Genomic DNA, 56775 nt, shown 5'->3' with positions numbered 1-56775 from the left:
CTCCGACCAGGGGTGTTATTTTGGGTTCCGGCGTCCGGTTTATTGTTGATAGGCGCTTTAGCATCAAATTGAGGGTCGTATAGAAGTGCCAAAGCTTGGCGATAGCGATTAACCGCAGCTACCGGCTCGCAAAATACGTTAGAAGAATTTTTATCCACATTGCGCTCAATTTTGCTAATGACAGCAACCGCAAATCCAGGGGGATAGACCCCGTCAATGCCAGAGGTCAGCAAGACATCGCCTACTTCTAGGTCGCTTGCTACGGGGAGGTAGCGTAATTCCAGGGGGTTGCCGCGCCCAGTCCCAAAAACAGCTGCTCTAAGGCCATTTCGGGCCACCTGGACTGGAACAGCAAAGTCCCGATCTTCCAGCAGGGATACTTCTGCAGAGCGCTCATAAAGTCTTACTACTTGCCCAAGAATGCCGGCATCATTAGCGATTGGGTTACCCAGTTTTAAACCATCATTGCTGCCCCGGTTAATCACAATTCGTTGCGAAATTGGATTGGGTGGATTGAATAGAATTTCAACTGATAGGGTTTTAAAAGAAGCCTGCTTTTGCAACGCCATCAACTCTCGCAAATTTTGATTCTCAATCATTAAGAATTCTGATTGATTTGCCAGTAGCGAGAGTTCTGCTAGATGGGCCTTCATTGCCTGATTTTCTTTGTCTAAGGCAGAGCGCGTTGTGAAATATTCCGAGGTAATTTCAAATGCGTTGCGTGGCGCCATCATGACGTATTCAAGTGGGCGCAAAAACCAATTTACATAATTGCGAATCGGATCAAGTGCTTTAAAACGAAAATCAATCAGCATCAGAGTGATGCTGATTGACAGACAGACAATTAGCTTAAGTAAGGCTGGAATGCCTTGTCTGAAAAGTGGTGGGGCGCTATGTTGCAATTCCTTGATCGGCGCGAGCGTCTTTTACTCTTGCGAGAACACGCCACCCAACTTATCCATACGCTCAAGCGCGATACCGCAGCCCCTAGCGACGCAAGTTAATGGATCTTCGGCCACGTGAATGGGCAAGCCCGTCTCTTCTAGCAAGAGACGATCCAAGTCTCGCAATAACGCGCCACCACCCGTGAGCATCATGCCGCGTTCTGCGATATCTGACGCCAGTTCTGGAGGAATTTGTTCTAGAGCGGCCTTTACTGCGGTCACAATTTGATTCAATGGATCAGTTAATGCTTCCAAAATTTCATTACTTGTTACGGTAAAGCTACGGGGGATGCCTTCTGATAAGTTGCGCCCCTTTACTTCCATTTCACGGACTTCTGCTCCAGGGAAGGCGGAACCAATAGTCTTTTTGATTAGTTCGGCAGTTTGTTCGCCAATCAGCATTCCATAGTTACGGCGGATGTAATTGGTTATGGCTTCATCAAATTTGTCTCCGCCTACGCGAACAGATCCTTTGTAAACCATGCCGCCTAGTGACATCATGCCAACCTCAGTTGTACCACCGCCGATATCAACAACCATCGAACCTGCTGCTTCTGATACAGGCAGGCCAGAACCAATTGCAGCAGCCATTGGTTCTTCAATTAAGAAAACTTGCGAAGCGCCTGCGCCTAATGCAGATTCGCGAATAGCGCGACGCTCAACCTGAGTTGATCCGCAGGGCACGCAAATGATGATGCGTGGGCTTGGTTTTAGAAGTTTGCTCTCATGCACAAGCTTGATAAACTGCTTAAGCATTTGTTCGGTAATTGTGAAGTCAGCGATAACGCCATCTTTCATTGGGCGAATTGCTTCAATATTCCCTGGAACACGGCCCAACATCGCTTTTGCCTCTTTGCCGACGGCTAGAATCGTTTTTTTGCCGTTTGGTCCGCCCTCTTGGCGGATGGCTACAACCGATGGCTCATCTAAGACAATTCCCCGCTCACGCATATAAATTAAGGTGTTGGCGGTGCCAAGGTCGATGGCTAGGTCGTTGGAAAAGTAGCTGCGAAAAAAACCAAACATGATGTAGTGGGAAAATAGAATGTGTTAATAAAAATATTTAGTAATGATACTCTAGCGCCCCATGAAACTTGATGATGTTCAGCGCATTGCGCACCTTTCCAGGCTTGAGTTAAGCCAAAAAGAAGCTGAGGCAGTTTTGCCTCAGCTGCAGGCGGTTTTTTCCCTTGTTGAGGAAATGCAGGCTGTTAATACTGAGGGTCTTGAGCCACTAGCTCACCCTATTTTGTTTTTGCGTGAATTGGCCCAGCCTTTGCGTGCTGACGAGGTAACTGAGTCTGACCAGCGCACCGAAAACATGCAATCCGCACCCGCCCAGCAAGATGGTTACTTCTTGGTTCCAAAGGTGATCGAATGAGCTGGCACAACACTTCCGTTGCCCTAATGGCAAAAGCGCTGGCCGCAAAAGAGGTGTCCAGCAAAGAATTAACTCAGTACTTTTTAGACCGTATTGAGTCTGAGAAAAGGTGGAATGCATTCATTGATGTGAATGCTCACTTAAGTTTAGAGCAAGCAGATAAAGCCGACTTGCTCATTTCTGCTGGCAAAGCAGGCAAATTGACTGGCATCCCAGTTGCACATAAAGATGTCTTTGTAACTCGTGGGTGGAAGACTACTGCAGCCTCCAAAATCTTGGCCGATTACCAAAGTCCTTTCGATGCAACAGTGGTTGCCAATCTGGGAATTCCAGATGCGAATAATCCGAATGGCGCTGGTATGGTTTGCCTGGGCAAAACCAATATGGATGAGTTTGCGATGGGCTCATCGAATGAGAATTCAGCTTATGGGCCCGCCCTCAACCCTTGGAATGCATCCTGTGTTGCGGGTGGCTCATCAGGAGGGTCAGCTGCTGCTGTTGCCGCAGGCTTGGCGCCGATAGCAACAGGCACAGACACTGGCGGGTCTATTCGTCAGCCAGCCGCATTTTGTGGCCTAACTGGAATTAAGCCCACTTATGGGCGCGTTTCTCGTTACGGCATGATTGCCTATGCCTCTTCTTTAGATCAGGCTGGACCAATGGGCAAGACGGCAGAAGATTGCGCCTTATTGTTGACGGCGATGTCTTCACATGATCCGCGTGATTCCACCTCTTTGTCTGATTCTGGTGAAGATTACGGTCGCTATCTAAATCAGGCTTGGCAAGAAGGAAACGCAAATCCTGCGAAACCCTTAGAGGGTTTGAGAGTTGGCTTACCCAAAGAGTTTTTTGCTGAAGGTTTAGCGGCAGATGTTGCAAAGTCTGTAAACGAAGCAGCAAAGCTTTTAGAAAGCTTGGGCGCTAAATTAGTTGAAGTCAGTTTGCCAAAAACAAAATTATCGATCCCGGTGTATTACGTATTGGCACCAGCAGAAGCATCCAGTAATTTGAGTCGCTTCGATGGAGTTCGTTATGGACATCGCGCTAGTGAATACAAAGATCTCGGTGATATGTATCAAAAATCTCGTACCGAAGGATTTGGTGCGGAAGTGAGACGTCGCATCATGATTGGAACTTATGTTCTTTGTCATGGTTACTACGACGCATACTATTTGCAAGCACAAAAAATTCGACGCATTATTGCTTCAGACTTTCAGGCGGCACTTAAAGAGTGCGATGTCATCTTGGGGCCCGTAGCACCTGATGTGGCTTGGCGTTTGGGTGAGAAGTCAAAAGACCCAGTGCAAATGTATCTAGAAGATATCTATACGCTATCGACTAACCTCGCGGGCTTGCCTGCAATGAGTGCCCCCTGTGGATTTAATGCAAATAATTTACCAATTGGTATGCAGTTGATCGGCAATTATTTTTCTGAAGCGCATCTATTGCAAATTGCGCATCAATATCAGCAAGCCAGCGATTGGCATTTGCGTCAAGCAAGCGAGGTGGCATGATGCAGTGGGAAATCGTTATTGGTCTAGAAACACACGCGCAATTACAAACGCAATCAAAAATTTTTAGCGGTGCTAGCACCCGTTTTGGTGCCGCTCCAAATACGCAAGCATGTGCCGTGGATTTAGCTTTGCCAGGTGTGCTACCAGTTCTCAATCGCGAAGCTGTTGAGCATGCTATTCGTTTTGGTTTGGCTGTGGGCGCGAAGATCTCACCAGCAAGTATTTTTGCTCGTAAGAATTATTTTTATCCTGATTTACCCAAGGGCTATCAAATTAGTCAGTTTGAGATTCCAGTTGTGGTCGGTGGGAAGATTGAAATTCTGGTGGGCGATGAAGTTAAGACCGTTGAACTTACTCGCGCTCACATGGAAGAAGATGCGGGTAAGTCTGTCCATGAAGAAGGTTTCATTGGCCCACATGGCGAGCCTTCGAGTGGCATCGATCTCAATCGTGCTGGCACGCCTCTTTTAGAGATTGTGACCGAGCCAGTAATGCGTAGTGCTGCCGAGGCAGTGGCATATGCCAAAGCTTTGCACGGCCTGGTGGTCTGGTTGGGTGTTTGCGACGGGAATATGCAAGAAGGATCTTTCCGTTGCGATGCTAACGTATCAGTGCGCCCAAAAGGTCAGGTTGAGTTTGGTACACGTTGTGAGATCAAAAACTTGAACTCTTTCCGTTTCTTGGAAGAGGCAATTCAATATGAAGTGCGTCGCCAAATAGAATTGATTGAAGATGGCGGCACTGTGGTTCAGGAAACTCGTCTATACGATCCTGATCGCGGTGAGACTCGTAGTATGCGCAGCAAAGAAGATGCGAATGACTACCGCTATTTCCCAGATCCCGATTTATTGCCAGTAGTAATCGATGATGCATGGATTGCTAATGTACGCAGCACGATGCCCGCATTGCCTGCTGATCTGCGTGGACAATGGCAGGCTGATTACGGGCTCAGCGCATACGATGTACAGCTATTAAGCCAAGATCGCGATACCGCTAAAGTTTTTGAGGAGTTATTAGCTATTGTTGGCAAACCATTGGCTAAGGCGGCTGCGAATTTAATTGCTGGAGAATTTGCTTCGTCAATTAATCGCGCTGGGATTGCGATTGCTGATGTGCCATTAAAGGCGGAACATTTGGCGCCGCTGCTGACTCGAGTTGCTGATGGCACGATTTCGAACAAGATTGCAAAAGATATTTTTGCAACACTTTGGGATGATGCAATCGCAGGCAAATCAATCAGTACAGTTGATCAAATTATTGATGCAAAAGGCTTGAAACAAATCAGTGATAGCGGTGCATTAGAGGCCATCATTGATCAGGTGCTTGCCGCTAATCAAAAGTCGGTTGAAGAATTCCGCTCCGGAAAAGAGAAGGCCTTCAATGCTTTGGTTGGCCAGATTATGAAAGCCTCTCAGGGAAAAGCAAATCCTGGTCAGGTAAATGAATTGCTGCGTAAAAAACTGAGCTAAGCAAGATATTCAAGAAAGAGATACATGAGTGCAATAGATCCAAAACAGGCTGAGCAAGAAGAGTTGGTTGCTGAGTGGTTGCGCGCAACCCCAGGCTTCTTTGAGCGTTATGCCAATCTATTTAACGAGATTCGGATTAAGCACCCTCACGAAGATCGTGCCATCTCTTTGCAAGAGCGTCAGATGACGGTCTTGCGCACGCAAAACCAAGAGCTCAATCGACGTTTAAGTGAGATGCTTCACTTTGGCAGTCGCAATGACAAAACACAACAAAGTTTGGTTGCTTGGTTATTGCGTTTAATGAAAGCAAACAATAAGGCTGATGTTGAGGCTGCAATTACGTCTGGTTTGGCAGAGGTTTTTGAGGTTGAGGCTGCGCAATTGTTATCGCCTAATTCAGCGTTTGGCCCTTGGGTGGATACGCCCTTGTGTGGCTCTGCCAAGGAGTTGGCCGCTGCTAGCGTGGATTTATTGGCTAGCCAAACTCAGATTGATCCCGAATGGCAAAGCATGGTGGCTATCGGTCTACCGCTTGGCAAGAGTATTGGCGCGAACCAATCGCCAGCAGTTCTTTTGTTGGCCAGTAAAGACGAGACTCGGTTTACTGCCGATATGGGCGCCTTCTATTTAAGACAAATTGCTGAACTAACTGCGGCAGCTTTGGATCGTATCCAGGCTTATGAAATTAAAGCCGGCTAATCTTCATCCACTCATGCAAGAGTATTTGCATGAGCTTCATATATTGCGTCAACTCTCCGCGCATACGCTTAAAGCGTATGGGATGGATTTAGGCGATTTACAAAGTTTTGCACAAGACGACTCAGTTGATTTGTTAAAAGTAACGAATGCCCACGTTCGTCGTTGGGCGGGGCGTTTGCATTCCAAAGACAAGTCATCCAGAACTATCGCGCGTGCTTTATCTGCTTGGCGTGGATGGTATGAATGGTTGACGGAAAAAAATGCTCGGCACGATGCGCAGTCGGGCAAAGTTAGTGCGCAGTTAGCAGCCAATCCCGTGGATGATGTAAAGGCACCAAAGCGCCTGAAGTCCTTACCCAAAGCTCTCTCGGTCGAGCAAGCCCTTGCCTTGGTGAATCAAGCCGTAAAAGAAGCGGATGAGAAAAAGGATTTAGAGTCGATTCGGGATGCCGCGATTATTGATTTGCTGTATTCCTCTGGTTTGCGCTTGTCCGAGCTTTTAGGCATTGACGTTATGCAGAGCAAAGATCGTCAGCATGAATCCGCGGGATGGTTAGATTGGGATGCTGCGGAAGTAACTGTTTTGGGCAAGGGCGGCAAAAGACGATCTGTGCCAGTCGGCGCCCCTGCAATGAAATCTTTGATGGCATGGCGAAGTATTCGGGATTCGGATATAAATCTAAATGCCGAATCGATTGCATTATTTTTGTCGGCAAATGGCAAGCGTTTATCACCTCGTACGGTGCAGGCGCGTTTGCGAACTTTGGCTATCCGTGCAGGTTTACCCACCCATGTTCACCCACATATGATGCGCCACAGTTTTGCTAGTCATGTTTTGCAATCCTCACAGGATTTACGCGCCGTGCAAGAAATGCTGGGGCATGCCAGTATTGCCAGCACGCAGATTTATACCTCTTTAGATTTTCAGCATCTAGCGCAGGCATACGATAAAGCGCATCCGCGCGCTAAGGCTGGCAAAGCTTGAGGAACTCGGTAAGATAATAGGTTTCCCGAATTTGGGAACGCAACATCTCTAGATTTTGATTGGATCATTCATGGCATTAATTCCTGTAACTATATTGACCGGCTTTTTAGGAAGTGGCAAAACCACATTGTTAAAACATATTCTGACTGAAGATCACGGTAAAAAAATTGCGGTGATTGAGAATGAGTTTGGCGAGGAAAATATCGATAACGATATTCTGGTTCAAGACCATGAAGAGAATATTGTGCAAATGAGTAATGGTTGTATTTGTTGCACCATTCGCGGTGACTTGGTTGAAGCATTAAATGCTTTATGGGATCAGCGAAAAGATAAAAAAATTAATTTTGATCGCGTTGTCATTGAAACTACGGGGGTAGCAAACCCAGGGCCTGTAGCGCAAACTTTCTTTATGGATGATGATGTAGCGGATCATTATGTGCTTGATGCCGTAGTGACTTTGGTGGATGCTAAGCATGGCCAGCAGCAATTGACTGAGCATGAGGAAGCCCAGCGCCAAGTGGGTTTCGCGGATCAAATTTTTATTACAAAAACAGATTTAGTATCGGCAGCTGAAGTGGAGGCTTTGCGTAGTCGTTTAATGCACATGAATCCAAGAGCGCCCATTAGCGCAATTTCTAAAGGCGTGGTTCCATTAAATGCCGTTTTAGATCTCAAGGGTTTCAATTTAAATGCGAAGTTAGATATTGATCCTCATTTCTTGGAGCAGGATGAGCATGATCATGCTAACTGCGGTCATAACCACTCCCATGATCACGACCACAGCACTTGCGGACACGATCATAGCCATGACCATCATCATGGTCATGCGGGGCATACAGATCGCATTCAGTCCTTCGTTTTTCGTAGTGATAAACCCTTTAATCATAAAAAATTAGAAGATTTTTTGGGGGGCATTTTGGAGGTCTTTGGCGAGAAGATGTTGCGCTATAAGGGCGTGCTTTATGTCAAAGGAAGTAGCCGAAAAGTGGTGTTTCAGGGGGTGCATCAGATGATGGGTAGCGATTTGGCTGGTCCTTGGGGATCTGAGCCTAAACAAACCCGTATGGTCTTCATAGGCATTGATTTGCCTAAAGACACCCTACTGGCAGGGCTTGAGGGCTGTTTGGTCTAGTCAGATTCGGGTACAATCCGCCGCCACGGCCAAGATTGTGAAAGCTTAAAGAATATTGGCTGGCAGCGGCAAAAGTTTGGCAGAATGAGGCAATGATGCTTCAAATCTAAGAAAGAATGAGATGACGGTAAAAACAGCAACAAAACCTGCAAGTACTGCGAAAGCAAGCAGCAAAGCTACGAGCACTAAAGCAGCGAAGGGCGCGCCTTTAACTGAGGCTGAATTGCTTAAGATGTCTGACAAGGACTACATGAATGCTGCCCAGCTGGATTTTTTCCGTCAAAAGCTGTTGACCCTTAAAGATGACATTTTGAAAAATGCATCTGAGACAACAGAACATCTCCGCGAAAATATTTTGGTTCCAGATCCGGCTGATCGTGCAACGATTGAGGAAGAGCACGCATTGGAATTGCGTACCCGCGATCGCGAGCGCAAGCTATTGAAAAAAGTTGAGCAGGCGCTCGGACGAATTGAGTCTGGTGATTATGGTTGGTGCGAAGAAACAGGCGAGCCAATCGGCTTGAACCGTTTAATTGCAAGGCCTACAGCCAATTTGTCTCTCGAGGCGCAAGAGCGTCGCGAACTCCGTCAAAAATTATTTGGCGAATAAATACAATTTGTAATGACTAAGCATTTGACTTCTATTAGTGATATCTCGCCTCTATTAAAGGCAGAGATTCTTGCTGAGGCATTGCCTTATATTCGTGCGTATCACGGCAAAACCATCGTTATTAAATACGGTGGAAATGCTATGGTCGAGGAGCGACTCAAGGAAAGTTTTGCGCGTGATGTGATCTTGTTGAAATTGGTTGGCATGAATCCCGTTGTGGTTCATGGCGGCGGCCCACAAATTGATGAGGCCCTAAAAAAGATTGGCAAGACTGGAACGTTTATCCAGGGTATGCGGGTGACCGATGAAGAAACCATGGAAGTAGTTGAGTGGGTTCTCGGTGGTGAGGTACAGCAGGATATCGTGATGCTGATCAACCATTTTGGCGGTCAAGCTGTTGGCTTGACTGGCAAGGATGGCGGCTTGATTCATGCGAAGAAAATGATGATTCCTAGCGATACAGAGCCGGGCAAGAAGGTGGATATTGGTTTTGTAGGTGAGATTGAGGCAATCAATCCAGCCGTTGTGAAGGCTCTACAGGACGACGCATTTATTCCGGTAATTTCGCCGATTGGCTTTAGCGCGGAAGGTCAGGCATACAACATTAATGCTGATCTGGTTGCTGGCAAGATGGCAGAAATTTTGCATGCGGAAAAATTAGTCATGATGACGAATATTCCGGGTGTAATGGATAAAAATGGCAAGTTGCTGACGGATTTAACCGCTAGAGAAATTGACGGCTTATTTGCAGATGGCACTATTTCAGGTGGCATGTTGCCAAAAATTTCTTCCGCTTTGGATGCAGCTAAGAGTGGCGTAAATTCAGTGCACATTATTGATGGTCGTATTGAGCATTCCTTGCTATTAGAAATTTTGACCGAACAAGCTTTTGGTACGATGATTCGTTCCAGATAAGAAGATGACAATGCGCGAATCTATAGAGTCAGCAGAAATCGACAGCGCTAGCGCTAGCGCTGACGTTGGCAAGACACGCAAGCGTCCTCGCCCGGGCGAGCGCCGTTTGCAGATTCTGCAAGTGTTGGCGGAGATGCTGCAAAACCCAAAGGGTGAGCGCGTTACAACAGCAGCCTTAGCGGCGAAGATTGATGTATCAGAGGCGGCTTTATATAGACACTTTGCGAGTAAAGCCCAAATGTTCGAGGGCTTGATTTCTTTTATTGAGCAAACTGTTTTTGGCTTAATCAATCAAATAAATCAAAAAGAAGAATCTGGCCTAGCGCAAGCTCGCGGCATTCTGCAGATGCTCTTATTCTTCGCGGAAAAAAATCCTGGAATGACACGCGTGTTATTGGGAGATGCTCTTTTGCAAGAGGATGATCGTCTACAAGAGCGCATCACCCAAGTGCTGGATCGAGTTGAGGCTTCTCTTAAACAGGCTTTGCGTATTGCTCAGACTCAAGGTGGTGTGTGGTCTAAGTTGGGGCAAGAAGAAGTAAGCATCCGCGCAGCCATGTTGATGAGCTTCGTATTGGGTCGTTGGCATCGTTTCGCGCGTAGTGGTTTCAAAAAGCTGCCAACAGATGCTTCCGATGTTAGTTTGCGTCTGCTATTGTCAGAATGAGCGAGCTACATCTCTCTAGAAATACTATTCACTTTGCCGAGCCGCTGCCTTTGCAAAGTGGCGCCATATTATCGGGATATGACTTAGTCATTGAAACCTATGGCAAGCTCAACGCAGATAAAAGTAATGCAGTATTAATTTGCCATGCTTTAAACGCTTCGCATCATGTTGCAGGCCCAAGCCCAGACAATCCTCAAGACATTGGTTGGTGGGACAACATGATCGGACCAGGTAAACCAGTCGATACAGATCATTTTTTTGTCATTGGCGTAAATAATTTGGGGTCCTGTTTTGGGTCTACAGGCCCAATGAGCTTAAACCCTGCTACAGGCAAGCCATATGGAGCCGATTTCCCTGTGGTGACAGTTGAGGATTGGGTAAATACCCAAGCTCGCCTTGCGGATAAATTGGGTATTCGGAAATTTACGGCGGTCATGGGCGGAAGCTTGGGTGGTATGCAAGCATTAGCGTGGGCTATTCAGTTTCCGAAGCGTCTTGATCATTGCATTGTGATTGCTTCCACTCCAAAGTTAAGCGCACAGAATATTGCGTTTAATGAAGTTGCTCGCAACGCAATTTTGTCCGACCCAGATTTTCATGGCGGCAATTACTACGAGCATGGCGTAGTGCCTAAGCGTGGCTTACGTTTAGCTCGCATGGTTGGCCACATTACTTATTTGTCTGACGACGATATGGCCGAAAAGTTTGGTCGCGAGTTGCAACGCCCTCATGGCGAGTCCAAGGACTATCGCTTTAGTTTTGACGTGGAGTTTGAGGTTGAAAGCTATTTGCGTCATCAGGGGGATAAGTTTTCTACCTATTTCGATGCCAACACGTATTTGCTCATTACTCGCGCTCTTGATTATTTTGATCCTGCGCGCCGCTCTGATGGAAGCCTCAATCGTGCCTTGGCTGAAGTCCAGGCAAAGTTTTTGGTAGTCAGTTTTTCAACAGATTGGCGTTTTCCTCCCAATCGTAGTCGTGAGATTGTTCAATCGTTGCTCAGCAATAAGAGTGAAGTTACTTATGCTGAAATCGATGCGCCACATGGCCATGACGCCTTCCTGTTGGATGATGAACGTTATCACAATTTAGTCAGGGCTTATTTCAAGCAAATGCGTGAGGTACGGCCATGAGTAATTTAAATAAACGCGCTGATTTTTCTGCAATTGCCAATTGGATTACACCTAATAGCCAAGTGCTTGATTTAGGTTGCGGTGACGGCAGCTTTTTAGAGTTCTTGCAAAAGCAAAAACCTGTGCATGCTTATGGTGTTGAGATAGATGACGGGCGAGTTTTGGCTTGTGTGCAAAAAGGCTTAAACGTTATCCAGCAAGACTTAGAGGGCGGTCTCGCCTTATTTGAAGACAATAGTTTTGATACAGTAGTGTTGTCTCAGACTGTGCAAACGATTCATCAGACTGAAAAGATTTTGCGCGAGATTGTTCGCGTTGGTAAAGAGTCAATTGTGTCCTTTCCAAACTTTGGTCATTGGTCACACCGTTTAGCGGTTGCACTTGGTCGTATGCCGGTCTCAAAGAGCTTGCCTTATCAGTGGTACAACACGCCAAACGTGCGCGTATTGACGGTTGCCGATTTCGAAAAATTGGCATCTAGTCTTGGGCTTAAAGTCATTGATCAATGTATCTTGCACGATGGTCGACAGGTGACCTTAATGCCAAATTTTTTTGGCAGCCTTGCTTTATTCCGTGTCTGTCGCGCATAAGATAAGCATCAAGGTGCTGTCCACCATTCAATCTTGGTTAAAAGACTTTCGGGTGTATCTCGAATGGCCTTGCCTAAGAATGTTGTTTCTAGGTTTCTCGGCAGGCTTACCCCTTTTGCTAATTTTGGGAACTTTAAGTTTTTGGTTGCGCGAAGCGGGAATTGATCGCAGCACAATTGGCTACTTAACTTGGGTTGGGTTAATTTATGCATTCAAATGGATGTGGGCGCCTCTAGTTGATCGTGTGCAAATTCCATTCTTAACTGCCTTATTGGGGCGTAGAAGAAGCTGGTTGATATTCGCTCAAGTCTTAATCATTCTCGGTTTGGTGGGCATGTCCACAATGGATCCCAAGCTTGCCCTGAACTCAGTTGTATGGTGCGCATTACTGGTGGCGTTTGGTTCTGCTACTCAAGATATTGCTTTGGATGCATTTCGAATTGAATCAGCGAACAGCGATCGGCAGGCGGCACTCGCAGCCACATATCAAACAGGCTATCGCTTAGCCCTTATCTGGGCGGGTGCTGGCGTATTGTGGTTGGCAGCAAGAGCTGAAACGGGTAGTGGTTATGACGCTGGTGCTTGGCAGTTCGCTTATTTGTGTATGGCTGCCTCGATTGGCGTTGGAGTTTTGACGACCTTATTTAGCAAAGAGCCTGCTCAGTATGAGTTGGCTAAAGCGCGCAATGCAAAAGCGTGGTTGTATCAAACATTGATTGAGCCATTTGCGGAATTTATTCGTCGCTATCGTTGGCACGCCATATTAATTTTGTCTCTCATCGCGATCTATCGTATTAGCGATGTTGTGATGGGCATTATGGCCAACCCATTTTATGTTGATATGGGTTATACAAAAGATGAGGTTGCAGCAGTTAGCAAAGTATTTGGTGTTGTAATGACTCTCGTCGGCGCCTTTGTGGGCGGGGTTCTCACGCTACGATTTGGAGTTCTCAGAATTCTATTTGTAGGCGCCGTATTATCGGCCGTAAGCAATTTACTGTTTGCTTGGCTTGCTCATCAGGGACATGATTTGCACGGCTTAATTTGGGTGATTTCTGCGGATAACTTAAGTTCAGGAATTGCCAGCTCTGCCTTTATTGCATTCCTTTCGTCGCTAACGAACATTCGTTACTCGGCAACACAGTACGCTTTATTTAGTTCGATGATGCTGTTGTTGCCAAAGTGGCTCGCAGGATTTTCTGGCGTTTATGTTGATCATTTTGGGTACCCAGCTTTTTTCTACGGCACAGCCGTCATTGGTCTTCCAGTATTGGCATTAATCTGGGTGACTATGTACTTTCAAATCGTGCACATTAAAAAAGAAGACGAATAGCTTTTAAAGTTTCCAGTCGTAATCCACTGTTAGCGGCGCATGATCAGAAAACCGTTCATTTTTGTATACGGTTGTTTTCTTGGCTGATGCGGCAATCTCGGGAGTGCTGATTTGGTAATCAATACGCCACCCCACATTCTTCGCATAAGCTTGGCCACGATTACTCCACCAGGTGTAGCAAGCTTCTTCAGCCTTGGGTTCTAGTTTGCGATAAACATCGACGTAGCCCACTTCATCAAATAGTTTAGTTAGCCATGCGCGCTCTTCGGGCAAAAAGCCAGAGTTCTTGAGATTGCCTTTCCAGTTTTTTAAATCGATTTCATGGTGGGCAATATTGACGTCGCCGCATAGAACAATTTCACGACCAGATTTTTTAAGTTTGATGAGATGTGGCATGAAACTATCGAGGTAGCGATATTTAGCCTCTTGTCGCTCAGGAGAGCTTGAGCCTGATGGCATATAAACCGAGATCACCGAAAGATTTTTGAAGCGCGCTTCAACGTAACGCCCTTCCGCATCAAATTCTTCATTGCCGTAACCATAAAGCACATCGTCAGGTTGGTGGCGGGTATAGATGCCACAACCGCTATAGCCCTTTTTCTCGGCATGATGAAAGAAGCCATGCAATCCATCGGGATTCAGAATGGCGTCTTCTAAATCATCCCGCTGAGCTTTGAGTTCCTGCATACAGATGAAATCAGCCTTTTGTTTGGTGGCCCACGGTAGAAAGCCTTTTTTAACTGCAGAACGGATACCGTTGAGGTTCGCTGAAATGATGCGTAACATGTAGGTCTATGAGCTCAAATAATTCAAATCAAGATAACTTTATTCGTTTTGCCTTGGAGGCAAAGGTTTTGTCATTTGGGGAGTTTAAAACCAAAGCGGGCAGGCTCTCCCCATATTTCTTTAATGCTGGCGAATTTAATGATGGTGCTCGTCTCGGCTCGCTCGGACGTTACTATGCCAAAGCCTTAGTGGAATCCAAAATCCCTTTTGACATGTTGTATGGCCCAGCCTATAAAGGTATTACGCTTGCTGCCGCAACTGCCATTGCCTTGGCGAACGAGGGCGTTAATGTTCCTTATGCTTATAACCGTAAAGAGGCCAAGGACCATGGCGAGGGCGGTGTATTGGTTGGTGCGCCAGTAAAAGGCAAGGTCATTATTGTTGACGATGTTATTTCAGCAGGTACTTCAGTGCGAGAGTCGGTAGACCTCATTCGTAAAGCAGGCGCAGAGCCTGTTGCTGTATTAATTGCTTTAGATCGCATGGAAAGATCCGGCAATGCTACAGATATTGGCGACAAGTCGGCAGTGCAGGCTGTCGAACAAGAATTTGGTTTGCCAGTAATTTCAATAGCGAACTTAACTGGACTGATGTCTTTTTTGACGGCATCAAGTGATGCTCAGTTAACGGCTTATTTGCCAGCAGTAAAGGCGTATAGAGAAAAATATGGCATCTAAGAAAACAGATTCTTAGATTTCTGTTTCGCCTTCAAAAACAGTAACGGCTGGGCCTGTCATGATCACGGGTTCTGCTACATTGTTGGCAATACCGCCCCACGCAATTTGCAGGTCTCCGCCGCGAGTATGTACTTTTACTGGTGAGTCCAGTAGCCCTCTACGAATGCCTGAAACTACCGCTGCGCAGGCGCCAGTTCCGCAAGCCAAAGTTTCTCCAGCGCCGCGTTCATAAACGCGCAATGCAATTTCATTGCGATTCATGATTTGCATGTAGCCGGCATTCACTCTTTTAGGAAAGGCGGCATGTTTTTCAATTTCAGGGCCTTCCTCTAAAACTGGAGCACTGGCAATATCAGCTACTACTTGCACAGCATGGGGGTTGCCCATTGATAAGACGCCTACAAAGCTATCATGCGTTGCAGGGTGGTTCAAAGGAATGGCAAAAAGAGTTTCATGAAACTCTTGCATGCTAGCCAAGCCGTTCGCATTAAATGGAATTTGGCTATGCTCAAAAATTGGCGCACCCATATTCACTTCCACCTGCCCATCGGGATGAGATTTCAGCGTAAGAACTGTATGCGCTACTTCAACACGCAGAGGATTTTTATTTGATAAACCTTGATCAAGTACAAAGCGCACAAAACAACGTGAGCCGTTGCCACATTGCTCTACTTCTCCGCCATCCGCATTAAAGATGCGATAACGGAAATCAGCATCGTCACGAGTGGGTTTTTCAACGATAAGAATTTGATCTGAGCCGATACCAAATTGGCGGTGCGCTAAAGCTTGCCACTGCTCACGCGTAATACTGCTTAAGTCTTGATCGATACCATTAAGCACAATGAAATCATTGCCGGCACCATGCATTTTGGTGAAGCGTAATCTGCGTCTAGAGTTGCTTGGCGTGGTACTCAAAATAATCCGTTAATCGTAAAGGCTTGGTTCGCCAGGAGGGCGATGCTTAAAGCGTTTATGAACCCAATAGTACTCTGATGGTCTTTCTCGAACAAGTTCCTCGATATATTGATTGAGGCGAGCAGTGTCTTTTTCAACATCATCACTAGGAAAATTTGGTAATGGCTCACTAATGTGGCAGGTATAGCCTTTGCGATCTTTGTTCAGTGTTGTGGTCATCAAACAAACCTCTGCCCCACTTAATCTTGCTAAGCGCGATACGGAGGTGATGGTGTTTGCCTGAATTCCAAAGAAGGGCGCAAATACAGAATCACGGGGCCCTAAGTCGATATCAGGCGCAATGAAAATAAAATTGCCAGTTTGGATTTCTCGGATCAAGTCGCGCAAGCGGCTTTGTCTTTCAATCGACTTACCGCCAAATCGATTCCTCCATTCAATCATCTTTTGATTAAAGAATGGATTCTTCATTTTTTGATACAACCCAGCGCCTTTGAGCCAATCGCGTTGACTCGCTAGTACAGATAGCGCCATAAAGCCACCTTCAAGGCCAACAAAGTGGGGGTTGATGAGAAGGCGGGGTTTGCGGTCTCCAAGTGTGATGGCGGATTTAATCGTCACAATGTCGGTAATTTGTTTTCCGCTTCCCAGCCAAATTCTGCTTCTTTCTAAAACACTGCGACCAAATAATTTCCAGTGTTCAAGGGCAAGTGCATCAATTTCCTTTTCATTGAGATTGGGGAAACACAATCGCAAATTTGTTTTGACAACCATAGAACGACTATTAGGAATATGCGCTGCGAGCCAACCAAGACCATAGCCGGTGTAGATGGTGATGCTGTAGGGAAGAAAGGCAAATAAGCGCAATAGGCTGAGCGCTAAAAAATTAAAAATGTTTGAAAGCCAATTCATGCTAAAAATGATAATGCTCTTTAGCTGCTTGGCGGTAATTCTGCGCCCATTGGATGTTTGTAACGGTTGTATGACCAAATGAATTGTTCGGGGGCAATTAAGACGGCGTTTTCAATCGCTATGTTGAGTTCGGCAGCAGCGATGTTAGCGTCTTCACTAAAGGGCGCAAGGCGTGTCGCTTGCATTAGCCAACCCCTTCCAATGGATTTGCGTTTTGCTGTAAACATCACTACAGGAGTGTTATTGCGATTTGCTAGACGTGCAGGTAAAGGTGTTGTGTAAGCCGGTCGTCCGAAGAATGGTACCCATACACCCTCACCACCGCTTGGCACTTGATCAGGAAGAATGCCGATGGCTTCACCACGAGTAAGTGCTCTAGTCATTTGTCGAACGCCATTGAGGTTGGTCGGTACGAAGTGCATATTGGGATATGCGCGCCCTTCCTCAACCAATTCATTAAGCCATTCTTGTCGTGATGGGCGATACAAAATTGTGGCTGGAAAATATTTTGCCAATATTCTAGGAATAATTTCAAAGCCACCAAGGTGTGGTGTCAACATTACTAGGCCATGACCCTCTTGTATTGCGCGCTCAACCAAATCCCAGTTTTGGATTTCTACTAAGCTGAGCGCTTTTTGTGGGTTGCGCCAAATCCATAAGCTATCTGAAAAGAGCATTCCTGAGGCGCACACTGCTTCCCAAAGCTTAAAAGGTAAATTACGTGCTTTGACGACGGCTTCATATTGGGGTCTAAATAGCGATCTGTATTGCTTTGACCCAAGATAGGCAAGAAGCCCCAGAAATGCCCCCACTACCTGCACAACTGCAAGGGGTAGTGCAGCAATGATATTGAGACCAATCTTTAAAAGGAATTTTCGCACCCCTCAATGATATTCAATGCTGCCATGAAGACCAAATTTCAGGGCGCCTTGATGAATATTGGGGTTTTCAGATAGAATGGCACCATCGCTGAGTTAAGACAACTTGCAGGGCGATTTAAAAATTCTGCTAAAGCGTCGCCGTTGAAGTTCCAGGCACGTCGAGTTGTCCCATAGATCGTGTTAATTTTTTAAAGGAATATGCAATGGCAAACGATTACTTCTTTACCTCAGAATCTGTTTCTGAAGGTCATCCCGATAAAGTAGCAGACCAAATTTCTGATTCGATTCTTGACGCTATCTTGGCGCAAGATCCAACTGCACGTGTTGCAGCAGAAACATTGTGCAACACTGGCTTAGTTGTATTGGCTGGTGAAATCACAACTAATGCAAACGTAGACTACATTCAAGTTGCTCGCAATACCTTGCGTGAAATTGGCTACGACAATACTGCCTACGGCATTGATTACAAAGGTTGTGCAGTATTGGTTGCTTATGACAAGCAAAGCCCGGATATTGCTCAGGGCGTTGATAAAGCACACGATGATGGCTTGGACCAAGGCGCTGGTGACCAAGGTTTAATGTTTGGCTACGCTTGTGATGAAACCGCAGAACTCATGCCATTGCCAATCCATTTATCGCATCGCTTGGTGGAGCGTCAATCACAGTTGCGCCGTGATGGTCGTTTGACATGGTTGCGTCCTGATGCAAAGTCACAGGTCACCTTGCGTTATGTCGATGGCAAGCCTGATTCTATTGATACTGTGGTGCTGTCTACTCAACATGACGAAGATATTTCTTTGGAAAAATTGCGTGAGGCAGTAGTAGAAGAAATTATTAAGCCAGTATTGCCTAAGCATTTGATCAAAGGTGCAATTAATTTCTTGGTGAACCCAACAGGCCGTTTCGTTATCGGCGGCCCACAAGGCGATTGCGGTTTAACTGGCCGCAAAATCATTGTTGATACCTACGGTGGTGCAGCTCCTCACGGCGGTGGCGCATTCTCAGGCAAAGATCCTTCAAAGGTTGACCGTTCAGCTGCCTACGCTGGGCGTTATGTTGCGAAGAACGTCGTCGCTGCAGGTTTGGCAAGCAAATGCTTGATCCAAATCTCTTACGCGATCGGCGTTGCAAAACCTACTTCGGTAATGGTGAGCACATTTGGTACCGGCAAGATTTCTGATGAAAAGATTGCGCAACTTGTATCGGAGCATTTTGACTTGCGTCCAAAAGGCATTGTGAAGATGCTCAATCTCTTGCGTCCAATTTATCGCAAGACTGCAGCTTACGGTCACTTTGGCCGCGAAGAGCCAGAATTTACTTGGGAGCAGACAGACAAGGCAGCTGCATTGCGCGCAGCCGCAGGTTTATAAGCCCTATTTAGTGAATTAAGGACTTAAAAAGCGTTTTTAAGATGTATTGAGGCGAAATATGACGAAATTGTTTACAATTTCGTCATACCTTCAAGGAGCGTTGCAAGGATTGCCAAACTGGCACTTCCCCAGGCTTGAAGGGGCAAATTCCCCAAGTGGGATTTGCTAATTGCAACTGCGCTCGCTAACCCATGATTCAACGGCTAGCGAGTTTGTACTCCAGCATTGGATCGTATTTAGCTGGAGCATTACATGAATACCGTTTCTGATTTCAATTTAAAAGACTTTGTTGCAACTCGTTGCGCAATTGCGGATATTTCTTTGGCTGACTTTGGTCGCAAAGAAATCGCGATTGCTGAAACTGAGATGCCTGGCCTGATCGCCATTCGTGATGAGTTTGCTGCTCAGCAGCCGTTACGTGGCGCACGTATTACAGGCTCTTTGCATATGACCATTCAAACTGCAGTATTGATTGAGACTCTTGAGGCTCTTGGTGCAGAAGTGCAATGGGCTTCATGCAATATTTTCTCAACACAAGATCACGCTGCTGCAGCGATTGCTGCAAACGGCACGCCAGTATTCGCTATCAAAGGTGAAACACTTGAGCAGTACTGGGATTTCACTCATCGTATTTTTGAATGGGCTGACGGTGGCTATACCAATATGATTTTGGATGATGGTGGCGATGCGACTTTGTTATTGCATCTTGGCGCGCGCGCTGAAAAAGACCAGGCTTGCTTAAATCATCCTACTAGCGAAGAAGAGACCATTCTATTTGCTGCAATTAAGAAGAAGTTAGCTCAAGATCCAACCTGGTACTCCACTCGTTTAGAGAAAGTAAAAGGCGTTACTGAAGAAACTACTACTGGCGTACATCGCTTGTATCAAATGTTCGCCAAAGGCGATCTGAAATTCCCGGCGATTAATGTGAATGACTCTGTAACCAAGAGCAAGTTCGACAACCTTTATGGTTGCCGCGAGTCTTTGGTTGATGCGATCAAGCGCGCTACCGACGTTATGGTTGCAGGCAAAGTTGCCGTAGTTTGTGGTTATGGCGACGTGGGCAAAGGTTCTGCACAGGCTTTACGTGCGTTGTCTGCCCAGGTATGGGTAACAGAAGTTGATCCAATTTGTGCACTTCAAGCGGCCATGGAAGGCTATCGTGTTGTAACAATGGATTACGCTGCAGACAAGGCAGATATTTTTGTATCAGCAACAGGTAACTACCATGTGATTACGCATGACCATATGGTGAAGATGAAGGATCAGGCGATCGTTTGTAACATCGGCCACTTTGATAATGAGATCGATGTTGCTGGTATTGAGAAATACAAGTGGGAAGAAATCAAGCCACAGGTAGACCACGTCATTTTCCCTGCGGCAAATGGTATGCCTGAGAAGCGTTTAATCATTCTGGCTAAAGGTCGTTTAGTGAATTTGGGGTGCGGTACTGGCCACCCTTCTTATGTGATGAGCTCTTCATTCGCAAACCAAGTGATTGCTCAGATTGAGTTGTGGAATGCGGTTGGCACAAACAAGTATCCAGTTGGCGTTTACACCTTGCCAAAGCATTTGGATGAGAAGGTTGCGCGCTTACAGTTGAAGAAGCTGAATGCGCAACTGACTGAATTAACAGATCAGCAAGCAGCGTATATTGGTGTCACCAAGGAAGGCCCATACAAGGCTGACCACTATCGTTATTAATCCGCTCTTAGATATCTAGGCCCCAATCATGGAATTAAGCGTTGAATTCTTTCCTCCAAAAACACCTGAAGGTGAGAATAAGCTGCACCTCGTGCGTGAGCGTTTCAGCGAAAAACTGAAACCCTCGTTTTATTCCGTGACTTTTGGGGCTGGCGGGTCTACTCAGTCAGGCACATTAAAAGTAGTCAGCGATATTCATGCTGCGGGGGCTGCTGTTGCCCCCCATTTATCTTGCGTTGGTAGCTCGCGTGAGAGTGTGCGTGAAATGCTCAAACAGTATCAAGCTTTAGGAGTGAAGCGAATCGTAGCCTTGCGCGGTGATTTGCCATCAGGCATGGGTCAGTATGGTGAATTTCATCACGCCAATGAATTGGTAGAGTTCATCCGTGCAGAGACTGGTGATTGGTTTCATATTGATGTAGCTGCATATCCAGAGACACATCCGCAAGCAAAGTCTCCTGCAAGTGACATCGATTTCTTTGTTCAAAAAATGAAGGCAGGCGCAAACTCTGCTGTTACTCAGTATTTTTATAACAGTGATGCCTATTTTCGTTTTGTTGATGAAGCATATGATTTGGGCGTTACTCAGCCCATCATTGCCGGCATCATGCCGATTACCAACAGCAGTCAACTATTGCGATTCTCGGATGCGTGTGGTGCGGAGATTCCTCGCTGGATTCGCCTACGACTTCAATCGTATGGCGATGACATAGCGTCGATTCGCGCATTCGGCGAAGAGGTTGTAACGGATTTATGTGATCAGTTGCTAACCGCTGGTGTCCCAGGTTTACATTTCTATTCTTTAAACCAGGCCGATGCCGTATTGGCAATCGCAGAGAACTTAGAGTTAACGAATTAAGTTAGCGCAGCAAACCAAATTCGGTGAGCAACATATCTAAAGGCTCATCGTGAGTTTGTGCGGACCACTGAGCATCATCCAGTTTTTGCCAATCAAATCCAATCCCAATGCAAATCAACTTGGGATTTTTTTTGCGCAATGCCGACAAAGTACGATCAAAGTAGCCACCACCATAGCCCAAGCGCCAATAGTGTGTTTTGCCATTGGCGATTGAGCTTGACCAGCCTACGCAAGGGATGAAGATGCAATCTGGATTAAGAATGGGTCTGTCCTCATTGCTTGGGCTTGGTTCAGGAACACCATGCTTGCTAGGAATCAAGCTGTCGCCATCACGCCATTCATAAAAATCTAGGTGTTTATCTGGACGAGCATGGGGCAAAGCTAAGCGCCGCCCCTCGTCGCTGCTAGCCCAGATAAGTAAGGGGGCTCTGATATCGAGCTCATCTTGAATCGGCCAATATAGGGCAATTGAGCGTAGAAGCTTGCCCTCGTTACTAAGAAATTCACCGATAGCCAAAATAAGACTCTCTTTTGCGTGAGGATAAGAGCTGCCCGCAGCAAATTCGTTGCGTTGTTTTAATAATTCTTGGCGCAGAGTTTTTGGTGAATTACCGTGCATATCGACCATTATCGGGCGAAAATTAGAAAATATAGCAAATAAGGTTAGATAGTGAAAAAGATGCATCAGATTCTGAGAGGGTATTTTGTACGCTGGGCTGGAATATTGGCTTTGGGGGTAGTTTTTGCCGTGCCAAGCGCATTCGCAGAGAAAACAAAAAAACCAAAGCTGCCGAAGTCCTATGAAAGCAAAGCAGCACCCGCAGAAATCACTGACACGGATCGAATGTTTATCGACTTGCGTGAGGCGGCTAAAAAAAATGATGTGTTTCGCACGCAGCAACTATCTTCAGCTTTAGTCAATTACCCATTTGATGATTATGTGGCCTATTTTCGGATTAAGCCGCAGCTGTTTGATAGTTCTGGTGATCCTCGCAATGACTATGCTGCTGACTCGCAAGTGCTTGCATTCTTGAGTCAATATCAGGGAACCGCGTTGGCAGATCGCATGCGTAACGATTGGTTGTTAGTGCTTGGTAAACGTAAAGATTGGGCGCGTTTTGATGTGGAGTATGCCAAGTTTGTCCTAGATGACGACACTCAAGTGAAGTGTTATTCCTTGTTGTCTAAATTGTCACAAGGGGAGAGCCCTGCTAAGTTGGCCGCAGATTCACGCTCAGTGTTATTAGACCCCAGTTATTTCGGACAAGCATGTCAAGAGTTGGTTCCTGCATTGGCTGCTGCGGGCGGTATGTCATCAAGCGAGGCAAAAGCGATTGGTCGTGCCGCAAGCGAAAAGGGTTACGACACGATGGCGCGACGTCTCGGTGGCGATGATCCTATTGGCGAGATTGTGAAGGTAGCTAAGACAGATCCTGCAAAAGCATACCGTGATTTTTCTCAAACAGCATCGCGCTACAGCAAAGAAAATCAAGCGCTTGCTTGGGGTGTGATCGGCCAATTTCTGGCAAAGAAATTAGATCCGAATGCCGATGATGCCTATCGTTTACAGCAGGATCTCGGTTACAACGAATTGCTATCCGTAGAGTCGCAAGAATGGAAAGTGCGAGCAGGCTTGCGCGCAAAAGATTGGGTCTTGGTCAAGAATGCGATTGATGGCATGAATCCTGCCGTGAGAAGCAAAGATCCCGCATGGACTTATTGGTATGGACGCGCACTAAAGGCAGAGGGTCAAGATGCAAAAGCGAAAGAAAGTTTTGAGCTGATTGCAGATCAATATAACTTTTATGGCCAATTAGCTCGCGAGGAATTGGGTAAGCCCAATCATGCGCCTAGTCGTACCAAAGTTAGTGAGCAAGAAATAAATGCTATGGCAAATCGCAAAGGATTTATTCGTGGCGAACGTTTGTATGCCATGAATTTGCGTTTTGAAGGCAATCGCGAGTGGAATTGGGAGTTGCGCAATATGACAGACAAGCAGCTACTGGCTGCCGCTGAATATGCCAAACGCATCAATTTGTATGATCGTGTTGTAAATACCGCGGATCGTACAAAACAGGAGCATGATTTTCATTTGCGCTATCCCACGCCGTATCGCGATGAGTTGTCTCCAATTGCAAGGCAGATTGATTTAAATCTAGCGTGGGCGTATGGACTCATTCGCCAAGAATCGCGTTTTATCATGAATGCATCTTCTTCAGTAGGAGCTTCTGGACTGATGCAGGTCATGCCTAATACCGCCAAGTATGTCGCCAAAAAGATTGGTATGACTAATTACACCAGCGATAAATTAAGCGATACAAATACCAATCTCACATTGGGCAGTAACTATCTCAATATGGTCTTGATTGATTTGGATGGCTCTTGGGTATTGGCTTCCGCAGCCTATAACGCTGGTCCATCTCGTTCTAAAGCATGGCGAGAAAAGTTGACTGGTCCAACTGAGGGTGCGATTTTTGCTGAAACTATTCCGTTTAATGAAACACGTACCTATGTAAAGAATGTGTTGTCAAACGCAAATTACTATTCCTCAATATTGAACGGCCAGACACAGTCTTTAAAACAACGTTTAGGTGTAATCACGCCTAAAGCCGCCACACAATCTGAGTTACCTTGAGTTGTTAAGAGGAATTCTATGCAATATGACATTTTGTTGATTGGAGGAAATGGCTTTGTAGGGCGAGTCTTGGCTGCGCAATTGCAATTAGCCGGCTACTCTGTCTTGATTCCCTCTGGGCATTCATCAACTGGCCGTGAATTACGCCTGTTGCCCAAAGTACATATTGAAGATGCAGATATTCATGAGTTTGATACTTTGCAAGACTTATGTTCGCGCATCAAGCCCAGTGGCGCAGTGATTAATTTGGTAGGTGTTTTGCACGATAAGCCGGCTCAGCCTTATGGCAAGGTGTTTAAATCCGCTCATGTGGATTTGCCTAAAAATATTATTACTGCAATGCAGTTACATGGCCTGAGGCGATATCTTCATATGAGTGCTCTTGGTGCTGATTCCAAGGGCTCATCAATGTATCAACGCAGCAAGGGTGATGGTGAGTTAGCAGTGAAAGCTAGCAATCTGGATTGGACTATTTTTAGGCCATCAGTCATTTTTGGCGCTCAAGATCAATTTATTAATTTGTTCGCCAAGCTCACAAAGCTATTCCCATTAATGCCGCTGGCAAACTATGGAGCAACATTTCAGCCAGTTAGCGTTGATGACGTAGCAAGCGTTTTTGTAAAGGCGCTAGATATGCCGAAGACAATTCACCAATCTTATGACTTGGTGGGCCCTAAGGCATACACCATGCAAGAGATTGTGGAATTGGCTAAACGAAAAGCAAAAACTTTTTGCTGGATCATTCCTGTGCCGGCTTTCGTGGGCTACTTGCAGGCATTAGCCTTTGAGTTTTTGCCTGGACCCACGCTGATGTCACGGGACAATATTGCTTCAATGCAATTGCCAAATATTCTTCCTGAGAATGGTATCGACGCATTAACGCATGTATTTAAACTAAGTCGCCGTCATTTGGAAAGCAGCTCAGAATGAAGGTTTACGCTGTTGGCGGAGCGATACGCGATGCCTTGATGGGATTGCCGGTACACGATATTGATTACGTTGTGGTGGGATCGAGCGCAGAGGAAATGCTTGCTAAAGGCTTTCGTCCTGTGGGTAAAGATTTTCCAGTCTTTCTGCATCCCGATACTCAAGCTGAATACGCTTTGGCTCGCACTGAGCGCAAGACTGGTAAAGGGTATAAAGGATTTCATTTTTATACTGACCCATCTGTCACTCTAGAGCAAGATTTATTGCGTCGTGATTTGACGATTAATGCAATGGCTCAAGAGGTTGGGGAAGATGGAGGCTTGCATGGCCCAATCTTGGATCCATATAACGGCCAACAAGATTTAGCCGCCAAAGTTTTTCGACACGTTTCAGATGCATTTGCCGAAGATCCTCTTCGTCTATTACGGATTGCCCGTTTTGCTGCGCGCTTTCCGGAGTTCATTGTTGCCGATGAAACAATGTTGGCATTGAAGGCAATTGTTCAGGCAGATGAGTTGCGCGCCTTATCCGCCGAGCGTATTTGGCAAGAATTGGCCAGAGGTTTGGTGGCTAGCAAGCCTATGCATATGTTTCAGGTTTTGCTCAATACTGGGGCTGCAAAAACTTTATTGGCGCCAACGCTCGCAAGCCAGCTGTCACAAGAAGAATTTCGTGAATCGATCTTGGCTCATTTGAGTGAGGCGGGGAATTCATTAGAAGAGCGCTGTGCAGTAGTTTTAATGAATGTACCCGCTGTGGAGATTCGTTCATGGGCTGATTGTGTTCGCATGCCAATTGAGGTTCGTGACTTTAGCGAAATCTTTAGTGAACTATTGGTATTGATCAATAAAAATCAACTTCATTTTCAGTCTGTGGATGTGTTGGCTTGGTTTAATCGCGCAGATGTATGGCGCAAGCCCGATCGCGGACAAGCCTTACTGAATCTCGCTCAAAAAATTGGTTTGGGTGTTACGTCATTAATTAAAGCGATGCGCAACGCGCAGGCACTCAATACCGCAGAAATCATTGCTGGAGTTGCCGCTGAAGATCGCTCTAGTGGTGAGCGTATCGGCAGTGCGTTTGAGGCGGCAAGATTAGCCGCAATTACAGCGGCACTTCAAATCTAATTCTGCAGCTTGTTTAAAGCCGATTTCTACCGCGCAATCCTGGCAAGCCTTCCAAGGTATGCTCTGGGAGAAGTTGCTCTAGATTTTTAGAAAAGGCAAAGGCTTTAAATAACTCACCCATCTCAGCTTCAGATAAAAGTTTTTGCAATGAGTTGGAGATGGGGAGGAATGTTTCTGGATTGCTGGGGTCTCCAATTTCTAGTGCGATATCACCAATGCCTGCATCCAAAAGATAAGCCGCCTGATTCGTTAAATAAACATCATCAGCTTTTTCCGCTAATGCAGCGCGGGCAATTTGCGACCACTCAACGTGAGTCGTTAGATCACACAGCCCAGGCAGATAAAACGGGTCTTGAATCGCGTGATGACGATGGTGCGCCATCAGCGTTCCTTCACTTCTTTGAGGGTGGTAATACTCGCTCTCTGGAAAACCGTAGTCAAACGTTAGGAATAAACCAGTCTCTAAATGCTTCGCAACCTGGTGCATCCAGGCGATAGCCGGCGTATGCAGTTCAGTGACATAGCCTTCAGGAAAATTGCCACTCAATAAAGTTTCGGGAATTAGACTTTGTTCAACAGGAGAACCAGTTTTCCAAATGAGCTTATTGTTTTCGAAGGCTACCCCATGCGAATACCAAAATCCATTCTGATAAATGATGATGTCACAGGGAATCGCATCAATCACTTCGTTTGCCAAGATAACGCCCGAAAAATTTTTCGGTAGTTCGCTTAGCCACTCACAGTGAGTTTGTGTATTGAGTTCATTAACGGTCTTTTGAATGCGCTCTTTTTGTCGTTGGGCCAAGTCTGGAGAAATTTCAATAATGTTGTAGGAGTCTAGAGTGAATCCAAGGTCTTGAAGGCGGGTCAGTATGGATGTTGCCAGCTTGCCAGTGCCTGCCCCAAATTCCAATATCTGAGTCGGCAATCCTTTGCGATCAAGACCCTCAAGCACTGGAATGAGAGTTGAGCAAATCGCCGCCCCAAATAGCGGGCTAAGTTCAGGGGCCGTTGTGAAATCCCCGCCAGCACCCAGTTTGTGAGCCCCTGCGCTGTAATAGCCCATTCCGGGCTCATAGAGAGCCATCTCCATATAGCGAGAAAAGGGCAGCCAGCCACCGTGGGAGGCGATCTGAGAGGCTATTTTTGCCTTTAGAAGCTCACTATGCTCCGTTTCTAGGCTGGTCAAGGTAATATCCATAGCTCGCTAGTCTAAGAGAATTTAATTGAACCCGAGTTCAGTCCACCCTTCAGAGCAACAAAAAGCAGTTTTAGTGACTGGCGCTGCTAAGCGCCTGGGTCGTGAAATTGCTTTGCAGTTTGCGCGCCAAGGATGGGAAGTAGCGGTTCATTATGGCCGTTCCCAGCAAGAGGCGGAAGAAACCGTAGCTGACATTCAGCGTCTAGGAGTGAGGGCGGCTGCATTTCAGGCTGACTTGGCGATTGAGGAATCTGTCAATTCTCTATTTGCTGATGTGGTCCGACAATTTCCTAATTTGCACTGCTTGGTTAATAGCGCTTCAATTTTTGAGTATGACCGCGCTAATTCCAGCAAGCCTTTAACTGGCCAATCTTTACTAGATCATATGGAGGTCAATTTACTGGCGCCTGTTTTGCTCTCGCAATGTATGTTTGCATTCCAAAAGGAGAGGAAACAAACACCCGATGTCATTCCATCTGTAGTTCAGTTACTTGATCAAAAGTTAATCAATCTCAATCCAGATTACCTGTCTTACACATTATCAAAAGCAGCCCTCGCTTCTTCGGTTGAAACTCTGGCAATGGATTTTGCTCCCCATCTCAGAGTGGTTGGATTGGCACCAGGCATTTCATTGCCATCGGGCGATCAATCGCAATCTGGGTTTACTCAAGCTCATAAAATGACGCCTTTGGGTCAATCGTCTACTCCAACCGATATTGCAAGTGCAGCCGTATTTTTAGCTAACGCCAATGCCATCACTGGAACAACACTCTATGTAGATGGTGGCCAACATTTATTGCCTTCATCACGTGATGTGATGTTTAAAACAAACTAATTATTTATGCATGCCATTCTTTCGCATCCCGCTTTAATTGACTGTCGCCGTTTATTTTTGCGTGACTATGAAATTTATATCAATATCGGCGTTCATGACTTTGAAAAAAGAGCAGAACAACGCGTGATTTTGAATGTAGATCTATACATTCCTCTTGCTATGAATACGCCAACACACGATCAATTAAATGAAGTGGTTGATTACGATTTCATGCGCGAGACCATTAAAGAGATTGCTGCTAAGGGACATATACAACTTCAAGAAACGTTTTGTGACGAGATTGTTACTGCGATGTTGGCACACCCCAAAGTATTGGCGGCCCGCGTAAGTACTTCTAAACCGGATGTTTATCCAGATTGCCATTCAGTAGGCGTAGAAGTGTTTCGGATCAAGCAGTAGTAAATATTAAATATATTGCAAAAGAACTAAGTGCTTATGGGCGATATACGAAAAATTGTTTTTGAAGAAAACAAATTAGAGAAAAAACTTTGTCGTTTGGTTGGTCAAGCCATTGGTGAATTCGGCATGATCGAAGATGGCGACAAAGTGATGGTGTGCGTGTCTGGTGGCAAAGATAGTTATGCCATGTTGGATATTTTGATGAAGTTGCGCGAACGAGCGCCGATTAATTTTGAAATTGTGGCGGTCAATTTAGATCAGAAGCAGCCCAATTTCCCAGCGGAAATATTGCCTAACTATCTGAAGAGTTTGGGCGTTCAATTTCATATCGAAGAGCAAGATACTTATAGCATTGTCAAGCGTGTTGTTCCAGAAGGTAAAACAACCTGTGGACTATGTTCACGTTTACGTCGCGGCATCTTATATCGAGTCGCAGATGAATTGGGTGCTACAAAGATTGCTCTAGGCCATCATCGTGATGACATTCTTGAGACACTCATGCTCAATATGTTCTACGCGGGCAAGCTTAAAGGTATGCCGCCCAAGTTGCGATCTGATGATGGCAAGCATATTGTGATTCGGCCGCTCGCTTATGTGCCTGAGAAATTACTGGAGCGTTATGCAGGCGACATGAACTTCCCAATTATTCCTTGCGATCTTTGCGGTAGTCAGCCCAACCTACAGCGTCAGGTCATGAAAGAAATGTTGCGTGATTGGGAGAAGAAGCATCCTGGCCGTGTTGAAAATCTATTCCGCTCAATGCACCATATTGTCCCGTCGCATTTGATGGATTCCGAGGCTTTCGACTTCAAAAATCTTGAGATTTCAACTGAGCTAACAGGTATTGCCGCAAGATCTTCGGGAGACAAGGCAATTGATGAGTCGGAATTGGATGAATTGGCTTGCGGAACCCTTGTGCAAGGGACTTATAATCCCCCTTTATGAATATCGTCATATTGGCTGCTGGGCAGGGAAAGCGGATGAAATCCGCGTTACCGAAGGTTTTACAAACGCTGGCAGGCAAACCCCTTTTGCATCATGTTCTCGATACTGCGCTAGCGCTTCAGGGTAAAACTTCCAAAAAAGGTCCAGTAGTAGTTATTGGTCATGGCGCTGACGACGTTAAAGAATTTTTATCTAGCACTGCTAAAGAAGATCCTAGATTTAGTAAAGTAAGCACTGCGCTCCAGGCGCAGCAAAAAGGCACAGGCCATGCTTTATTGCAAGCATTACCAAAATTGGATGCGCAAGAGTCAACCCTAGTTTTATATGGAGACGTGCCTCTTACAGCGCAAAAGACCTTAGATAAGCTAGCTAAATTAGCCGATGGTGTACGTGGCAAAGATTGCGCTTTAGCTTTGCTCACTCAGAATTTGAGCAATCCTACGGGTTATGGTCGTGTCGTGCGCGATGCTGATGGTTCTGTAAAAGAAATTGTTGAAGAAAAAGATGCCTCATCGGCACAAAAGGCTATTCAAGAAATTAATACCGGCATCATGGTGTTGCCAACAAACTCTTTAAAGAAATGGCTGAAAGCATTACGTGCTAGCAATGCACAGGGTGAGTATTACTTAACTGATGTGATTGCGATGGCGGTAAAAGATGGCGTGCCTATTCGTACAGCGCAGGCTGATAATGAATATGAAACTATTGGCGTTAATAGTCGGGATCAATTAGCAAGCTTAGAGCGCGTCCATCAACTCAATATCGCAAATCAGTTAATGAACTCAGGCGTTTCGCTTGCTGATCCTGCGCGTATTGATGTGCGTGGCACTTTAGAGTGTGGAACTGATGTATTTATTGATGTTGGTTGTGTGTTTGAGGGTTGCGTTACCTTAGCCGCTGGTGCAAAAATTGGACCATATTGCATTATTCGCAACAGCACGATTGGCAAAGGTGTCACGATTCATCCATACAGTCATCTTGACGGCGCTAAAGTTGGTAATCAATCCCTCATTGGACCTTATGCGCGCTTGAGGCCTGGCGCTGATTTATCCAATGATGTACATATTGGTAATTTTGTTGAAGTAAAGAACAGCAAGATTGCCGCAAACAGCAAGGCTAATCATTTGGCTTATGTTGGCGATTCTATCGTTGGCACAAGAGTCAATATTGGCGCAGGTACTATTACTTGTAATTACGATGGCGTTAATAAGCACCAGACTATTATTGAGGATGATGTCTTTATTGGTTCTGATACTCAATTAGTTGCACCAGTGCGCGTAGGACGTGGTGCTACTTTGGGTGCAGGAACAACTCTTACCAAAGATGCGCCTGCTAATCAATTGACCGTTTCAAGAGCAAAGCAAATCTCTTTACAGTGGCAACGCCCCGTTAAAAAGGAGAAGGCGCCTGCTAAAAAGCCAATTGCTAAAAAGGCAACAGCAAAAAAACCAACCCCTAAAAAACTTTTAAAAAAAGTGACTAAAGCTAAGGGTAAAAAATAATGTGCGGCATTGTTGGCGCAGCTTCTCATCAAAATATCGTTGAGGTATTGGTAGAGGGTTTGCGCCGCCTTGAATATCGTGGCTATGATTCTTGTGGTTTCGCGGTTATCAATCGTGATGACGCAAAACATCCTATCGAGAGAGCTCGTACTACTGCTCGAGTTTCAGAGCTGGCTGAGCAAGGTAAAGATTTCAAGGGAACTCTTGGAATTGCCCATACTCGCTGGGCGACGCACGGCAAGCCAGATACTCAAAATGCCCATCCTCATATTTCAAATGGACTCATTGCGGTTGTTCACAATGGCATTATTGAAAATTATGAAGTTCTTCGTACAGAGTTAAAAGCAGCTGGTTATGTTTTTAGTTCAGAGACCGATACAGAAGTAATTGCCCATTTAATTCATCAGCAATATGTGGACAGCGGTCAAAAAAGTATTGCAGATGCAGTCAAGGCGGTATTGCCAAAGTTGCATGGAGCTTATGCAATTGGCGTGATTGCGCAAGATAGTCCAGATACATTGGTAGGTGCGCGAGTAGGTTCTCCTTTGGTGATTGCGCTTGGTAATCAAGAAAATTTCTTGGCATCAGATGCGCTTGCTTTAGCAGGACGCGCTCACTCCATGATGTATTTAGAAGAGGGTGATGTAGCCGTTCTGAAGGCTGATAGTGTCGAAGTATTGGATCAAGGCGGTAAGTTGGTAGAGCGCGAGCGTAAGCCCATGCCAGCACAGGCAGATTCAGTAGACCTTGGTCCTTATCAGCATTACATGCAAAAAGAAATCTTTGAGCAACCAAGAGCAATTGGCGATACGCTTGCCAACATTGCCTCATTTGGGCCGGAGTTATTTGGAGCAAAGCCAGATGAGTGGCAGGCATTCGATCAAATTTTGATTTTGGCCTGCGGAACTAGTTATTACTCAGCATGCGTCGCTAAGTATTGGTTGGAAGATATTGCAGGCATTCCAACGCAAGTAGAAATTGCTAGTGAGTATCGTTATCGCACAACAGTCCCAAATCCGAAAGCATTGGTTGTGGTGGTATCGCAATCTGGCGAAACGGCTGATACCTTGGCAGCATTGCGTCACGCTAAGGAGCTTGGACATCGCTACACGTTAGCAATTTGCAACGTTGCAAGTAGTGCAATGGTTCGCGAAACCCTTTGGCATTTTTTAACCAAGGCCGGTACAGAAATTGGTGTTGCTTCAACCAAGGCATTTACTACTCAGTTGTTAGCTTTATATCTGCTTGCCATATCGTTAGCAAAGCGCGCTGGAAAAGTGGGCTCTGAAAAAGAAAAAGAGTTGTTGCGCGAGTTGCGTCATTTGCCGAAAGCATTGCATGCGGTATTAGCGCTCGAGCCACAGATTATGGCTTGGAGTGATGCGTTTTCAAAATGCGAGAACGCGCTCTTCTTGGGTCGCGGCCTCCACTATCCAATTGCCCTTGAGGGCGCACTGAAACTAAAAGAGATTTCTTATATCCATGCAGAAGCCTACCCTGCGGGTGAGCTTAAACATGGACCATTGGCACTCGTAACAGACAAAATGCCAGTGGTGACAGTGGCTCCTAATGACGTGCTTCTTGAAAAGTTGAAGTCCAATATGCAAGAAGTGAAGGCACGCGGTGGCAGGCTTTATGTCTTTGCCGATCAAGACACCGAAATCGTAAATAGCGATGGCATTAATGTGATTCGATTGCCAGAGCATTATGGAAATCTTTCGCCTATTCTGCATGTTGTTCCACTGCAGTTGTTGGCATATCACACAGCATGTGTGCGTGGTACAGATGTTGATAAGCCACGTAATTTAGCGAAAAGCGTAACAGTCGAATAATTTTTTGCTTATTTGACTTTCACATAAACTTGTGTACAAATTTCAGTAGATAAATCAGGGTGTTACATAACCCCTGTAGCATTTTTGTGTTCAAATAACTCTTACAAAAGAGAATATTTGCCGCACCCATGTTTTTTTTAAAGAATCCTTCTTTCTCGTATTTCAAGCTGCTCCCGATCCTGTGCGTGAGTTTGCTTTCAGCATGTGCTGTTGGTCCTGACTTTAAGCAACCTGAGGCGCCTAAAACCTCTTCTTATACCGAGGGTCCGGTAGTCAAAAAACTAGCAACCGCCCCTGGTGTGCCAGGTGGAACGGATCAAGAGTTTGTTGAGGGGGCAGATATAGAGGCGCAGTGGTGGGAGCTATACAAATCTCCTGAACTAGATGCCTTGATTAAAAAAGCATTAGAGCAAAATCCAAATTTAGGTGCAGCTGATGCTGCATTGCGTGCATCTCAAGAAAACGTAAATGCTCAAATTGGTGGGCAATACTTTCCTGCGATCGGTCTTGGTGCAGGCGCTAGTCGTCAGCTACAACCTTCAGCTATTTATGGTTTGCCATATGGATCTGATACCTACAATCTTTACAACACCTCTGTGAATGTAAGTTACAAGCTGGATGTGTTTGGAGGGGCTCGCCGCGCAGTGGAAGGCGCTAGAGCGCAGGCAGAGGTTGCACAGTTTCAGTTAGAGGGCGCATACCTTTCCTTAACGGCTAATGTGGTCACAAATGCAGTAAGAGAAGCCGCTCTGCGTGCGCAGATGAGTGCTACTGAAGAAATCTTGAAGGCGCAAACTAATCTTGCCGAAGTAACAGAAAAGCAGTTGGTGATTGGTACTGTTTCAAAAGTCGATGTCACTTCCCAAAGAACATTGGTATCGAATTCACAAGTGGATTTATTGAATTACGAAAGAAATTTGGCGTTTACACGCAATCAACTTGCGGTCTTAGTGGGTGAGGTGCCTGGTAATGCTGACATTGCTCATTTTGATTTAAGCAAATTACATTTGCCTGAAAAGTTGCCGCTCTCGGTTCCTTCAAGTCTTGTGCGCCAACGTCCAGATGTTCGTGCTGCCGAAGCTCAATTAAAAGCGCAGAATGCATTTGTTGGGGTTGCAACAGCAAACTTGTTGCCGCAATTTAATATCACTGGATCTATTGGTTCTGCCGCTCTTACTTCCGCAGCGCTATTTGGTCCTAACTCTGCTTTATGGTCTATTGGCGGCGGAATCTTGCAGCCCTTGTTCCAAGGCGGTCAATTGCTGGCGCAGCGTCGTGGCGCACTGGCCAATTATGAGCAAGCCGCTTTTCAATATCAGGCTACCGTCTTGAATGCATTTCAGGAAGTTGCTAATGCCCTGCGCGCTCTAGAGACTGGCGCTCAAGCACTTAAGGCGGCTTCTGATGCAGAGCGTTATGCCTATGAAACCTTAGACCTTGTGCAGAAACAGTACAAATTGGGAACCGCAAGTTATTTGGCAGTGCTCTATTACCAAAATCAGTATCAACAAGCCAAAGTCAAATCCGTTGCTGCTCAAGCAACGCGATTCTCAGATACAGCAGCATTATTTGCGGCATTAGGCGGTGGCTGGTGGAACCGAGTTGGTCCAGCCTTCAAACCAAAAGACATAGCGAACAAAGATCAAAATGAAACTTCTGGAAACAATTAAAAGCAAACTGATTGCCGCTGTTCTTGCCATCTGGGCATGGTTAAAGCTAAAGGCAGTGCAATGGCGGTTACGTGAAAAAGCTTTAGCCCTTTGGGAAAAAGCCAAAGCATTCTATGCGCGCATGGGTGTGAAGTGGCGCGGTACAAAGGCATATGCCAAGCTGATGGCAATGGAGCCATTGCCACGTCGCATGACAATCATGCTATGCGGAGTCTTCTTATTGTTGGGGCTGATTTTTGCTTTTAATCAGTTCAAGTCATTCATGATTAAGCATTTCATATCAGGAATGGGTTTGCCGCCAGCCACTGTTTCTACGATGGTGGTTGCAACTTCAGAATGGCAACCAAAGCTAACGAGTGTTGGTAACGTCCGCGCATTTAGAGGGGTTGATCTCAGCACAGAAATTGGCGGTTTAGTCCAAGCCGTGCCTGTTAAATCTGGTCAAGATGTTAAAGAGGGTGATTTGCTGATTAAGTTAAATGATGCTTCAGATGTTGCGCAACTCAATTCCTTAAAAGCAATGGCAGATCTCGCAAAAGTTATTAGCGAGCGCGATAAGCAGCAGTTAGCGATTCAGGCTATTAGTAAAAACGTTTTTGATACCAGTAATGCCGACGCAAAATCAAAGCAAGCTCAGGTCGAAGCGCAAACTGCTTTGGTTGCCAAGAAAAATCTAAAGGCTCCATTTAGCGGACGTGTTGGCATTGTGTCAATTAACCCTGGCCAGTTCGTTAATCCAGGCGACAAATTAATTACCTTGCAAACTTTGGATCCTATATTTGTGGATTTCACCTTACCTCAAGGTAATGCGGAGCAAATTCAAGTTGGACAAGATGTTGTTGTTACTACTGATGCATTTAAAGATGCCAGCTTTACTGGCAAGATTACCGCGGTTAGTCCAAAGGTGGATACCAATACTCGCAATATTCAAATTGAGGCACAGATTGCCAACCCAGACAAGAAAGTATTACCTGGCATGTTTGCTAATGTGAATATCAAGCTTGGCGATCAAGTGAAATTGCTAACCTTGCCACAAACAGCGGTGACTTATAACCCTTATGGATCAACCGTCTTCATTGCTAAAACTACTGATAAGAAAGACAAGCAAGGCAAGCCAGCGCTGGAAGCGCAACAAGTATTTGTAACGACTGGCGCCACACGTGGCGACCAAGTGGCTATTCTCAAAGGTATTAATGAAGGGGATACCGTTGTCACTAGCGGTCAGTTGAAGTTAAAGAATGGCACGCCCTTGATTATTAATAATAAGGTGCAGCCTGCAAATTCTCCTGATCCTAAGCCACAGGAATAATTAGCTGATGAATTGGACCGATATATTCATCCGCAGGCCAGTGTTATCGCTGGTGGTCAGTGCGCTTGTGCTTGTTTTTGGATTGAAGGCGATTGGTTCCCTACCAGTCAATCAATATCCACAAACTCAAAATGCCATAGTTACGATAACTACCGCTTACTACGGCGCTGATCCCGAGACAATTGCTGGTTTTATTACGCAGCCTTTAGAGGCTTCAATCGCTCAAGCGCAGGGCATTGATTATCTTTCGTCTACTAGCGTGAGCGGTGTCTCAACCATCATTGCCACGCTAAAGCTGAACTATGATTCGAACTCGGCATTAACGCAGATTCAGACACAGATTAGTGCAGTAAAGAATCAATTGCCCCCGCAAGCCCAGCAACCTATTTTGACTGTTCAAGTGGGTCAATCTACTGCCGCAATGTATATGGGTTTTTATAGTGATCAGTTGCCTAACAACGCGATCACAGATTATCTATTGCGTGTTGTTAAGCCAAAGTTAGATTCTGTTGAAGGTGTACAAAACGCGGAGATCATTGGCGGCAGAAAGTTCGCTTTACGTGCTTGGTTAGATCGCGAAAAAATGGCGGGTCTGGGTGTCGGCGCAGATGATGTGTATAGCGCCATGTCAGCAAATAACTATCTTTCCGCAGTGGGCAGCACAAAAGGCGACATGGTTTCTGTTGACCTGGTTGCTGGTACTGATCTGCACACACTAGAAGAGTTTCGCAAGCTGGTGGTTAAGAAGGATGGCGTCAATATTGTTTACCTTGATCAGGTGGCAAATGTTTCTTTAGGCTCCGAGGACTACAACACCAATGTAGCTTTCAGCGGTAAACAATCTGTTTTTATTGGTATTAAGGTTGCGCCACAAGCTAATTTGCTGGACGTGGCTCAGCGTGTACGAGATGTGGTTCCGGATATTCAGAAGCAATTGCCTATTGGCATGAAAGGGCAAATTGTTTACGACTCCACAGAATTCATTACTAGCTCGATTGATGAGGTTGTTTCAACTTTGCTTGAGGCTTTAGTCATCGTGACAGTTGTGATTTACTTGTTCTTGGGAAGTGTTCGCGCGGTTGCGGTGCCTGTGATTGCGATGCCTTTATCTTTAATTGGCACTTTCTTCTTGATGCAAATATTGGGCTACTCTATTAATTTGCTCACACTCTTGGCGTTGGTTCTCGCTATTGGCCTAGTTGTGGATGATGCCATTATCGTTGTTGAAAACGTTGATAGGCATATGAAGGAGGGAAAATCTCCTTTAGAAGCCTCATTAATCGCAGCCCGTGAATTGGGTAGTCCAATTTTGGCGATGACGGTTGTATTGATCGCCGTATATATTCCTATCGGTTTTCAGGGTGGCTTAACTGGAGCTCTTTTCACGGAGTTTGCATTTACCTTGGCTAGCGCTGTAGCGGTATCGGGCCTGATTGCGTTAACTTTGTCACCAATGATGTGTTCGCGCATTTTTACCGAAGAGCAAGAGGCCTCTTCTTTTGTGCATAAGATCGATCAGATTTTTGATAAGGTGCATCACAACTATCAATCCACTTTGCGTGATTTATTGAGTACCTGGCAAGTCATTATTGTGATGGGCGCTATTTTGCTAGGTGGAGTTGCTTACCTTTATGCTACTGCGCGCGCTGAATTAGCGCCAACGGAAGACCAGGGCATTGTATTGATGCAGGCATCTGGACCACCTAACAGTACTGTTAATCAGATGCAAACTTATGCAGATCAAATCTACGCAATTGCTGCAGCTGAACCAGAATATGAACAGGCGTTTCAGATAACCAGTCCAACATCTAGTTTTGGCGGCATCTTGTTAAAAGATTGGAGCTCACGTAGTCGCAATGCGACCAAGTTTCAAGAAGACATGCAACAAAAGTGGAATACGATTGCGGGCGCGCGCGTAGCCGCATTCCAGTTTCCCGCTTTGCCTGGTGCTCAAGGTTTGCCTGTTCAGGTTGTGATCAATACTACCGAGTCCTACGAGCAATTGAACGAGGTATCCCAAGCGGTCCTAGATAAAGCGCGTCGCAGTGGCAATTTCTTCTTTGTCGATTCTGACCTAAAAATTGATAAGCCGCAGGACGTTCTTGTGATTGATCGCGAAAAAGTAGCTGCTTTAGGAATGACGCAGCAGCAAGTTGGAGCAGCGCTTTCTGCTGCCTTAGGCGGTGGATATGTGAACTATTTTTCTGTCTCAGGTCGCTCATATCGAGTGATCCCGCAAGTGAAGCAGGTAGATCGTTTAAATCCAGATCAGATATTGGATTACTACATCCGCACTCCAAGTGGCGCAATGATTCAGGCGCGTACGATTGCTAGCATTAAACAGCGCGTTGTACCGCAATCGATCAACCACTTCCAGCAATTAAACTCCGCAACCATTTCTGGAGTGAGTACACCGTTTATTTCCCAGGCGGATTTGCTGGAATACATGCGTCAGACTCTAAAAGAGGTTGCGCCTAATGGTTACTCTATGGACTATGCAGGCCCTTCACGTCAGTTTATGTCAGAGTCAGGCGGCTTTCTCGTAACTATGTTCTTTGCGATTTTGATTGTGTTTCTGGTGCTTGCAGCGCAATTTGAAAGCTTCCGCGATCCAATTGTTATTTTGGTATCCGTTCCCTTAGCACTTTTTGGCGCTTTGATTTTTATTAATCTTGGCTTCACCACCTTGAACGTTTATACGCAGGTCGGCCTAGTTACCTTAATGGGTTTGATTAGTAAGCATGGCATTTTGATTGTTGAATTTGCAAATGAATTACAAGAGGCTGGCCGAAGCAAATTGGATGCGATTGTTGAAGCAAGTAGCGTTCGTTTAAGACCAATCTTGATGACTACAGCAGCGATGGTGCTTGGTGTTGTGCCCTTGGTGATTGCCTCTGGAGCTGGTGCGGCGGGTCGTCAATCTATGGGCATCGTGATCTTTACAGGCCTATCAATCGGCACCTTATTCACGCTCTTTGTAGTGCCAGCGATGTACCTCTATATGGGTGCAGATCACCATCAGAAAAAATTCAAGCAAGAATAATTTGTGAGACTGCTCAATATCACTTGTTAATGATATTGAGCTCTTTTTCTGCAAATTCTTGAAAACGGGTTTCTGATTTAATTCGATTTAACCAGCGATCGATATTCTGCAAATTTGCTCGCGGACCGGTTTCTTTTGCAAATGTGTCGTTAATTAATATCCAGCGGTGCACACATAGGCTGAGTACGATATCGCCAAGATAAAATTTTTCTCCAGAGCAAAATGCTTGCGAAGCTAAAGCTTGATCAAGTACTTCAAAGAGCTGATTGGTTTCTTGATAAGACTTCAGAATTAGTTCATGGTTTTGCTCTGAGGCTGGAACTCTTGTAAGGCCTATGAAGGCAGGTCGCAAAACAGGCCATAGCGTACCCACTTGCCAGTCCATCCATTTTTCCGAGCTGTATTGAGATGCAACGTCAGTGGGAAAGCGGTTATTTTGCTTGTACTGTGAAGCAAGGTAACGCATGATGGTGTTGGATTCCCATAGCACCAGCCCCTTATCTTCTAGCGTGGGAACTAAACCATTTGGATTGAGCTTTAGAAACTCTGGCGTACGCACTTTTCCAAACTGAAGGCCAGCATCAATACGTTCAAAATCGACACCTTCTTTAAGGCCTAGTTCGGCAAGACACCACAACACTTTTTGAACATTAATAGAGCTTTTCCGTCCCCATAAACGCATCATCTTTTTTCCTATCGAGTGATTTATTGCTTAGCTAGATTTAGCTTCAGAAAAATCCAAGCCAACAAATTTGCTGCGTGCAAATATGAGAGGTTCTTTTTCTGAGTAATTTTTTAAATGAACTACTTTGGCAACAATGATGTTGTGATCCCCGCCAATATGGACAGAGACGGTTTCACATTCGTAGTAGGCTACACAGTCTTTGATTTGCGTTAAGCCATTATCAGTGCGCTGATGAGCAATTTCGGCAAATTGATTTACTTTGACTGTTGCGAAGTGCATTGCTAGAGACTCTTGTGAGCGCTCTAACACGTGAATCAAATGTTTTTTTCCTACTTCGACCCACGGCATTAGTCGCGAATGCTTCTTGAGGCTCCACAGAATTAATGGTGGCTCTAAAGAAACGGTGTTAAACGAGCTAATCGTAATGCCGTGTGGATTTTGCTCTTCATCGACGCAGGTGATGACGGTGACTCCAGTAGCAAAAGATGAGAATCCTTTGCGAAGCTCCTGCGATGTGAATGGCCCCATCTCTCTTTACTTGCTGTCTGTTTTAGGTGTTGATTCAATGCTAGTGCCTGGAATTGGAATCAATACTTCGTTTTCTTCAGCCTTTACGCACTTAAAGCGGTATTCTTTGCCGGCCTTGGATAGAAAGCTGGCGCCCTGATAAAAATCGTTTTTACAGGCTTCAGTCGCAAAGTCCATGACATCTTGTGGGCTAGCGCTAGACGTGATGAGGCGCATATTGCCCATGGACATATTGATGCTGGTTGAATAGCACCCTGTGAGTAATAAGCCAGAAGTTGCGGTTAATAGTAGAATTTTTTTCATGGAAACCTCCATAATCGACAATGCTCGTTAGGATAAACCTATTACGTAAAAGCTGTGGGGAAAAGCTCCCCATGCAGGAAAAGAAACGGGGAAAGAGACATGTTTAAAGCAATCTTGATTAACAAGGATGACCAAGGATATAGAGCTGAGCTCGGCCAGGCTGCTGAAGCCAGCCTTCCTGAAGGCGATGTCAGAGTAAAAGTTCTGTATTCCACCCTTAATTACAAGGATGGTTTGGCTATTACCGGTAAAGGCCCTGTTGTACGCAGTTTCCCTATGGTTCCTGGGATCGATTTTGCGGGAGAGGTCATTGAGAGCGCTAGCCCCGACTTCAAGGCGGGCGATATGGTGCTTTTAAATGGTTGGGGGGTAGGAGAAGGTCATTGGGGCGGTTTGGCACAGCAGGCTCGCGTGAAAGCTGACTGGCTTCTTCCATTGCCAAAAGGCTTTACCGCAAAGCAAGCCCTTGCAATTGGCACTGCTGGATATACCGCCATGCTGTGTGTGATGGCTTTGCAAAAGCATGGGCTCAAACCAAGTGATGGTGAAGTTTTGGTCACTGGTGCAGCGGGTGGCGTTGGTAGTTTTGCAATTACCTTATTAAGTAAGCTCGGGTTTACGGTGGTTGCTAGTACAGGGCGCATGGCTGAAGCAGATTACCTAAAAAAATTAGGTGCTGCAGAAGTGATTGATCGTGCTAGCTTATCTGCGCCAGGTAAACCTTTGGCTAAAGAACGTTGGGCCGCGGTGCTAGATAGTGTTGGCAGCCATACCCTTGCAAATGCCTGCGCACAAACAAAGAGCAATGGCGCAGTAGCAGCTTGCGGACTTGCTCAGGGAATGGACTTTCCCTCTAGCGTCGCCCCATTCATTTTGCGAGGCGTGACTTTATACGGAATTAATAGCGTTACAGTGCCACGTGAAAAACGCATTGCTGCTTATGAACAATTAAGTAAATTGGTTGATCTGAAGACGCTAGATGAAATTTCTCAAGAAATCACTTTGGAAGAATCTTTAAAGTATGCGCAGGAGTTGATGCTTGGCAATGTGCGTGGTCGTTTGATTGTGGATGTGAATCGCTAGGGGATGACTTAAAGAACTGCTTAATCTATGGCTTGCAATTTGCGGGTGGTAATGGCTTCCCAAATCTTAAGTTTTGCTTCATTGGGTAACTCTGACCAATCCGCAATTTCGGGAAGCGTGCGATAACAGCCACGACAATAGCCGTTTTCTGGGTTAATGTCGCACCAATTAATGCAGGGTGATGGAATCGGTGTCAATGCGATCCTTAATGCAATAAAAAAGAAATGTGAATATGAGTAATCAACAGCAAACCAAAAATGAAGCCGCCATTTATTATCCATTAGACGATCAGCTTCCACCAGTTGGTCAAAGCATTGAGGTCGCACCTGGAGTTCGTTGGTTGCGCATGCGACTTCCATTTGCCTTAGATCACATTAATCTTTGGCTATTGCGTGATCAGTTCAATGGAGTTGATGGTTGGACAATTGTGGACTGCGGCATTGCTAATGATGAAACGAAAGCATCGTGGCAAGCTATTTTTGCAACTCAATTAGAGGGCTTGCCAGTATTGCGTGTGATTGTGACGCACATGCACCCAGATCATGTTGGCCTGTCTCAGTGGTTGTGCGAAAAATGGAATGCCCCTTTGTGGATATCCATGACTGATTATTTGACGGCGCAATGGTTAAGTTGCAAAGAGGGTGGCGCAGCAGTTGGTGCGCGTGCAGGTGGCGGCGGTTCTGCTGACCATTTTCAAAAGCATGGTTTAACTGCACCAGAGGATTTAGAAAAAATTCGGGCGCGTTCAAACTACTACAGTAATATGGTTCCAGGGGTGCCCCGACAATATCGTCGCGTCCTTGATGGCGAGATCATTTCGATTGGTGGAAATGATTGGCAAGTCATCATGGGTTATGGGCATGCGCCAGAGCATGCATCGCTATTTTGTAAAAACTTAAAGGTATTGATTTCGGGGGACATGTTGTTGCCGCGGATCTCTACGAATGTCAGCGTTTATGATGCTGATCCAGATGCTGATCCATTAGGCTTGTATCTATATTCTTTGACAAAGTATTTGCCTTTGCCAAATGACACGCTGGTATTGCCATCCCATGGAAAACCTTTTGTTGGCATCAAGCCCAGAATTGAACAATTAAATGCGCATCATGACGAGCGCTTGGCTGACGCATTGGGGGCATGCCAAAAGCCGATTACTGCCCGCGAAATTGTTCCGGTTTTATTTAAACGAGAACTCGATATTCACCAGCTGACTTTTGCAATGGGTGAGGCTATTGCTCATCTGAATTACCTACTTCGTCGAGGTAAGTTGGATCGCCAGCTTTGCGAGGACGGCGTGTTGCGGTTTTCCGCGGTTTAGCTTTTGTTGTTTTAGGACTCTCGCTAGATCCCGATTTGGGTGTGGCTACAGAACTTGCTGCGGAGACTGCGTCTCCAAATGATTTCAGGGCCATCATCGTTGCATGCTGTACTTCCAGCCCCTGAATCGTCGACTTCAGAATATTGAGGTTGAGATTCAGCCAGTTTTCAACGCTTTTCAGATCCTTGATGCGTTTCTCAAGTTCTTCGATGTCCATGCCTGGAAAGGCGGCTCCTAAGCCACCAGCCGCTTTTGAGGCATCCGTGGTGAAGGGAAACTGTCCAGCTTGACCTGCTGCGCCTTGTCCCCACATAGTTTTAAACATCTCAAGACTTTGATTGAATTCTGGAATAGTTCCAAACATGGCGGCTCCAAGGCAAATAAAAAGTGGCTTTTCCAATAGAATAAGGGATTCTAGAGATCAATCCTGGTTAAGCAATGCAATTTAATGGTTTGTCCCAGCCTTATACCCGCGGTCAGGCGCTTCCTGAGCTTTTAAAGCGACGCATCCTCATATTGGATGGCGCGATGGGGACCATGATTCAGCAATACAAGTTAACTGAAGCAGATTACCGTGGGCTACCAGGAAATGCTCGTTTTGCAGAGCACCCCGGTGACCTCAAAGGAAATAATGAATTGTTGGTGCTGACACAGCCCCAAATCATTAGCGAGATTCACGAGAAGTATTTGGATGCTGGTGCTGACATTGTTGAAACAAATACTTTTGGCGCCACCTCGGTAGCACAAGAAGATTACAAAATGCCTGGCTTGGCCCGAGAGATGAATGAGGTCTCAGCAAAACTTGCACGCGCTGCCTGTGATAAGTACAGCACTCCGAACAAGCCACGTTTTGCTGCTGGTGCGATTGGACCAACTCCAAAAACTGCGAGTATTTCTCCTGATGTAAATGATCCAGGCGCTCGCAATATTACTTTTGATGCTTTGCGTGCTTCATATCGCGAACAAATCGAAGGGCTCTTTGCGGGCGGAGTAGATTTATTTTTAGTTGAAACTATTTTCGATACGCTAAATGCAAAAGCAGCATTGTTCGCTCTCGATGAATTCTTTGAAGAGACTGGCGAGCGTTTGCCAGTCATGATTTCGGGAACTGTAACGGATGCCTCTGGAAGAATTCTTTCTGGGCAAACCGTTGAGGCGTTTTGGAATAGTTTGCGCCACATTAAGCCATTGACCTTTGGGCTCAATTGCGCTCTGGGTGCAGCCTTAATGCGCCCTTATATAGCCGAGCTAGCCCGTATTTGCGACGCTGCAGTGTCTTGCTATCCAAATGCGGGTTTACCTAACCCGATGAGTGACACAGGATTTGATGAGACCCCTGAAATTACTTCAAGGTTGGTAGATGGTTTTGCGAAAGACGGGTTAGTGAACTTGGTGGGCGGTTGCTGTGGCACCACACCAGATCATATTCGCGCAATTGCGAATGCTGTTGCAAAACGCAAGCCTAGAGTTTTCTATCGAGAAGAGGCTGAAGAAGCATGAGTAAGGTAGAAAACAAAAATCAAATGCAAACCATTCCAGCAATGAAGCTGTCTGGATTAGAGCCGTTCAATGTGACTACCGATGTCGGCTTCGTCAACATTGGAGAGCGTACCAATGTGACGGGCTCTAAAGCGTTTGCACGAATGATTCTGAATAATCAATTTGATGACGCACTCGCGGTAGCGCGTCAGCAAGTTGAAAATGGCGCCCAAGTCATTGACATCAACATGGATGAAGCAATGCTTGATTCTGAAGCGGCAATGACGCGCTTCCTCAATCTTATTGCTTCTGAACCAGATATTGCGCGCGTACCCATCATGATCGACTCTTCAAAATGGAGTGTAATTGAGGCGGGCTTAAAGTGCATACAGGGCAAGCCAATCGTTAATTCGATTTCTATGAAAGAGGGTGAGGAGCCTTTCCGTAAGCAAGCTGCTCTGATACGTCGTTATGGTGCCGCAACGGTCGTGATGGCATTTGATGAAGCTGGTCAGGCTGATACGTTCCAACGCAAGATAGAAATTTGTCAGCGAAGCTATGACATTCTCGTAAACGAGATTGGCTTTCCTGCAGAGGACATTATTTTCGACCCAAATATCTTTGCGATTGCGACTGGTATTGAAGAGCACGATAACTATGCCGTGGATTTCATTAACGCTACTCGTTGGATAAAAGAGAACCTTCCTGGTGCCAAAGTCAGTGGCGGCGTTTCAAATGTGAGCTTTTCTTTCCGTGGAAATGATCGGGTACGGGAGGCAATTCACACGGTATTTCTTTACCATGCCATTCAAGCTGGCATGGATATGGGTATCGTTAATGCTGGCCAACTGGGTGTCTATGCGGATCTTGATCCAGAATTACGTGAGCGTGTCGAAGATGTAGTGCTTAATCGTTTTAAAGAAAAAGATGGTCAAACACCAACTGAGAGACTCTTGGCGATTGCCGACCAATTTAAAGGTGATGGCACTAAGCAGGTTGAGAATTTAGTATGGCGTGAAGCGCCAGTACGCGAGCGTTTAACCCACGCCTTAGTTCATGGCATCACGACATTCATTGAAGAAGATACTGAAGAGTTGCGCGCAGAAATCATGGGCGCAGGTGGTAGACCAATCGAGGTCATTGAAGGTCCGCTGATGGATGGCATGAATGTTGTGGGCGACTTGTTTGGCGCCGGCAAAATGTTCTTACCTCAGGTGGTGAAGAGCGCGCGTGTGATGAAGCAGGCTGTAGCAATTTTGATTCCTTACATTGAGGAAGAAAAGCGCCAACACATTGCTGCGGGTGGCGAGGCTAAAGCTAAGGGCAAGATTGTGATGGCCACCGTCAAGGGCGATGTCCATGATATTGGTAAGAATATTGTTACGGTAGTGCTTCAATGTAATAACTTTGAAGTCGCCAATATGGGTGTGATGGTGCCTTGTGCGGAAATTTTGAAGCGTGCCAAAGAGGAGAATGCGGACATTGTTGGCCTCTCTGGATTAATTACACCTTCACTAGAAGAAATGACATACGTTGCGCAAGAGATGCAGCGCGATGAGTATTTCCGTTCTCGCCAAGTTCCTTTGATGATTGGTGGCGCTACGACTTCACGGGTTCATACCGCTGTAAAGATAGCGCCTCACTATGATGGCCCAGTTGTGTATGTGCCTGATGCATCTCGTTCCGTGTCTGTGGCATCAAGCCTATTGTCTGACGAGAGTGCAAAGAAATTTATTCAAGATTTACGTGATGACTATGCTCGTATTCGTGAGCAGCATGCAAATAAGAAAGCAACACCAAGCATCTCACTGGAAGAAGCGCGCAAAAATCGCGAGATGATTAATTGGTCAGCGTATGTTCCCGAGAAGCCAAAATTTATTGGACGTCGTGTCTTTAAGAATTTTGCTCTTAGCGATATTGCTAAGTACATCGACTGGACTCCATTCTTTCAGACCTGGGATTTGGCAGGAAAGTTCCCGGCCATCTTAGATGATGAAGTGGTTGGGGAAGAGGCGCGTAAGGTTTATGCTGATGCTCAGGGTATGTTGGATAAGCTGATTAAAGGACAGTGGCTTCAGGCTGATGGTGTAGTTGCTTTCTATCCCGCCAATACGGTTGGGGACGATATTGTTTTGTATAGCGACGAAGAACGCAAACACCCTTTGTTTGTTTGGCATAACTTACGTCAACAATCAGAGCGTCCAGTGATTGATGGTGTTCGCAGACCGAATCGTTGCCTGGCGGATTATGTTGCACCAAAAGATACTGGTGTTGCGGATTACATTGGTTGTTTTGCGGTGACTGCTGGTCATGGTGTTGAAAAGAAAGTGGCTGAGTTCCAAGCTAAGCATGATGATTACAGTGCCATTATGTTGAAGGCGCTAGCAGATCGTTTGGCTGAAGCTTTCGCTGAATTAATGCACCATCGTGTTCGTACGGATTTGTGGGGCTATGCAACTGATGAGTTGCTGACTAATGATCAAATGATTAATGAGGAATATCGTGGTATTCGTCCAGCACCTGGGTATCCTGCCTGCCCTGCGCATGAAGTGAAGGAAGATTTACTTCGTGTGATTGGGTCTGAAGATATCGGCATGACCCTTACTGAATCTCTGGCGATGAATCCTGCGTCAAGCGTAAGCGGTTTCTATTTGGCTCATCCAGACGCGCAATATTTCAATGTTGGAAAAATTACCTCAGAGCAACTTGAGGATTTAGCAAAACGTCGCGGCCAATCAGTTAATGATGTACGACGTCAACTTGCGAGCTTGGTTGATTAAACGCCCCACATGATGGGCTCGTTTTTTGCTCGAGCCTGTTTCATGAGTTCTAAAAATGGATACGCCCTTTGACCAAGTCGATCAGCTAACTTGGGTTTCTCGGATTCACTATCTTTATTTTCACTCGCTTTTTTGCGCTCCTCTAGATCATTCAAGATGGCAGTTTCTAGGGTGGTAATCAGGGCGGGCAATTGCTCTTGAGTCAAAATTCCCCTGGGCTCAAGCGGGCGACCCAAGATATCGAAGATTCGCTTGGTCAGATCAGCCAGCATGATGACATCTGGACCAGCTTTAGAGCGAAATTGATAGATCATTTCAACAGCTTACCACCTGATAAACTCACTTATCTATGTTGCAGACCAATAAAAACCGTTTAATTGATATGTTGAGCTCGGCTCTACAAGGCCTTGCTCAGGAGCGTGGCTTAGATGGTGCCCCAACCCCCCGTTTAGAAAGGCCAAAGGCGGTCGATCATGGGGATGTGGCATGTAATATCGCCCTCCAGCTTTCAAAGGCATGGAAGCTCAATCCGCGAGATTTGGCTCAAACCTTAGTAGATCGACTGCAAAAACAAGCTGGCTTCGATCAATTAATTTCATCCTGCGAAATCGCGGGTCCCGGTTTTATTAATTTTCGATTGAGTAACCAAGCTAAAACTGCGGTTGTTGGAGAGATTCTTGCGTCTGGTGTTCATTTTGGTGAAGTTACACAGGGCTCTGGACCAGTTAGCAGCGCCATGATTGAGTTTGTTTCGGCAAACCCAACCGGTCCTTTGCATGTTGGACATGGTAGACAGGCCGCTCTTGGGGATGCATTAGCTAACTTATTGGCTACTCAAGGAATCAAAGTACATCGTGAGTTTTATTACAACGATGCTGGTGTACAAATTGCGAATCTAGCGTTGTCTGTTCAAGCACGCTTACAGGGTCTAAAACCTGGAGATGCCGATTGGCCTGAGCAGGCTTATAACGGTGAATATATTGCAGAAATTGCTTCTGCTTTTAAAGCGTCGCCCGATTATCAAGATGATCTTGAGTCCATTCGTAAATTTGCAGTGGCATATTTGCGTAACGAACAAGATATTGATTTGAAGACTTTTGGTGTGAAGTTTGATTGTTACTACTTGGAGTCATCCTTGTATACAGATGGCAGTGTCAATCAGATCGTTCAAGATTTGCAGACAATCGGAAAAACCTATGAAGCTGAAGGCGCCTTGTGGTTGAAGACCACCGATGACGGCGATGATAAAGATCGCGTGATGCGAAAGTCAGATGGAAGCTTTACTTATTTTGTTCCGGATGTGGCTTATCACACCAGCAAATGGAATCGTGGCTTTGAGAAAGTGATTAACGTGCAAGGAAGCGATCACCACGGAACCATCGCTCGTGTACGCTCTGGCTTACAAGGTGTTGCTCAAAAACGTGGATGGGATATTCCGAAGACCTACCCAGATTATGTTTTGCATAAGATGGTGACCGTGATGCGTCATGGTGAAGAGGTAAAGATTTCAAAACGTGCAGGTTCTTATGTGACTGTGCGCGATCTCATCGAGTGGTCCGGTGGCGTTACCCCAGAAATGACTCCCGAAGAAAGAGAATTAGCATTACAGCGTGGGCGTGATGCGGTTCGCTTCTTCTTGATATCTCGTAAAGCCGACACTGAATTCGTATTCGATATTGATTTAGCCCTTGCACAAAATGATGAGAACCCAGTGTTCTATGTGCAGTACGCACATGCGCGTATTAGCTCAATCTTGCAGCAATGGGGTGGCAAGCCTGTTGATTTAACAAATACCGATCTATCCTTATTGCAAAGCAAAGCATCTGATCATTTGTTAAGACGTTTGGCAGAGTATCCAGAGGTTTTAACCAATGCGGCAGCAGAGCTGGCGCCGCATGCCCTTGCTTTCTACTTGCGTGACTTGGCTGGTGATTTCCATACCTTCTACAACGCTGATCGTGTGTTGGTAGATGATGAGCCGTTAAAACTTGCCCGCCTTGCATTGTTGTCGGCAACACGCCAGGTTCTGCAGAATGGATTGAGAGTCTTAGGGGTATCCGCGCCAGCGAAGATGTAGTGGCAATGAATGAAGTGAATATGTAAGATTAGGATATGATGAAAAAACCGAATCAACTAGCAAGCTTCAAAAAGCAAAACATAGATGCCAATATGAACGCCTCAAATTACAACTCTCAGTATGGCGGAACCATTCTGGGTTTTGTGTTTGGCTTAGGTGCTGGCTTGGGGATTGCTTTTGTAATTGCTTTTTATCTTTCTAAAAATACTCCACAAGAAAGACCTGGAGTTCGGGCGCCGAATCTACCAATGACGATTAAGCCTGCAACTCCAGCTGAGGGTGAAGCTGCTGCACCAGCTGAGCAGCCGGATTTAAATAAGCCTTTGCAGGGCAAGCTTCCGGCGCCTGCATCCAGTGACCCTATTGGTGATTTGGTCAGCGGCAAGAAATCAGCCGAGGCAGCTAGCTCTGCAGCTGCTCCAAAAGGCGACGCGATTTATTTCTTACAGGTAGGCGCATTTACAAAACGTGCTGACGCAGATGCTCAAAAGGCGGTCTTAGCAATTCAAGGAATTCAGGCGCAATTGAGCGAAGTAACTAGTGATGGCAATACTTTGTGGCGTGTTCGTACTGGACCCTACGTCAGCGTTGAAGAAAGCAGTCCAGCTCGCGATAAATTAAATGGTATGGGTATTAAATCTACTCTCATTAAAACAAGTAAATAAACTGCAAATATGATCTCATTTAGCAAACGAATTTTTTTAGCATTTACCTTGGTGTTTTTGTGTGGCGCAGTCCATGCACAGAAAATTGAAGAAGGTTTTGATTATCGAGTTCTGCCTGTGCCGCAGCCAATAGAGGCAAAAGGGAAGGTCGAGGTTATTGAGTTTTTTTGGTACGGTTGTCCACACTGTTATGACTTTGAGCCTGAGTTAAGCGCTTGGGTTAAACGTCAACCTAAGGATGTCGTTTTCCGTAGAGTGCCAGTAGCATTTCGGGATGATTTCTTGCCCCATAGCCAGTTGTACTATGCCCTTGAGTCGATGGGCAAAGGTGATGCGCTTAATGAAAAGGTGATGTATGCGATGCATAAAGAAAATAAGCGTCTACTTACCGAAACTGAAATTGCAGATTGGGTTGCTTCACAGGGTGTTGATCGCAATAGTTTCCTTGCAACTTACCGTTCCTTTGCTGTTGTTTCAAAAGCGAGAGCTGCGAAACAATTGACCGAGGCTTATCGCATTGATGGTGTGCCAACTATTGTGATGCAAGGTAAGTACGTAACTTCGCCATCGATTGCTGGCACTAAGGCCAAGGCGATTGCAGTGATGGATTATCTTGAAGAAAAAATTCGCAAAGATAAATATCGGCAATAGTCACCAATAATGATTAATCAAGCCTGAGTTTAACCAGGCTTCAGATTTTCACGAAGCGTCGCACAATCCAAAAATAGATTGGGTAAGGTAAGATTCTCAGGAACTTCAAAAACCTTGAGAATCGTTTTGGAAAGTGAATATCAAATTCACCTTTCTGAATGCCTTTTAATATTTCCGAGGCGGCTTCTTCGGCGCTAATTAGAGCGGGCATTTCAAAATCATTCTGTGCGGTCGCCTCTGTTGCCACAAAGCCTGGAGAAATCATATGCACCCCAATGCCTTTGGGAAGTAAGTCGTAGTACAGGATTTCGCAAAAGTTGATGATGGCTGCTTTGCTGGGGCCGTATGCCAAAGCCTTGGGTAAGCCGCTATAGCCGGCAACACTGCCCACAATCGCAATATTTCCCTGTTGAGTCTGAAGCATTTTTTGCAGCACAAGCCCTACCGCTTTCATAGGTCCAAGAAGATTAGCGTCAATAGTTTTTTCGGCAATATGAATATCAAAGTCATCAGCTCTCAAGGGGGTGTAGATGCCCGATACGAATAAGAGTAAATCGATTCCGCCCCACGCTTTGATAATCTTTTCATAAGCAGTAGCTAGCTGATCATCATTGGTCACATCTAGCGGTATTACTAATGCTTGATCAACTTTTGCTTCTTGCGCAATCGTGTTTAAGCGCTCAACCCTTCTACTGGAAAGAATGACTCGCGCATTTTGGTTAATTAATGATTTAGCGCATGCCTCACCAATTCCACTGGAAGCGCCAATAATCCAAATGCGCTTACCCGAAAAGCTGTCGATTCCTTTTTGCTTCATGGAGTCAGAGCATCAGACGATGCCTTTGATAATGAGTGGCTCAAAGTAAATTGCACAACATCAATGCTGCGCTCCGCAAACCCAGCAGAGCAATACATAAGATAAAAATTCCAGAGCCGAACAAAAGCTTCATCGAAACCTAGATCGCGAATTTCTTGAAGTTTTTGATTAAAGTTATCGCGCCAGATAGAGAGTGTTTTGGCGTAATCCATTCCGAATGCAAATTCGTTTTCGATTCTTAATCCTGCTTTAGTGGCGGTAGCTTTAAAACTAGCGCGTGATGGAAGCATGCCTCCAGGGAATACATATTGCTGAATAAAATCGGTGCTGTGACGATAGCGCTCGAACAAATGATCGGCGATGACAATCGTTTGAATGCATGCTTTGCCATTAGGTTTAAGGCATTTTGCAAGCGTTTGAAAATATTCTGGCCAATGCTTTTCGCCAACGGCCTCGAACATTTCAACGGAAGCGATGCCATCAAATTGTTCTTGGCAGTCCCGATAGTCTTGTAGGCGAACCTCGAAATGATTTGGGTTACTTGAAATCGCCTTGAGGTTTTTTAGTCGATTTTCCGCGAACGCTTTTTGCTCGGTTGATAAAGTAAGCCCTGTGATTGATCTGCCGCTGAGCAATGCTTCTTCCATAACACCGCCCCAGCCACAGCCAACTTCTAAAATGTGATCGCCTGGATTGGTATTGAGAGAGCTCAAGATGCGTTTGATTTTGGCCCGTTGTGCATTAGCAAGAGTTTGCTTATCGCCCTCAGAAAACCAAGCGCTGGAATAACTCATACTAGGATCAAGCCATAGGCTATAGAAAGAATTGCCTAAGTCGTAGTGCGCATGAATATTTTTGCGGCTTCCCGATTTTGTGTTGTCTCTTAGCCAATGCTTCAAGCGGTAAAGAATAGATCCAAGCCAGCTACCGTAAATTGCTTTTTCTAGGATGGTGCGGTTGCGAATGGCAAGTTCCAAAATCGTTTTTAAGTCAGCGCTATCCCACTCTCCTCGAATGTAGCTTTCTGCAAAGCCAATGTCCCCATGCGTCCGGAGTTCCTTAAATACTTTCCAATCGAAAATTTGAATATCAGCTTGCAGCGCATCTGTTTTATTCCCAAATTCCCTTACCTGGCCATTCGGCAAAGTCATTTTGAGATAGCCGCTATTTAACTGAGATAGCAGGCCGAGAACAAATTGTGTGCTGTAGTCACCTTTAGGTGAATGCGATATGCCTCTTTTATGATTTGAAAAATTGAGGCGTGAAAGTAAATTTTGTCCTGGGCGATTCATTTGCTAACTTCAAACTCGGGTGGTTTGGGTTTTGAGTGAAAGGGTACACCTTTTAGCCATAATTTCAATGCCTGCCAATGAATACGAAATATCACCCCGAGACTCATCAAGGGGTAGCGCATTAGAGCTAGATATAGAGCAGATTTAGTAAGGGGGCGACTAATTCCGCTGATACTAGTGTTAATGAGCGGCATCTCATCTTCATGCAGTTCAATTCTGGCAAGGATATTTCGTTTGGATTGGCTATCTTCGGCAAATAAGAACCGAAATTGGTATTCGCCACGAACCTCGCAAAATGGTGAGACATGAAATACTTTTTTGCTACTGAGTGTTTCGCCAGATCGGAGTGCTCCGCCGGAATCCTTGTGCAGCAAGTAGCAATGCCGTTCACCAAAAGTATTGTTCACTTCGGCTAAGATTGCGCGGACTGTTTTATCTGCATCAGTGCAAATCCAAAAACTGACGGGATTAAAGACATACCCCAGAACTCTGGGAAAGGTCTGCAACCAAATTTCACCATCAATTTGGTTGATGCCATGTTCCTGCAAAATCCCTTCGATCCACGCAAGGCTATCAGCTTCCCCGCGACCGTGATCTTTATCGTATAAAGAACATAAGCCTGGGCGATTGTCACTTAAGCCTGAGTCATTCAAAAGGAGCGGGTCACGTTTACGCGCCCGCATAGGAATAGAGACGGTGAAAACACCATATGAGAATGCATTTTTTGCCGGCCTTAAGCGGCTATGCTTAACTACACCAAAGTTGATTTTTGCTTGATTCATTTAGCAAGTATCTTGCTTGGGAATTGCATTTAATGGCGAGTGAAGGCTCTCGATTAATGCCTCTGCAACGAGCTCTCCAGAGCGTAATCCATCTTCGTGAAAGCCAAATCCGGTCCAGGCGCCGCAATACCAAATTGAGGATGCGCCTTGAATGAGTGGCAATTCTTTTTGTGCCTGAATTGCCTTCATATCAAATACAGGATGTGAATACTGAATTTCTTGTTGTACTAATTTTGGATCGGGTTCTGCGGAAGGGTTTAAGCTCACAATGATTTGTGTGTCTTGTAGTACTTGTGGTAGAGGTTGCAGACGGTTAATTAGGTAGTTCACGCTCACATGTTGCTTGGATGATGGCGTAGCGCCTGATTTTGCGGTGTAGTTCCATGCCGCCCAGCAACACTTCGTTTCTGGCAGAAAATTTGTATCAGTGTGGAGAATAGCGCGATTCTGTTGGTATGGAATAGCAGCCAAAATATCTTTGGCTTCTTGGCCAATGCCGTGAAGCAGAGCTAGAGTTTGATCGCTATGGCAGGCCATTACTACCTCATCAAACAAAGCAGATCCTGAGGCGCTAATAACTTCAGCAGTAGATGCATCTTTCGCTGCATTAACACGCAATACACCCTCACGCTTAATGGCGACATGATTTTGTTCAAGGGCATGCACGATACGCTTTACGTATTCGCGCGAACCCCCACGAACTGTAAGCCACTGAGGCCGGTTCTGAATTTGCAAAAGGCCATGATTGTGACAAAAGCGAATCATGGTTTGGATGGGGAACTCGAGCATCTGCTCAACAGAGCATGACCAAATTGCGCCAATCATTGGTAAAAAATAATTTTCTCTAAAGCTTTGGCTAAAGCGATTGCGATCTAAGAAGCTTGCAATGGTTTCATCCGGTTCTGAATATTGATGACCAGCGGCAATTTGATCATGAGCCAATTTAGTTGCCATGCGATTGAAGCGCAGAATGTCATAGGTCATCCGCCAGAAAGAGGGGGATAGCAAGTTGGATCGCTGACCAAAGAGAGAGTTAATATCATTGCCGGCCCACTCAAGCTTGGGGTGAGTCGGATTCTTCTGAGAGGTATCAATGGAAACTGAAAATGACATTTCAGAAGGCGCAATTGGAACCTGAATCTCTTCAAAGAGTCTTACTAGGCGCGGATAAGTTTTGCGATTGAAAACTAGAAAACCAGTATCGACACCATAAGACAATTGCTTGCCAGCGTGCTGATAAGTGAAATCAACAGTATTGCTATGCCCGCCAATGTGGTTTCCGCCCTCGTAGACGGTGATCTCTATGTTGGGTTGCTGGCGAAGAGCATATGCGCATCCTAAGCCAGAAATGCCGGCGCCGATGATGGCAATTCTTTTTTTGCTCACCGCACTTTTTCCTCTAAAAGTTTTTCGATCTGCTCAGTAATTGAATTACTTGTTGGTTTTGTAACGCTACCGAAGGAATCTATCACGTTACCTTTGCGATCAATCAAATATTTATAAAAGTTCCACTTCGGTGTAGTACCAGTTTTTGCAATCAGCATTTTGAAAAATGAGTTTGGATTACTTCCAGAAACACTGCTCTTTGCAAACATCGGAAATTTGACGTCATAAGTGTTTTTGCAGAAATCGGCAATTTCTTTATTGCTACCAGGCTCTTGTTGCCCAAAATCATTTGATGGAAATCCTAAAACTACAAAACCTTTGTCTTTGTATTTGGCATAAATTTTTTCCAGCCCTTCATATTGGCTCGTAAATCCACAAAAGCTAGCAGTATTAACCACCAAAATAACCTTGCCTTGATATTGGCAGAGATTTTGAGGGGCCTCATCCTGTAGGCGAGGGAATGTGTGCGATAACAGGGGGCTGCAGCTGGGGGCCGCTTTTGCAGTGTTAAATATGGAGAGGCCAATAAAAAATACAAAGAGCCAAGTGGTCAGGCGTCCATTTACTTTAGGATTCATAAAGAGTCTCTTTTCTTCTAGTTATGCCTGCCAAGTCTAAGACATATTGATGAATATCGCAGGGCAAGACTCAAAGCTATTAATATTGCAGTATGAGTACATACCCTTCACCCTCTTTTGAGTCTAAAGTTTGCAACCCAGCGCAACTTCAGGATCGTATTTCAAAATTACCAAGACCCCTTGTTTTTACCAATGGTGTCTTTGATATTTTGCATCGTGGGCATGCCAGCTATCTCGCTCAAGCGCGTGCACTAGGTGCCAGCTTGGTGGTTGGAGTTAACTCAGATGCCTCAGTCAAAATGCTGGGTAAGGGTGATGACAGGCCAATCAATGCTGAAGCAGATCGTCAGGCTTTGTTGGCAGCATTAGAGAGTGTTGACTTGGCGGTAATATTTACCGAACAAACGCCAGTAAATCTAATTGAGCAAATTCACCCAGATATTTATGTCAAGGGTGGGGATTATGAGATCGATACCCTGGCTGAGACTAAGCTAGTAAAGACCTGGGGAGGCAAGGCAGTTGCTATCCCATTTTTGTATGAACGTTCAACTACTAGCTTATTGGGAAAAATACGCTCATAGAAGTTTATTTGCTTTTTGGTTTTAGATATTTTTCAAAAGCCAGGCCCAAACACCGCGTAATACTAAGCCTTCGCTGACTTCAATTTTCTCAGTGCCTAGTAGATTCGCTTGCTGAATTTGATTCATAAGCGTTTTTGCATTGCCCCCATCCAGCCAAATTTTTTCAATTGGCACATTCATCTGTTTAGCTAGATCTAGTGCGTATTGAATTGCGCCAATTTGTGCTGCATCACACCCGCCAATAATGGCTTCGTTTGTAGAGGTCCCAAATCCTTGCGTAGATGCATCGCGAGCTGCAAGTGGAAGTTGCGCCGTATTGGCCTCAAGGCTCTGATGCATCAAGCTGAGGCCCGGCAGAATCCAGCCGCCATAGTGCATTCCATTTGAGCCTAATACATCAATAGTCGTAGCGGTACCCGCATTGACGATTAGAGAGTTTGTTTTGGATAGGCAGCGGGCACCAATAATAGCGCTCCAGCGATCAGATCCTAATTTACTTGGGTCTTGATAAAGGGTGCGCATTCCATCAAAGGCGCTATCACCACTAAGTTGTTTCCACTGAATATCTTGCCATTGTGGAAATAAAGATTGGAGTTGATGGATTGCCTCTTTGCCGGCAACACAGCTAAATGCAATTGCATCTGGCTTTGGTAATGTTTTGGAGATGTAATCAGCAAGCTCGGCACGATGCTCTGGCGACTGAAGTGATTGGGTGTTAATCGAACCAGAGTAATCCCATAATTTTTTTTGTTGATCGGAAGGTTGTTTTGTGGACTCTACTGCAGCCCATTTGAGGCGCGTATTACCAACATCAAAAATTAAATATAGGCTCATGACTGCACCCTTAGAGAAACATCGCCCGCATAAAT

56 protein-coding genes and 1 riboswitch (2 of these 57 running past the window's edge) are annotated in these 56775 nt (G+C 45.5%); of the genes, 35 read left to right on the top strand and 21 right to left on the bottom strand.

Annotated features, from left to right (window positions below; genetic code table 11):
• Together mreC and DCO17_RS10115 are read right to left on the bottom strand one after the other, a co-directional pair.
• Positions 1 to 902, bottom strand: partial view of a rod shape-determining protein MreC gene (gene mreC, locus DCO17_RS10120; RefSeq protein WP_173956588.1) — the 5' portion only. Its footprint begins 28 nt before the window's first position; only the first 902 of its 930 coding nucleotides appear in the window; the start codon lies at positions 900 to 902; its stop codon lies off the left edge, out of view.
• Between the two features lie 24 nt (positions 903 to 926).
• On the bottom strand, positions 927 to 1970 hold the full coding sequence (locus tag DCO17_RS10115) for a rod shape-determining protein (protein WP_173956587.1): 1044 nt from the start codon (positions 1968 to 1970) through the stop codon (positions 927 to 929).
• A gap of 61 nt (positions 1971 to 2031) precedes the next feature.
• Here DCO17_RS10115 and gatC point away from each other — a divergent pair, with 61 nt between their 5' ends.
• The 12 genes from gatC (at position 2032) to DCO17_RS10055 (ending at position 13375) form a co-directional block, all read left to right on the top strand.
• A complete protein-coding gene (gene gatC / locus DCO17_RS10110; RefSeq protein ID WP_173956586.1) occupies positions 2032 to 2325 on the top strand; it encodes an Asp-tRNA(Asn)/Glu-tRNA(Gln) amidotransferase subunit GatC in 294 nt (97 codons plus the stop codon).
• Positions 2322 to 3839, top strand: coding sequence for an Asp-tRNA(Asn)/Glu-tRNA(Gln) amidotransferase subunit GatA (gatA, locus tag DCO17_RS10105; RefSeq protein WP_173956585.1), 1518 nt, complete (start codon positions 2322 to 2324; stop codon positions 3837 to 3839). Before gatC ends, gatA begins: the two co-directional genes overlap by 4 nt.
• Positions 3839 to 5308, top strand: a complete 1470-nt coding sequence (gene gatB / locus DCO17_RS10100; RefSeq protein ID WP_173956793.1) for an Asp-tRNA(Asn)/Glu-tRNA(Gln) amidotransferase subunit GatB — start codon at positions 3839 to 3841, stop codon at positions 5306 to 5308. Before gatA ends, gatB begins: the two co-directional genes overlap by 1 nt.
• A gap of 24 nt (positions 5309 to 5332) precedes the next feature.
• Positions 5333 to 6007 carry a DUF484 family protein gene (locus DCO17_RS10095; RefSeq protein WP_173956584.1) on the top strand — a complete coding sequence of 225 codons (675 nt, stop codon included), beginning with the start codon at positions 5333 to 5335 and terminating at the stop codon, positions 6005 to 6007.
• On the top strand, positions 5988 to 6992 hold the full coding sequence (locus DCO17_RS10090) for a tyrosine recombinase XerC (protein ID WP_173956583.1): 1005 nt from the start codon (positions 5988 to 5990) through the stop codon (positions 6990 to 6992). Before DCO17_RS10095 ends, DCO17_RS10090 begins: the two co-directional genes overlap by 20 nt.
• 70 nt (positions 6993 to 7062) lie before the next feature.
• Positions 7063 to 8124 carry a CobW family GTP-binding protein gene (locus DCO17_RS10085; RefSeq protein ID WP_173956582.1) on the top strand — a complete coding sequence of 354 codons (1062 nt, stop codon included), beginning with the start codon at positions 7063 to 7065 and terminating at the stop codon, positions 8122 to 8124.
• A gap of 232 nt (positions 8125 to 8356) precedes the next feature.
• Complete coding sequence (gene dksA, locus DCO17_RS10080) at positions 8357 to 8734, top strand: RNA polymerase-binding protein DksA (RefSeq protein WP_173956792.1); 378 nt, start codon at positions 8357 to 8359, stop codon at positions 8732 to 8734.
• A gap of 12 nt (positions 8735 to 8746) precedes the next feature.
• Positions 8747 to 9649 (top strand): acetylglutamate kinase, encoded by a 903-nt coding sequence (gene argB / locus DCO17_RS10075; RefSeq protein ID WP_173956581.1) that lies wholly within the window; start codon positions 8747 to 8749, stop codon positions 9647 to 9649.
• 10 nt (positions 9650 to 9659) lie between these two features.
• Positions 9660 to 10316, top strand: coding sequence for a nucleoid occlusion factor SlmA (slmA, locus tag DCO17_RS10070; RefSeq protein WP_173956580.1), 657 nt, complete (start codon positions 9660 to 9662; stop codon positions 10314 to 10316).
• Complete coding sequence (metX, locus tag DCO17_RS10065; RefSeq protein WP_173956579.1) at positions 10313 to 11452, top strand: homoserine O-succinyltransferase MetX; 1140 nt, start codon at positions 10313 to 10315, stop codon at positions 11450 to 11452. The genes slmA and metX overlap by 4 nt, the downstream gene beginning before the upstream one ends.
• Positions 11449 to 12042 carry a methionine biosynthesis protein MetW gene (gene metW, locus DCO17_RS10060; RefSeq protein WP_173956578.1) on the top strand — a complete coding sequence of 198 codons (594 nt, stop codon included), beginning with the start codon at positions 11449 to 11451 and terminating at the stop codon, positions 12040 to 12042. The genes metX and metW overlap by 4 nt, the downstream gene beginning before the upstream one ends.
• Before the next feature lies 1 nt (position 12043).
• Positions 12044 to 13375 carry an AmpG family muropeptide MFS transporter gene (locus DCO17_RS10055; RefSeq protein WP_437342825.1) on the top strand — a complete coding sequence of 444 codons (1332 nt, stop codon included), beginning with the start codon at positions 12044 to 12046 and terminating at the stop codon, positions 13373 to 13375.
• A gap of 3 nt (positions 13376 to 13378) precedes the next feature.
• On the opposite strand, the gene DCO17_RS10050 is transcribed toward DCO17_RS10055, so the two are convergent.
• The gene (locus tag DCO17_RS10050) at positions 13379 to 14161 is read right to left on the bottom strand and encodes an exodeoxyribonuclease III (RefSeq protein WP_173956577.1); all 783 of its coding nucleotides are present in this window, start codon (positions 14159 to 14161) and stop codon (positions 13379 to 13381) included.
• Between the two features lie 8 nt (positions 14162 to 14169).
• On the opposite strand from DCO17_RS10050, the gene pyrE reads away from it, so the two are divergent.
• A complete protein-coding gene (gene pyrE / locus DCO17_RS10045; protein ID WP_173956576.1) occupies positions 14170 to 14838 on the top strand; it encodes an orotate phosphoribosyltransferase in 669 nt (222 codons plus the stop codon).
• 12 nt (positions 14839 to 14850) lie between these two features.
• Here pyrE and dapF read toward each other — a convergent pair whose 3' ends face one another.
• The 3 genes from dapF to DCO17_RS10030 are packed head-to-tail and all read right to left on the bottom strand — an operon-like array spanning position 14851 to position 17543.
• The gene (dapF, locus tag DCO17_RS10040; RefSeq protein ID WP_173956790.1) at positions 14851 to 15705 is read right to left on the bottom strand and encodes a diaminopimelate epimerase; all 855 of its coding nucleotides are present in this window, start codon (positions 15703 to 15705) and stop codon (positions 14851 to 14853) included.
• A 57-nt stretch (positions 15706 to 15762) separates the two neighbouring features.
• On the bottom strand, positions 15763 to 16662 hold the full coding sequence (locus DCO17_RS10035; protein ID WP_173956575.1) for an LpxL/LpxP family acyltransferase: 900 nt from the start codon (positions 16660 to 16662) through the stop codon (positions 15763 to 15765).
• A 20-nt stretch (positions 16663 to 16682) separates the two neighbouring features.
• Entirely contained in the window at positions 16683 to 17543 is an 861-nt protein-coding gene (locus DCO17_RS10030) for a lysophospholipid acyltransferase family protein (protein WP_173956574.1), read from the bottom strand.
• A 203-nt stretch (positions 17544 to 17746) separates the two neighbouring features.
• Between DCO17_RS10030 and metK the strand changes: the two genes are divergently transcribed.
• From metK to metF, 3 genes are all read left to right on the top strand, one after another.
• The gene (metK, locus tag DCO17_RS10025) at positions 17747 to 18913 is read left to right on the top strand and encodes a methionine adenosyltransferase (protein WP_173956573.1); all 1167 of its coding nucleotides are present in this window, start codon (positions 17747 to 17749) and stop codon (positions 18911 to 18913) included.
• A gap of 86 nt (positions 18914 to 18999) precedes the next feature.
• Positions 19000 to 19103, top strand: a riboswitch (S-adenosyl-L-homocysteine riboswitch).
• A 62-nt stretch (positions 19104 to 19165) separates the two neighbouring features.
• Positions 19166 to 20617: an adenosylhomocysteinase gene (gene ahcY / locus DCO17_RS10020; protein ID WP_173956572.1), complete on the top strand. Its 1452-nt coding sequence runs from the start codon at positions 19166 to 19168 to the stop codon at positions 20615 to 20617.
• A 28-nt stretch (positions 20618 to 20645) separates the two neighbouring features.
• Entirely contained in the window at positions 20646 to 21476 is an 831-nt protein-coding gene (metF, locus tag DCO17_RS10015; protein WP_173956571.1) for a methylenetetrahydrofolate reductase [NAD(P)H], read from the top strand.
• A 1-nt stretch (position 21477) separates the two neighbouring features.
• On the opposite strand, the gene DCO17_RS10010 is transcribed toward metF, so the two are convergent.
• A complete protein-coding gene (locus DCO17_RS10010; RefSeq protein WP_254598768.1) occupies positions 21478 to 22095 on the bottom strand; it encodes a 5-formyltetrahydrofolate cyclo-ligase in 618 nt (205 codons plus the stop codon).
• 60 nt (positions 22096 to 22155) lie between these two features.
• Between DCO17_RS10010 and DCO17_RS10005 the strand changes: the two genes are divergently transcribed.
• From DCO17_RS10005 to DCO17_RS09995, 3 genes are read left to right on the top strand one after another with little or no spacing between them, the layout of a single operon-like run.
• Complete coding sequence (locus DCO17_RS10005) at positions 22156 to 24111, top strand: lytic transglycosylase domain-containing protein (protein WP_173956569.1); 1956 nt, start codon at positions 22156 to 22158, stop codon at positions 24109 to 24111.
• A gap of 18 nt (positions 24112 to 24129) precedes the next feature.
• Positions 24130 to 25041, top strand: coding sequence for a complex I NDUFA9 subunit family protein (locus tag DCO17_RS10000; protein WP_173956568.1), 912 nt, complete (start codon positions 24130 to 24132; stop codon positions 25039 to 25041).
• Positions 25038 to 26165 (top strand): tRNA nucleotidyltransferase/poly(A) polymerase-related protein, encoded by a 1128-nt coding sequence (locus DCO17_RS09995; protein ID WP_173956567.1) that lies wholly within the window; start codon positions 25038 to 25040, stop codon positions 26163 to 26165. The genes DCO17_RS10000 and DCO17_RS09995 overlap by 4 nt, the downstream gene beginning before the upstream one ends.
• Before the next feature lie 13 nt (positions 26166 to 26178).
• Here the strand turns inward: DCO17_RS09995 and DCO17_RS09990 are convergent, their stop codons facing one another.
• Positions 26179 to 27366, bottom strand: a complete 1188-nt coding sequence (locus tag DCO17_RS09990) for a class I SAM-dependent methyltransferase (RefSeq protein WP_173956566.1) — start codon at positions 27364 to 27366, stop codon at positions 26179 to 26181.
• Positions 27367 to 27391: 25 nt separating this feature from the next.
• On the opposite strand from DCO17_RS09990, the gene DCO17_RS09985 reads away from it, so the two are divergent.
• From DCO17_RS09985 to DCO17_RS09950, 8 genes are all read left to right on the top strand, one after another.
• Positions 27392 to 28201 (top strand): SDR family oxidoreductase, encoded by an 810-nt coding sequence (locus DCO17_RS09985; RefSeq protein ID WP_173956565.1) that lies wholly within the window; start codon positions 27392 to 27394, stop codon positions 28199 to 28201.
• Between the two features lie 6 nt (positions 28202 to 28207).
• The gene (locus tag DCO17_RS09980; protein WP_173956564.1) at positions 28208 to 28600 is read left to right on the top strand and encodes a dihydroneopterin aldolase; all 393 of its coding nucleotides are present in this window, start codon (positions 28208 to 28210) and stop codon (positions 28598 to 28600) included.
• 36 nt (positions 28601 to 28636) lie between these two features.
• Complete coding sequence (gene ttcA, locus DCO17_RS09975; RefSeq protein ID WP_173956563.1) at positions 28637 to 29545, top strand: tRNA 2-thiocytidine(32) synthetase TtcA; 909 nt, start codon at positions 28637 to 28639, stop codon at positions 29543 to 29545.
• Entirely contained in the window at positions 29542 to 31047 is a 1506-nt protein-coding gene (glmU, locus tag DCO17_RS09970; RefSeq protein WP_173956562.1) for a bifunctional UDP-N-acetylglucosamine diphosphorylase/glucosamine-1-phosphate N-acetyltransferase GlmU, read from the top strand. The genes ttcA and glmU overlap by 4 nt, the downstream gene beginning before the upstream one ends.
• Positions 31047 to 32879 carry a glutamine--fructose-6-phosphate transaminase (isomerizing) gene (glmS, locus tag DCO17_RS09965; RefSeq protein ID WP_173956561.1) on the top strand — a complete coding sequence of 611 codons (1833 nt, stop codon included), beginning with the start codon at positions 31047 to 31049 and terminating at the stop codon, positions 32877 to 32879. Before glmU ends, glmS begins: the two co-directional genes overlap by 1 nt.
• Before the next feature lie 185 nt (positions 32880 to 33064).
• A complete protein-coding gene (locus DCO17_RS09960; RefSeq protein WP_254598767.1) occupies positions 33065 to 34549 on the top strand; it encodes an efflux transporter outer membrane subunit in 1485 nt (494 codons plus the stop codon).
• A gap of 169 nt (positions 34550 to 34718) precedes the next feature.
• Positions 34719 to 35858 (top strand): efflux RND transporter periplasmic adaptor subunit, encoded by a 1140-nt coding sequence (locus DCO17_RS09955; RefSeq protein WP_173956789.1) that lies wholly within the window; start codon positions 34719 to 34721, stop codon positions 35856 to 35858.
• 7 nt (positions 35859 to 35865) lie between these two features.
• Positions 35866 to 38901, top strand: coding sequence for an efflux RND transporter permease subunit (locus tag DCO17_RS09950; protein WP_173956559.1), 3036 nt, complete (start codon positions 35866 to 35868; stop codon positions 38899 to 38901).
• A 19-nt stretch (positions 38902 to 38920) separates the two neighbouring features.
• Here DCO17_RS09950 and DCO17_RS09945 read toward each other — a convergent pair whose 3' ends face one another.
• The 3 genes from DCO17_RS09945 to DCO17_RS09935 are packed head-to-tail and all read right to left on the bottom strand — an operon-like array spanning position 38921 to position 40417.
• Positions 38921 to 39586 (bottom strand): glutathione S-transferase family protein, encoded by a 666-nt coding sequence (locus tag DCO17_RS09945; RefSeq protein ID WP_173956558.1) that lies wholly within the window; start codon positions 39584 to 39586, stop codon positions 38921 to 38923.
• A gap of 27 nt (positions 39587 to 39613) precedes the next feature.
• Positions 39614 to 40114 (bottom strand): flavin reductase family protein, encoded by a 501-nt coding sequence (locus DCO17_RS09940; protein ID WP_173956557.1) that lies wholly within the window; start codon positions 40112 to 40114, stop codon positions 39614 to 39616.
• A gap of 6 nt (positions 40115 to 40120) precedes the next feature.
• Positions 40121 to 40417: a hypothetical protein gene (locus DCO17_RS09935; protein WP_173956556.1), complete on the bottom strand. Its 297-nt coding sequence runs from the start codon at positions 40415 to 40417 to the stop codon at positions 40121 to 40123.
• Positions 40418 to 40516: 99 nt separating this feature from the next.
• Between DCO17_RS09935 and acuI the strand changes: the two genes are divergently transcribed.
• A complete protein-coding gene (gene acuI, locus DCO17_RS09930) occupies positions 40517 to 41500 on the top strand; it encodes an acrylyl-CoA reductase (NADPH) (protein ID WP_173956555.1) in 984 nt (327 codons plus the stop codon).
• Positions 41501 to 41520: 20 nt separating this feature from the next.
• On the opposite strand, the gene DCO17_RS09925 is transcribed toward acuI, so the two are convergent.
• On the bottom strand, positions 41521 to 41697 hold the full coding sequence (locus tag DCO17_RS09925) for a DUF1289 domain-containing protein (protein WP_173956554.1): 177 nt from the start codon (positions 41695 to 41697) through the stop codon (positions 41521 to 41523).
• A 35-nt stretch (positions 41698 to 41732) separates the two neighbouring features.
• Between DCO17_RS09925 and DCO17_RS09920 the strand changes: the two genes are divergently transcribed.
• Positions 41733 to 42818, top strand: a complete 1086-nt coding sequence (locus DCO17_RS09920) for an MBL fold metallo-hydrolase (protein WP_173956553.1) — start codon at positions 41733 to 41735, stop codon at positions 42816 to 42818.
• On the opposite strand, the gene DCO17_RS09915 is transcribed toward DCO17_RS09920, so the two are convergent.
• The gene (locus tag DCO17_RS09915) at positions 42730 to 43182 is read right to left on the bottom strand and encodes a PhaM family polyhydroxyalkanoate granule multifunctional regulatory protein (protein ID WP_173956552.1); all 453 of its coding nucleotides are present in this window, start codon (positions 43180 to 43182) and stop codon (positions 42730 to 42732) included. The genes DCO17_RS09920 and DCO17_RS09915 overlap by 89 nt on opposite strands.
• Before the next feature lie 74 nt (positions 43183 to 43256).
• Between DCO17_RS09915 and DCO17_RS09910 the strand changes: the two genes are divergently transcribed.
• Entirely contained in the window at positions 43257 to 44318 is a 1062-nt protein-coding gene (locus tag DCO17_RS09910) for a homocysteine S-methyltransferase family protein (RefSeq protein ID WP_173956551.1), read from the top strand.
• Positions 44315 to 47077 carry a methionine synthase gene (gene metH / locus DCO17_RS09905; protein ID WP_173956550.1) on the top strand — a complete coding sequence of 921 codons (2763 nt, stop codon included), beginning with the start codon at positions 44315 to 44317 and terminating at the stop codon, positions 47075 to 47077. The genes DCO17_RS09910 and metH overlap by 4 nt, the downstream gene beginning before the upstream one ends.
• Here the strand turns inward: metH and DCO17_RS09900 are convergent.
• The gene (locus DCO17_RS09900; protein ID WP_173956549.1) at positions 47074 to 47391 is read right to left on the bottom strand and encodes a DUF1840 domain-containing protein; all 318 of its coding nucleotides are present in this window, start codon (positions 47389 to 47391) and stop codon (positions 47074 to 47076) included. The two genes, metH and DCO17_RS09900, sit on opposite strands and share 4 nt — an antisense overlap.
• Before the next feature lie 35 nt (positions 47392 to 47426).
• Here DCO17_RS09900 and argS point away from each other — a divergent pair, with 35 nt between their 5' ends.
• The 3 genes from argS to DCO17_RS09885 are packed head-to-tail and all read left to right on the top strand — an operon-like array spanning position 47427 to position 50470.
• Complete coding sequence (gene argS, locus DCO17_RS09895) at positions 47427 to 49154, top strand: arginine--tRNA ligase (RefSeq protein ID WP_173956548.1); 1728 nt, start codon at positions 47427 to 47429, stop codon at positions 49152 to 49154.
• A gap of 35 nt (positions 49155 to 49189) precedes the next feature.
• The gene (locus DCO17_RS09890) at positions 49190 to 49819 is read left to right on the top strand and encodes an SPOR domain-containing protein (protein ID WP_173956547.1); all 630 of its coding nucleotides are present in this window, start codon (positions 49190 to 49192) and stop codon (positions 49817 to 49819) included.
• A 9-nt stretch (positions 49820 to 49828) separates the two neighbouring features.
• Entirely contained in the window at positions 49829 to 50470 is a 642-nt protein-coding gene (locus tag DCO17_RS09885) for a thiol:disulfide interchange protein DsbA/DsbL (RefSeq protein WP_173956546.1), read from the top strand.
• A gap of 40 nt (positions 50471 to 50510) precedes the next feature.
• On the opposite strand, the gene DCO17_RS09880 is transcribed toward DCO17_RS09885, so the two are convergent.
• Genes DCO17_RS09880 through DCO17_RS09860 form a run of 5 tightly spaced genes read right to left on the bottom strand, consistent with a single transcriptional unit; the run spans position 50511 to position 55325 of the window.
• On the bottom strand, positions 50511 to 51287 hold the full coding sequence (locus DCO17_RS09880; RefSeq protein ID WP_173956545.1) for an SDR family NAD(P)-dependent oxidoreductase: 777 nt from the start codon (positions 51285 to 51287) through the stop codon (positions 50511 to 50513).
• Positions 51284 to 52579, bottom strand: a complete 1296-nt coding sequence (locus DCO17_RS09875) for an SAM-dependent methyltransferase (RefSeq protein WP_173956544.1) — start codon at positions 52577 to 52579, stop codon at positions 51284 to 51286. The genes DCO17_RS09880 and DCO17_RS09875 overlap by 4 nt, the downstream gene beginning before the upstream one ends.
• A complete protein-coding gene (locus tag DCO17_RS09870; RefSeq protein WP_173956543.1) occupies positions 52576 to 53361 on the bottom strand; it encodes a DUF1365 domain-containing protein in 786 nt (261 codons plus the stop codon). Before DCO17_RS09870 ends, DCO17_RS09875 begins: the two co-directional genes overlap by 4 nt.
• Positions 53362 to 54747 carry an NAD(P)/FAD-dependent oxidoreductase gene (locus DCO17_RS09865; protein ID WP_173956542.1) on the bottom strand — a complete coding sequence of 462 codons (1386 nt, stop codon included), beginning with the start codon at positions 54745 to 54747 and terminating at the stop codon, positions 53362 to 53364.
• Positions 54744 to 55325 carry a glutathione peroxidase gene (locus DCO17_RS09860; RefSeq protein ID WP_254598766.1) on the bottom strand — a complete coding sequence of 194 codons (582 nt, stop codon included), beginning with the start codon at positions 55323 to 55325 and terminating at the stop codon, positions 54744 to 54746. The genes DCO17_RS09865 and DCO17_RS09860 overlap by 4 nt, the downstream gene beginning before the upstream one ends.
• A 92-nt stretch (positions 55326 to 55417) precedes the next feature.
• Between DCO17_RS09860 and rfaE2 the strand changes: the two genes are divergently transcribed.
• Positions 55418 to 55906, top strand: coding sequence for a D-glycero-beta-D-manno-heptose 1-phosphate adenylyltransferase (gene rfaE2, locus DCO17_RS09855; protein ID WP_173956541.1), 489 nt, complete (start codon positions 55418 to 55420; stop codon positions 55904 to 55906).
• 21 nt (positions 55907 to 55927) lie between these two features.
• Here the strand turns inward: rfaE2 and DCO17_RS09850 are convergent, their stop codons facing one another.
• Both DCO17_RS09850 and DCO17_RS09845 read right to left on the bottom strand, forming a co-directional pair.
• Positions 55928 to 56740, bottom strand: a complete 813-nt coding sequence (locus DCO17_RS09850) for a type III pantothenate kinase (RefSeq protein ID WP_173956540.1) — start codon at positions 56738 to 56740, stop codon at positions 55928 to 55930.
• On the bottom strand, positions 56737 to 56775 hold the 3' end of the coding sequence (locus DCO17_RS09845) for a biotin--[acetyl-CoA-carboxylase] ligase (RefSeq protein WP_173956539.1). It continues 759 nt past the right edge of the window; only the last 39 of its 798 coding nucleotides appear in the window; its start codon lies off the right edge, out of view; its stop codon occupies positions 56737 to 56739. The genes DCO17_RS09850 and DCO17_RS09845 overlap by 4 nt, the downstream gene beginning before the upstream one ends.

It is taken from the genome of Polynucleobacter tropicus (assembly GCF_013307225.1).
GTDB classification, from domain to species: Bacteria; Pseudomonadota; Gammaproteobacteria; order Burkholderiales; family Burkholderiaceae; genus Polynucleobacter; species Polynucleobacter tropicus.
Note: the sequence above shows the minus strand (reverse complement) of the source record. Positions and strands in the feature narration are given on the sequence as shown.

What these genes read in the sequence shown, in the direction of transcription:
- DCO17_RS09900 (WP_173956549.1), bottom strand. Translation starts at nt 47,391, where the DNA reads ATGATCTATCAATTTCGCTCTAAAGCTGGTCCAGATGTCATCATGCTG.
- metW (WP_173956578.1), top strand. Translation starts at nt 11,449, where the DNA reads ATGAGTAATTTAAATAAACGCGCTGATTTTTCTGCAATTGCCAATTGG.
- DCO17_RS10035 (WP_173956575.1), bottom strand. Translation starts at nt 16,662, where the DNA reads ATGAATTGGCTTTCAAACATTTTTAATTTTTTAGCGCTCAGCCTATTG.
- DCO17_RS09880 (WP_173956545.1), bottom strand. Translation starts at nt 51,287, where the DNA reads ATGAAGCAAAAAGGAATCGACAGCTTTTCGGGTAAGCGCATTTGGATT.
- metF (WP_173956571.1), top strand. Translation starts at nt 20,646, where the DNA reads ATGGAATTAAGCGTTGAATTCTTTCCTCCAAAAACACCTGAAGGTGAG.
- DCO17_RS09870 (WP_173956543.1), bottom strand. Translation starts at nt 53,361, where the DNA reads ATGAATCAAGCAAAAATCAACTTTGGTGTAGTTAAGCATAGCCGCTTA.
- dapF (WP_173956790.1), bottom strand. Translation starts at nt 15,705, where the DNA reads ATGCATGGTGCCGGCAATGATTTCATTGTGCTTAATGGTATCGATCAA.
- DCO17_RS10085 (WP_173956582.1), top strand. Translation starts at nt 7,063, where the DNA reads ATGGCATTAATTCCTGTAACTATATTGACCGGCTTTTTAGGAAGTGGC.
- DCO17_RS09955 (WP_173956789.1), top strand. Translation starts at nt 34,719, where the DNA reads ATGGAGCCATTGCCACGTCGCATGACAATCATGCTATGCGGAGTCTTC.
- DCO17_RS09910 (WP_173956551.1), top strand. Translation starts at nt 43,257, where the DNA reads ATGCAATTTAATGGTTTGTCCCAGCCTTATACCCGCGGTCAGGCGCTT.
- DCO17_RS09950 (WP_173956559.1), top strand. Translation starts at nt 35,866, where the DNA reads ATGAATTGGACCGATATATTCATCCGCAGGCCAGTGTTATCGCTGGTG.
- DCO17_RS10090 (WP_173956583.1), top strand. Translation starts at nt 5,988, where the DNA reads ATGAAATTAAAGCCGGCTAATCTTCATCCACTCATGCAAGAGTATTTG.
- DCO17_RS09990 (WP_173956566.1), bottom strand. Translation starts at nt 27,366, where the DNA reads ATGGATATTACCTTGACCAGCCTAGAAACGGAGCATAGTGAGCTTCTA.
- acuI (WP_173956555.1), top strand. Translation starts at nt 40,517, where the DNA reads ATGTTTAAAGCAATCTTGATTAACAAGGATGACCAAGGATATAGAGCT.
- DCO17_RS09920 (WP_173956553.1), top strand. Translation starts at nt 41,733, where the DNA reads ATGAGTAATCAACAGCAAACCAAAAATGAAGCCGCCATTTATTATCCA.
- DCO17_RS09980 (WP_173956564.1), top strand. Translation starts at nt 28,208, where the DNA reads ATGCATGCCATTCTTTCGCATCCCGCTTTAATTGACTGTCGCCGTTTA.
- DCO17_RS09915 (WP_173956552.1), bottom strand. Translation starts at nt 43,182, where the DNA reads ATGTTTGGAACTATTCCAGAATTCAATCAAAGTCTTGAGATGTTTAAA.
- DCO17_RS10050 (WP_173956577.1), bottom strand. Translation starts at nt 14,161, where the DNA reads ATGTTACGCATCATTTCAGCGAACCTCAACGGTATCCGTTCTGCAGTT.
- glmS (WP_173956561.1), top strand. Translation starts at nt 31,047, where the DNA reads ATGTGCGGCATTGTTGGCGCAGCTTCTCATCAAAATATCGTTGAGGTA.
- DCO17_RS09885 (WP_173956546.1), top strand. Translation starts at nt 49,829, where the DNA reads ATGATCTCATTTAGCAAACGAATTTTTTTAGCATTTACCTTGGTGTTT.
- DCO17_RS09935 (WP_173956556.1), bottom strand. Translation starts at nt 40,417, where the DNA reads ATGAAAAAAATTCTACTATTAACCGCAACTTCTGGCTTATTACTCACA.
- DCO17_RS09890 (WP_173956547.1), top strand. Translation starts at nt 49,190, where the DNA reads ATGATGAAAAAACCGAATCAACTAGCAAGCTTCAAAAAGCAAAACATA.
- DCO17_RS10010 (WP_254598768.1), bottom strand. Translation starts at nt 22,095, where the DNA reads ATGCACGGTAATTCACCAAAAACTCTGCGCCAAGAATTATTAAAACAA.
- argS (WP_173956548.1), top strand. Translation starts at nt 47,427, where the DNA reads ATGTTGCAGACCAATAAAAACCGTTTAATTGATATGTTGAGCTCGGCT.
- metH (WP_173956550.1), top strand. Translation starts at nt 44,315, where the DNA reads ATGAGTAAGGTAGAAAACAAAAATCAAATGCAAACCATTCCAGCAATG.
- metK (WP_173956573.1), top strand. Translation starts at nt 17,747, where the DNA reads ATGGCAAACGATTACTTCTTTACCTCAGAATCTGTTTCTGAAGGTCAT.
- DCO17_RS10115 (WP_173956587.1), bottom strand. Translation starts at nt 1,970, where the DNA reads ATGTTTGGTTTTTTTCGCAGCTACTTTTCCAACGACCTAGCCATCGAC.
- gatA (WP_173956585.1), top strand. Translation starts at nt 2,322, where the DNA reads ATGAGCTGGCACAACACTTCCGTTGCCCTAATGGCAAAAGCGCTGGCC.
- metX (WP_173956579.1), top strand. Translation starts at nt 10,313, where the DNA reads ATGAGCGAGCTACATCTCTCTAGAAATACTATTCACTTTGCCGAGCCG.
- rfaE2 (WP_173956541.1), top strand. Translation starts at nt 55,418, where the DNA reads ATGAGTACATACCCTTCACCCTCTTTTGAGTCTAAAGTTTGCAACCCA.
- DCO17_RS09850 (WP_173956540.1), bottom strand. Translation starts at nt 56,740, where the DNA reads ATGAGCCTATATTTAATTTTTGATGTTGGTAATACGCGCCTCAAATGG.
- gatC (WP_173956586.1), top strand. Translation starts at nt 2,032, where the DNA reads ATGAAACTTGATGATGTTCAGCGCATTGCGCACCTTTCCAGGCTTGAG.
- ahcY (WP_173956572.1), top strand. Translation starts at nt 19,166, where the DNA reads ATGAATACCGTTTCTGATTTCAATTTAAAAGACTTTGTTGCAACTCGT.
- ttcA (WP_173956563.1), top strand. Translation starts at nt 28,637, where the DNA reads ATGGGCGATATACGAAAAATTGTTTTTGAAGAAAACAAATTAGAGAAA.
- glmU (WP_173956562.1), top strand. Translation starts at nt 29,542, where the DNA reads ATGAATATCGTCATATTGGCTGCTGGGCAGGGAAAGCGGATGAAATCC.
- DCO17_RS10000 (WP_173956568.1), top strand. Translation starts at nt 24,130, where the DNA reads ATGCAATATGACATTTTGTTGATTGGAGGAAATGGCTTTGTAGGGCGA.
- gatB (WP_173956793.1), top strand. Translation starts at nt 3,839, where the DNA reads ATGCAGTGGGAAATCGTTATTGGTCTAGAAACACACGCGCAATTACAA.
- DCO17_RS09875 (WP_173956544.1), bottom strand. Translation starts at nt 52,579, where the DNA reads ATGAATCGCCCAGGACAAAATTTACTTTCACGCCTCAATTTTTCAAAT.
- dksA (WP_173956792.1), top strand. Translation starts at nt 8,357, where the DNA reads ATGTCTGACAAGGACTACATGAATGCTGCCCAGCTGGATTTTTTCCGT.
- DCO17_RS09860 (WP_254598766.1), bottom strand. Translation starts at nt 55,325, where the DNA reads ATGAATCCTAAAGTAAATGGACGCCTGACCACTTGGCTCTTTGTATTT.
- DCO17_RS09940 (WP_173956557.1), bottom strand. Translation starts at nt 40,114, where the DNA reads ATGGGGCCATTCACATCGCAGGAGCTTCGCAAAGGATTCTCATCTTTT.
- DCO17_RS10095 (WP_173956584.1), top strand. Translation starts at nt 5,333, where the DNA reads ATGAGTGCAATAGATCCAAAACAGGCTGAGCAAGAAGAGTTGGTTGCT.
- DCO17_RS09945 (WP_173956558.1), bottom strand. Translation starts at nt 39,586, where the DNA reads ATGATGCGTTTATGGGGACGGAAAAGCTCTATTAATGTTCAAAAAGTG.
- DCO17_RS09995 (WP_173956567.1), top strand. Translation starts at nt 25,038, where the DNA reads ATGAAGGTTTACGCTGTTGGCGGAGCGATACGCGATGCCTTGATGGGA.
- slmA (WP_173956580.1), top strand. Translation starts at nt 9,660, where the DNA reads ATGCGCGAATCTATAGAGTCAGCAGAAATCGACAGCGCTAGCGCTAGC.
- DCO17_RS10005 (WP_173956569.1), top strand. Translation starts at nt 22,156, where the DNA reads ATGCATCAGATTCTGAGAGGGTATTTTGTACGCTGGGCTGGAATATTG.
- pyrE (WP_173956576.1), top strand. Translation starts at nt 14,170, where the DNA reads ATGAGCTCAAATAATTCAAATCAAGATAACTTTATTCGTTTTGCCTTG.
- argB (WP_173956581.1), top strand. Translation starts at nt 8,747, where the DNA reads ATGACTAAGCATTTGACTTCTATTAGTGATATCTCGCCTCTATTAAAG.